The following is a 56694-nucleotide window of genomic DNA, read 5'->3' as shown; positions in this document are numbered from 1 at the left end:
CGCGCTCCAACCGCCGCTGGTCGCGCGCGCATCGGCAGTCTTCGCGCAGGGGTTGCGGCTCGCGGATTCAGGCCTGCCCACGCCGAGCGGCTCGCCTGCTTGTCCCCGAACGAAGCCTGAGCGCTTCTTCTTCCCCTTCCAGTTCCGTCGCTTCTCTTTCGCGGGATCGTCCCTGAACCGCCGCGAACTTGCTTGCGCGGTGTCGTGCCCGCGGCGACACGTCCGAGCGGCAGGCTCAGCGACGCGGACAGGGTGTCGTGGCGCAGAGCAGCCAGTCGTCCTCGAGCGTATTGACCGGCAGCCGGAACGTCACCTCGAGCGGCTCGCCAGCGACGACGATGTCGCGCATCTGGTCCCGCCCCTGGTAGCCGACCGCGAGCCGATAGGCACCCGGCCTGAGTCGCATATAGAACAGCGGCCCGCTAGCCGTAGTGTGCAGCACCGGGCGGCCCTCCTGGCTGGCCACGACCACCGTGGCACCGCCCAGCGGCTTCCCGCGCCCGGCATCCACCATCGTCAGCCGTACATTGAAACGCGCGGCGATGGCCAGCATGCTTTGCATGCCCGCCTCATCGTCTCCACCCGATACGTAGGAAACGCCGTGCTGCTCCATGATCTGCACGCCAGCGGGCGCGGCGCGAGTGGCGCAACCCGCCGCCGCAACGGCAATCGCCAGCGACGACAGGCCGAGGCCTAGGCTTCTTGAAACCTGCATTTGCGTCACTCCGGAAGAATTATTGGGGTTTTCGCAGGCCGGAACCGAACGGTCAGGGCGTATCGCCGCGCGACTGCTGCCGAACGAGCAGCACGGGGCGAACCGTCTTGCTGACCACGTGCTCCGAGACCGAGCCCAGCACCATGCGCCGCACGCCGCGATGGCCGTGTGTGCCCATGACGATCAGGTCCGCGCTCCAGTGGTCCGCTTCCGCGATGATCGCCTCGGCAATCTTCGCAGGGGTGCCGGGCGTCTCGGCCAACCTGCTGCTCCAGCGCACGCCGGCGGCACTGAAGCGCTCGCCGGCACGAGCCAGCACCTGCTTGCCATAGGCAATGATGTCGGCCATCAGCCAGTGCCGGTCACCCGGGCTGACCTCGAAGAACAGGTCGCTGTCGTCGACGACGAACATGGCGCTGACCTCGGCGTCGGTGGTCAGCGCCATCGACACGGCCTGCTCCAGGGCATTCAAGGATGAACGGCTGCCATCGAGGGCTAGGAGAATGCGGCGGTACATGGCGACCTCGGCTTTGGCTGTGGTTCATCCCAAATTAGCGGTCGCAAGGACATGCGGGTTGATGCCAGTCAACCAAGCCAGCCACACCGCTGTGATTCGGCTCATGGCAGGGCTGCTGCACCAGGGGTGGCCGACAGCAACGTGTCGGCCGATACTGGCGGCCGCGCTCAGGTCAGCACCTGCTCGGCGGGTACATGGGCGTAGCCATGGGCGCTTGCGACGGCCGCATAAGTCACACTCCCGCGACAGATATTCAGCCCGGCCCGCAGGTAGGGGTCGTCTGAGAGCGCGCGGGACCATCCCTTGTCGGCAAGGGCCATCGCATGACCGATCGTGGCGTTGTTCAGGGCAAAGGTGGAGGTCCTCGCCACCGCTGCCGGCATGTTGGTCACGCAGTAGTGCAGCACGCCGTCCACCACATAGGTCGGATCCGTATGGCTGGTCGGGCGCGATGTCTCGGCGCAGCCTCCCTGGTCTATCGCCACATCCACCAGCACCGAACCCGCTTTCATGCGCGCGACCATCGCACGCGTGACCAGCCTGGGCGCCTCGGCGCCAGGCACCAGCACCGCGCCGATGACCGCATCGGCCGAGAGCAACGCGCGCTCGATACTGTCAGCGCTGGAGTAGACCGTCACGACTCGATTGCCGTACACGGAGCCCAGATGCCGCAGTCGTTCGATATTCTTGTCCAATACCGTCACGCGCGCCCCCATGCCTACCGCGATCTGGACAGCATTGGCGCCCACCACGCCGGCGCCGATCACCACGACATGTGCCGGCGCGACGCCCGGGACGCCGCCGAGCAGCAGTCCCATGCCGCCGTTCGGCTTCTCGAGGTAGGCTGCCGCCACCTGGACCGACATGCGGCCGGCGACCTCGCTCATGGGGGCCAGCAGCGGCAGACCACCGTCAGGCCCCGTAACCGTCTCATAGGCGATGCAGACCGCGCCGGATTGCAGCAGCGCGGCAGTCAGCTCACGGTCCGCGGCCAGGTGCAGGTATGCATAGAGGATCTGCCCGGGCCTGAGCAGCGCCAGTTCGCGTGGTTGTGGCTCCTTGACCTTGACAATCATCTGGGCCCGGTCGTACACGGCCTTCGCATCGGCAGCCAGCTTCGCGCCAGCCGCTTCGTATTGCGCGTCGGAAAGGCCAAGCGCGGCCCCGGCCCCGGCCTGGACCATGACCTGGTGACCGCGGCTGACAAGTTCGCGCACGCAGGCAGGCGCCAGGCCAACCCGGTACTCGTTGTCCTTGACTTCTTTAGGCACGCCGATCCACATGGCCTTTGCTCACGCGCGTGGTAATTCCGGCAGATTCCGCACCAGGTGCTTGAATCCTCAGTCCACGGCCGGATGCACCGAGGCCTGTCCGTGGCCACACGTACGGCGACACCTGCATGGCAGCCTCGATGTCGGCAGATATCGAAATAATTATAGGGCCCAAGGGTTACATAGCTGCCCAGCCATTTCACATCCAAATATCGCCATTTTCGCCCCCTCGGCGGACGCCGCAAGATGTGATTGATGTTTGCCATCACCACTTGCCGGAAGCACCACCACCGCCAAAGCCGCCGCCACCGCCGCCGAATCCCCCGGGGCCCGACCGGCCGCCATATCTTCCCGAGCGGCCGCCGATAGCCAGCAAGCCCATGTGCGGGCCACCCATCAGCGTGAACAAGAGCGCGATTGCCCCTGCAACGATGCCGGCAAAGATGGCGCCAGAAAGCATCCACGCGACCACTCCAACGGCCCCACCCGTCGCGACTGCACCCGGGAAGCGCCCCAGCATGGAACGCAGTAACCCACCCAGAACCAGAGTGAGCACAAGCAGGATTGGCATCAGTTGCCGGACGGGGTCACCCGTATCCCCTGCTCTTTCCTCCGGAGGTGGCAGTGGCTCCCCTTCGATGACCCCAAGCATGCGGTCGATGCCCGCAGACACACCGCCATAGAAGTCGCCCCGCTTGAATCGGGGCACGATATCATCACTGATGATGCGCTTGCTCGCGGCGTCAGTCAGGACGCCTTCGAGCCCGTAACCCACCTCAATACGAAGCGTGCGGTCGTCCTTGGCGATGATGAGCAGCGCGCCGTCATCAACGCGGTTACGTCCCAGCTTCCATTGCTCGACCACGCGAAGCGAATACTGTTCGATGGTTTCCGGTCGGGTAGTGGGAACCATGAGAACTGCAACCTGAGCTCCCTTCCTGGCTTCGAAGGCCTGCAGCGTCTGGTCCAGGGACGCCTGCTGTGCGCGCGTTAGCGTACCAGTCAGGTCAGTCACTCGCGCCGTCAATGACGGAACGGCAACCTCGGCGATGGCTCCGGGAAACACGAAGGCAGTCAGCACCAGAAGCAGGCCTCGCGCGGCCGTGCGCAGGTTCAACTGGCACCACCGAGGGCGCTGGCCGCAGCGGCACAGACTAATGGCTGGCATGACGAGCACCGCCCACATCTTGCGCACGGCACACCTCCGCAACGAAAGGTCTCTTGACTTCCCTCAGCGGACCCAGGTGTCAGCAGCTGACAAGATCCGTATGTCCGAAGCCCTTGGAATAGTCGAGCACGGAAATGACTGTCGGGGTCACCCTGAATATTCGGACGTCCTCCGCGGTTGGCATCGGCACTGGCAAGGCAATCTGCTCCGGATACTTCAATGGGAACATCCGGAGGATTCTCTCCGCTACGGCCACATCGACCACCGGTTGCGCGTGCGCCGCCATGGACAGGCCGGTAATCGCCATGAGATCTGGCGTGTCGTGATCAATTGTCAGCGAGACACGGTCATCCAATGCCAGATTGGCCGCCTTTTGGCTGCCCGGACCACAGAGGAAGTAGAGCGTGAGACCCTCATTCACATAACCCACAGTGGTAGCCTGAGGCCAGCCATCCGGCCTCAAGGTGGCAAGCGTCATGATCCTGTGTTGGTTCAACAAGGTCAGGATCTTCTGTCTGGTCTCTTCGTCCATATTTGGTCACCTGTTACGCCAGTACAAACAACACCAACGGGGCCGGCACGGCCGGGGGAGCGATCTCCAGCCGGCACGTTCCTGGACAAATGCCCCGCATCTTCTTCATTCCACGACAGCAATGGCTGGTTCAGGCCCATGTCTTGCCTCTCCCCCCAGCTACCTCGGCTTCGGCTATGGGCTATTTCCAAAGTAGCGGTCGCAAGCGCATGCGTGTTGATGGCTGTCAACGAAGCCCAGAGTCCCCTTGGCCGGCCGACCGCCCGCCCGCTGACCCGCATCAACCGGCCTACCCCCCGCCTAAGCCGGAAGCAATGTCTGCGCTCCCGCACCCGGGAACCGCTTCCGGCACCTGGTGATGGGCAGCGTGGCCGAGGGGGAGGTGTGCAGATCGACGGTGCCGGTGCTGCTGGTGCGGGCGGCCGCTGCCGGCCGCCCACTGGAGCTATTCGATGCGGAAGGGGTCATGCGCCAGGGCGTAGCTGAACGCATATTCCAGTTCGCCGGACGCCTGGGCATGCAGCGTACAGAGCGGTGCGCCGGCTACGACCTCGTCGCCGGCGCGCACATGCAGTTCCAGCCCGGCCACCTGCCGGCGCGGCGCCCCGGCCAGCTTCGCCGTGCGCGCGACGTGCCGGTTGTCGACGGACGTCACGATGCCGCTGCGGGCTGCGACCACGTCGCGCCGGAACACCGCCTGCCCCGGGGTGCGCAGCCCCCCTTGCGCTTCACAGATCGCCTGGAACCGGGCCCAGGCGGCACCACTGTCGAGCAGGCTGCCGGCCAGCAGCCGTCCCTGCCCGGGCGGTATCGCACCGCAGAACTCCAGCAGCTCGCCCGCCAGCAGCAGCGAGCGTTCGCGCAGGTCGGCGGGCGCCGTCGGCTGGCACTGCAGCACGGCCAGCACGTCGAGCGCCTCGAGCGCAGGGCCGACGCCCCGGCCCACCGGCTGCGAGCCGTCGGTGCGCAGAATCCGGAGCTTCAGCCCGAACGCGTCCGCGACCTTGGTCATGGCGAGATCCAGGCGCGCCAGATCGCTGTCTTCGCGGATCTTGGCCGTCGGCCCCACCGGCACGTCGATCAGCACGTGGGTGGAGCCGGCGGCAATCTTCTTCGACAGGATTGAGGCCACCAGCTGCGCATCGCTGTCGATATCCAGCGCGCGTTCCACGCGGATCAACACGTCGTCCGCGGGACTCAGGCTCAGCGCGCCGCCCCACACCAATGCAGCCCCGACCTGTTCTACCACGCGCCGCAGTTCCGTCGAATCCAGCGTCACGCGGGTCAGGGCTTCCATCGTATCGGCGGTGCCGGCGGGTGAGGTGATCGCGCGCGATGAGGTCTTGGGCAGCAGCAGCCCGGCCGCTGCCGCGATAGCCACGACGACCGGCGTGGTGCGATTGCCCGGCAGCCCACCGACGCAATGCTTGTCGGCAACCACCTCGCGGTCCCAGTTCAAGCGCTGGCCGGACCGGACCATGGCCCGGGTCAGGTCGACAGTCTCGCGCAGGCTCATGCGACCGTCCGCGCAGGCGGTGAGGAATGCCGCAATATGCACGTCGGCGTACCGCCCTGCACTGATGTCGCCGATGATGCCGTCGAGCTGGACGCTGTCCAGGTGGCAGCCATAGATCTTGGCACGCAGTGCGCGCACCGACTCCAGCGCGGGCGCATGGGTGACATGCACGACATCGCCGGCGCGTGCCGAAAGCGTCCGTGCCGCGCTCAACGACAGGCTCGCTTCGCCCGTGTTCAATAGCGGCGCGCCCAGCAGCGTCAGCGTGGCGATCAACGACCTGTCGCCGATCTGCACGCGCACGCGCGCCTGCGCGGAAAAGCCCTCGGCGCGGCAGATGGGGCAATCCGGATGCATATAGATGACATGCTCCTGCCACGTATCGATCTCGAGCGGCCGGAACACCAGCGCCCCCACTTCGCGGGGCGCGGCGGCGGCCACGACATCGCCGGGACGGCCGGGAATTCCGGGATCAGAACTGGCATCGTTCACGTCATGCCTTGCCGCGTATGACGCCGCTAGCGAGCGTCCAGGGCGTCCAGATTGAGCAGCTCGATGGACTTGCCCTGCACTGTCAGCAGCCCTTCCTGCTGGAACTTGGACAAGGTCCGGCTCACGGTTTCCAGGGTCATGCCAAGGAAGCTGCCGATGTCTTCACGAGTCATGCGCAGCACAAAGGACGTGGCCGAATAGCCGCGTTCGCGGTAGCGTGCCGAGACGTTCAACAGGAATGCCGCCACGCGCTGCTCGGCGGACATGTTGTTGCCTAACAGCATCATCTGGCGCGATTCCCTCACGATCTCGGCACTGAACATCTTGTGCAAGTGGCGTTGCAGCGGCTTGATCTCGCGGCATAGCGCCTCGAGCTGGTGAAACGGGATCACGCAGACCACGCTGTCTTCCAGGGCAATCGCATCGCAGTTATGGGTTTCCTGGCAAACGCCGTCCATGCCGATTGAGTCCCCGGCCATGTAGAAGCCGGAGATGGTCTCCTTGCCCCGCTCCGGCGCCACCACGGTCTTGAACGAGCCGACGCGGACCGCATAGAGGCTGCGGAACGGGTCGCCCGCCCGGTACAGCCGCTCGCCCTGCTTGACCGAACGCCAGCTCCGCACGACGGAGTCCAGACGGGCCATTTCGCCGGCCTCCAGGCTGGCGGCCATGCAGATGTTCCGCATCATGCAAGTTGTGCACCGCGCCCGCGCGGGATCCGGCGCCGGCTCCGCAAACGTCTCATCCTCATGCCTGGAGAGCGCGACGGACATGTTGGGGGCGTCACAAACAGCATCAGCTTCAGTATGCAAGTCAAACATGGTTGTCTCCAGCCTGCCGGCCTTTCCCTTATCCCGACCCTCGCCTTCACCCGTGTCGTCTGGCGGACCGCATATTCGTGCGCGCCGCGATGTGTTTGACTGAAGTATTGGCCTGCCCGCGCTCCGCGCCTAGAAGGCTGCGCTGAGTTGCGTGTCAGAAATGCAGCGTCACTTGTCAGGGTTCCCTGACGCCGGTCATGCCGAACGCCCTGGCTGTCCAAGCTGGCGCATGTGACGTCATGCCGTTATCCCGTGCAAGCAGTCGGGGCAATGTGCCGGCGTTTGATGCAAAGCAAACCGCAACCGCCCCGGCTTGCCAAAGTAAGAAAACACGGCGCGCACGGCGCCGTCATCCAGGAGACCATGATGAGCAACATCAAGCGCTACGACCCGTTCTCGATCGAACCGCTCGGCGACATGCTGCAGAGCATGCTACGCAATTGGCGGATCGGGCCAGACACCGAGCTGCCATTCAAGGTCGATGTGGCCGAGTCCGACAGCAGCTTCACCATTACCGCCGACCTGCCAGGCGTGAAGAAGGAAGACATCAACGTCAGCGTAGACCGTGGGACTGTGATGATCTCCGCCAAGCTCGAGAAAGCTTCCGAGGTAAAAGAAGGCGACCGCGTGATCCGCCAGGAGCGCTACAGCGGCTCGATGCAGCGTGCCTTTACGCTGGACGGCAACATCGACACGGAAAAGATCGATGCCAGCTTCCAGGACGGCGTGCTGCGCCTGGTGCTGCCCAAGAAGGAAAGCTCAAGCCAGCAACGCATTACCGTCCGTTAGGCAACGTTGCGCAAAAAAGGAGACCGGGATGCTAGTCCAGGATATTTGCTCAGCGAAAGCCGTGCATGTCCCGCTGTCCTGCACCCTGCAGGAAGCTGCCGTCCAGATGCGGGACCGCCACGTCGGTGCGCTGATCGTGACAGAGAACTCACCGGCAGGGACGCGCGCGGTCGGCATGGTCACGGACCGGGACATCGTCATCGGTGCGACAGCCACCGGTGCGGATCCATGCCGGACCGACGTGGTCGAGGTGATGACGCGTGGCCTGGTGGCGATCCAACGGGATGCCGTTGTCGCAGAGGCAATGCAGTTGATGCTGACGCACGGCGTACGACGCCTGGCGGTGCTCGATGGCGAGGCAGTGACCGGAGTGGTTGCGCTCGATGATCTGTTCGCCGCTCTCGCAACCGACTGGGGCATGCTGTTTTCGCTGGTGCGCAAGGCGCAGGAACGAGAGCGTTCTGGCAGCGCACAGGCTCTATCGCAAACGTAGCGCCCAGAGACGCACCGGGGCCAACCCGTGGCGCCGCTTGCGGCGCCCTGCCTTTGAAGAGGCCAAGCATGAAAACAGATCATCAGATCCAGAAGGACGTCACCGAGGAACTCGACTGGGATCCGGCGATTGACGCGGCGTCCATCGGCGTCGAGGTCCATGAGGGCATTGTCACGCTGGACGGACACCTGTCCAGCTATGCGGAGAAGCTCGCCGCCGAGCGCGCCGCGGAACGCATTTCAGGCGTACGAGCGGTCGTCGTCAAGCTCGACGTGCATCCGCCCGGCGCCTTCCTCGACGAGGCCATTGCCGAGGCGGCTCGCGGTGCGTTGCAATGGCACGTGCATGTGCCCTCGGACGTCATCAAGGTTCGCGTCGAGCGCGGCTGGGTCACGCTGTCTGGCAACGTCGACTGGGGCTATCAGAAAAAGCTGGCCGAACGCACGGTCAGCCAGTTGCGCGGCGTGATCGGCGTCGTCAACAACATCCGGATGAATGAGAAGACCGCGCCCCCCGATGTGGAGAAGCGCATCGAAGAGGCGCTGCTCCGCCATGCCGTGCGCGAGGCCCACCATATCAGCGTCAAGGTCAAGAACGGCACCGCCACGCTGAGCGGCCACGTGGATTCGCTGGCCGACCGCCGCGCCGCCATCGGTGCCGTATGGTCGGCGCCGGGCATCTCGGCGGTCATTGATCAGCTGGAAACGCGGCCGTGACGCCGATGCCGCGTGCCCGCGCTGGCACGCACGGAGCAGGCGGCACGCGCCGCGATCGCGCCCGAGGGCGCCAGGCAAACAGGAGACAACCAACATGAAAGGCGATATCCAGCTCAAGCAGCATGTGGTCGAGGAACTGGCCTGGGACCCGGCCGTCGATGCCACCGAGGTCGGTGTCCAGGTCAAGGACGGCGTGGTGACGCTGACCGGCCATCTCAGCAGCCATGCCGGCAAGTACGCTGCCGAGAAGGCCGTCAGGCGCGTGCCCGGCGTGAAAGGCCTGGCCGTCGAAATCGACGTGCGCCTGCCCGATGACGCGCAGCGCACGGACGCGGACATCGCACGCGCAGCGAGCAACATCCTGGCGTGGACCTCGGTGCTGCCCGCGGATCGCATCCAGGTGATGGTCGAGGACGGCTGCGTCACGCTGACCGGCACGGTCGACTGGAACTACCAGCGCCTGGCCGCCGAGCACGCGGTGGGCGGCCTGTACGGCGTGGTCAGTGTAGCCAACGCCATCGTGGTCCAGCCTGCGATCGCGGCCCACGACGTGAAGGAACGGATCGCCAGGGCCATCGAGCGCCAGGCGGCGGACGACGCGACCCATGTCGCGGTCGACGTCAAGGACGGCGTGGTGACGCTGCGCGGTAGCCTGCGCAGCTGGGCCGAGCGCGAGGCCGCTTCCGAAGCCGCCTGGGCGGCGCCTGGGGTGAGCGAAGTATCGAACATCATCCAGGTGAATCTCTGACTTCCCGACCGGGCCCTGTCGGGAGGGTTGCCGCCGGTTGCCATGAGGGCCAGCCATGACTGTCCGTAATCTCGATGCCCTGTTCCGTCCGCGCTCGGTCGCGCTCATCGGCGCGACGCTGCGGCCGCATAGCGTGGGGGCAACGGTGCTGGCGAACCTGTCCGCGGGCGACTTCACCGGCCAGCTGTACCTGGTCAACCCGAAGTATGCGACGCTGGCGGGCCAGCCCTGTTACGCGCGCGTCGGCGCGTTGCCGGCACCGCCGGACCTGGCGGTGCTATGCACGCCCGCGCCCACCATCCCGGGGCTCATCGCCGAGCTTGGCGCCGCCGGCACGCGCGCGGCTATCGTGCTGACCGCCGGCTTCGAGGGTCCCGAGGACAGTGCCGCAGGCGCCCTGCGGCAGGCCATGCTGGACGCGGCGCGGCCCCATCTGCTCAGGATTCTCGGGCCAAACTGCGTCGGGCTGCTCGCTTCGGGAATCAGCCTCAATGCCAGTTTCGCGCCCGGCGCGGCCCGGCAAGGCAAGCTGGCATTCGCCACCCAATCCGGCGCGCTGGCCACCGCCGTGCTGGACTGGTCGCGCTCGCGGCAGATCGGCTTTTCCCATTTCATCTCGCTGGGCAACAGTGCCGATGTGGACGCAGCCGACGTGCTCGACTACCTCGCCGGCGACGCCGGGACGCATGCGATCCTGCTCTACGTGGAAGCGATCCGCCATGGCGCAAAGTTTATGTCTGCGGCACGCGCCGCCGCCCGCAACAAGCCGGTGCTGATCGTCAAGGGCGGACGCTCGGCGCAGGCTGCACGCGCCGCCGCGTCCCACACAGGCGCCATGGCGGGTGCCGACGACGTCTACGACGCCGCCATCCGGCGTGCCGGCATGCTGCGCGTGGACAGCACCGAGGGCCTGTTCGACGCCGTCGAGATGCTTGCCCGCATGCAAGGGCTGCGCGGCGAGCGCCTCGCCATCCTGACCAATGGCGGCGGCGCCGGCGTGATGGCGACGGATGCGCTGGCGGATGCCGGCGGGACCCTGGCCCGACTGTCAGACCAGACCCTGGCCCGGCTGGACTTGGTGCTGCCCGCCACTTGGCCGCGCGCGAATCCAATCGACATCATCGGCGACGCGCCCGTCGAGCGCTACCTGCAGGCCTACGCCATCCTGTGCGAGGCGCCCGAGGTTGACGCTGTGTTGATGATCCATGCGCCCACGGCCATCGTGCCAGCCGCCGAGATCGCAGCCGCGCTCGTCAGCGCGCCGTCGGGCGGCAAGCCGCTGCTGACCGCATGGCTCGGGGCGGATGCCGTGCTGCAGGCACGCCGCTTGTGCCGGCATGCCGGCGTGCCGACCTTCGATACCCCGGAGCGGGCAGTGCGCGGCTTCCTGCAGGCCTGCGAATACCACAGGAACCAGCAATTGCTGATGCGCACGCCGCCCGCAGACGACACGTACACGCAGGCCGACAAGGAACAGGTGCGCACGATCATCGGCAATGCCCTGCGCGCCGGCAGGGCGTTGCTGACCGAACCGGAGGCCAAGGCCGCGCTGGCCGCCTACGGCGTCCCCGTGGTCGCGACCCGGACCGCGGCAAGCGTCGATGAGGCTGTCGACCAGGCCACACGGATCGGATATCCGGTAGCGCTCAAGATCCTGTCCCCGGACATCACGCACAAGTCTGCCGCGGGCGGCGTTGCACTGGACCTCGCCGATGCCGCCGCGGTGCGCAGCGCCGGCAGCGCCATGCTCGAGCGGATCTGGCAGCAAGCCCCGGAGGCACGGCTGGAGGGCTTCACCGTCCAGCCGATGGCCGGGCACGGCGATGGCTTCGAGCTGATCGTCGGCGCCGCCACCGATCCCGTGTTCGGCCCCGTCTTGCTGTTCGGCCATGGCGGCGTCAACACCGAACACATCGGCGACCATGCGGTTGCGCTGCCGCCGCTCGACGCGCTGCTCGCGCAAGACCTGGTGTCGCGCACCCGCATCGGGCGCCTGCTGGAAGGCTGGCACGGACACCCGGGCGTCGACGGGGACGGCTTGCTCCAGGTACTGGTACAGGTATCACGCCTGGTCTGCGACATTCCCGAGATCGCCGAACTCGATATCAATCCCCTGCTGGCGAGCGCGACAGGCGTCATCGCGCTCGATGCCCGCATCGCCATCAAGGCGCCGGCGCCGGGCACGCGGCTGGCCATCCAACCCTATCCGGAAGCGCTGGAGGAACGCGTCGAGCAGGACGGCCGCACCATTGTGCTGCGGCCCGTGCGCCCGACCGACGAGGCAGCCTACCAGGCGTACTTCCGCCAGCTGACGCCGGAAGATATCCATGCACGCTACTTCTGCACGTTCCGCGAGCCGGAACACAGCCAGTTGGCAAGGCTCACGCAGATCGACTACGCGCGCGAGATGGCGTTCATCGCGACGACTACCGATGCATGTGGCCAGGCTTCCATCCTGGGAGAGGTCCGGGCGGTTGCGGATCCGGACAATGTCCAGGCAGAGTTCGGTATCGCCGTGCGCTCGGACTGCAAGGGACAAGGACTGGGAAAGCTGCTGCTCGACAAGCTGATCCGCTACGCGCGCGAAAAGGGTATCGGCGCGCTGGTGGGCTGCACCATGCAGCACAACCGGGCCATGCTGACGCTGGCGCGCACCTGCGGCTTCAGGACCAGCATCGCGGCCGGCGCCGACGGTGTCAGTCTGCACCTTGCGCTGCGCGAGGAGAATACCAGCGTTCGCACGCAGGGTTGAGGCATCGCAATCGGCACGCGCGCGCAAGGCGTTGGCAATTTCGATCGCCTTCAGGCGCACTGCCGGCGGCGGCCGCTTTCCTGAGACAAGCCGGTAGCCGACAACCTCGGTTGCAGACGCCACCCAGCCGGCTTGCTTGTCGAAACTGTCGTACTCGCTCCTGCCAAGCCGGCAAGGCGTGCGCGCGCATGTCAGGGATCACTGACAGTGCCTTCTGCCCCCCTGACGCGACTCTCAGCCGCCCCTGATTTGCCACCGCAAGGGGAGCCGCGATACTAGGACCATGCCAGACCGCAATCCTGCCCGCCTGCTTACCGTGTACTTGCTCGAGCATGCCAATGCGATCCGAACCAGGCAGCTCGGCCTGCTTGGGCGAATGCCTGGCATCCGTGTCGCGGGTGCGGGCGCCAGCGCAGCCACGGAACTTGCCCCGCTCCTGCGTCATCGCCCCGACGTCGTCCTGATCAGCCTGGGCACGGGCTATGCTCATGCGCTCCAGGAGGTCAGGACGCTGAGGTCGACGCTACCGGATTCGATCGTGATCGTGCTGGCCGACAACCTCGGCCCGCCGCTGCGCCGCGCCTGCCTGAAGGCAGGCGGGAGCTACTGCTTTGACAAGACGCTGGAACTCGATGCGCTGCGCCAGACCCTGGCCGGGCTGGCTGCGACTTCGGGGCGATAGGGCACAAAGCCAGCGGCCGACCGACGCTGCACTGTGGCACTACAGGTCCGCATCGTCGTCGAACAGATGATTGCGCATGGCATAGCGCAACAGCATGGCTTCATTGGGCATCTGCATTTTTTCCATCAGCCGCATCTTGTAGGTGCTCACGGTCTTGGCGCTGACGCACAGTGCCGTGGCGATCGCCGTGATGGGCTCGCCCAGCACCAGCCGCCGGTAGACTTCCAGTTCGCGGTCCGAGAGCCTCAGGTGCGGCAGGTCGTCGCTCTGGTCCTTCAGCCCGCTTGCCAGCTTCGTGGCCATCGACTGGCTCACATAGGTGCCGCCCCGGGCTACCTGGCCGATGGCGGACACCAGTTCCGTAGCCGCGCTTTCCTTGGTCAGATAGCCCGCCGCTCCAGCCTGGAACGCACGAACGATGTATTGCTCCTCGGCGTGCATGGTCAAGACCAGGATGCGCAGGGCCGGGTGCTCGCCGCGCAGCAAGCGGATCAGTTCCAGCCCGCTCCTGCCGGGCATGGAAAGGTCAAGCAGGAGCACCTGCGGGGTGCATTCCCGTACCATCCTGGGCACTTGTGTACCATCTGCCGCCTCGCCGACGACCTCGAACACACCGGCCCGTTCCAGGATATGCCGCAGGCCATCCCGTACCACAGCATGGTCATCCGCAATCATCACCCTTGTCATGCCCGTTCCCCTGCTCTCGCGGAAATCGCACGACCAGGCGAAAGCCATCGTCGGGCGAACTCTGGACAAGGCTGCTCGCCTGCGGAGCGGATGAAGACGCCTTCAGGGGCATGCTCTCGTCACTATTACCTTGCCAATGGACTATAGAGTTTGTGCGCGGAAAGGCAACGGCATGGGAAGCGAGATGCGGCTCAGAACCGGAAATTCGCAGGTACCGGCGACGTCGGAGCCACAACCCGTGTGCCGACACCGGCTGAGCCACGCACGTTGGAAACTAGCTCAGGATGCGGCTCGGGTATGTCGGCAAACCAACATTCGGCCGGCACGCAATGTGCCGGCCGAACGAGCCTGCGGCCAGGCCATGCGCTGCCACTGCCCCACCGGCAGCGGTCACCCGTCAGTGCGACATGAAGACTGGCAACGATGACTGACGCACCAGGGCGCGGGTGGTGCCACCCAGCACCAGCTCCTTCAGCCTGGAACGGCCATAGCCGCCGGCGACCAGCAGGTCGGCCTGTACCTTGCAGGCAAGTTGCGGCAGAACGTGGTCGGGGTCGCCCTCCCCGACAACCAGATCGGCATTGATGCCATGGCTGGCCAGCCACGCTGTCAGCCGGTTCCCGCTGTCACGGCAGGTCTCTTCGTCAATGGCAGCCGCGCTGACCACCAGGGCGGTAACAGCACTGGCATGCGCGAGCCACGGCAATGCGTCCGCTACTGCCCGCGCGGCCTCTCGACCGCCGTTCCATGCGATGGCGACATGACCACCAAAGCGCGGGCCGGCCGCGCCCGGCACCAGCAGGATGGGCCGTCCGGCATTGAGCATCGCATACTCCGCAACCCCGGCCAGCAGCGCCGGCACATCGGCATCCGCCGACGGCGGTGCGGGAAGGATGAGATCGGCGAAACGCCCCTCGTCGGCAAGCGCCCAACCGGATTCAGCGTCGATAATGATGTGCCGGGTGGGGATGTCCGGCGACACTTGCCTGGTCAGCGTGTCGAGGGTCTCCTTGTGACCGGCAACCAGCTTGTGCAGCTGGCTGGCGGCAAGGGCCGCGTATTGTCCGGCTTCTTCGCCCGCCCCGCGAAACGGCTCCAGGTTTGTTCCAGTCGCAGTCAGCCCGACCACGCTGCCGCCGAATTTCGCGGCAACCCGTGCGGCTGTTTCAATGCGTGCCGACCGGGCAGAATCTTCGCTGAGGTCGACGAGGATGGTTCTGAAGTCCATGACGTGATTCCGGTTTGGCAGACGTAACGAAAGGCGCACATATCAGGCGCCGGCCTGGATCAGTCGAGCGGATAGGAGCGCCGATATTCCGGCATGGTGACCGCCCAGCGCAGGTCGCGCTCGATGTGCTGGCGCAGCGCATCGCTTGCCTGTGGCTCGCCGTGCACGACAAACGTACGCCGCGGCGCCTGGTGAAAGCCGCCGAGCCAGGTCATGAGTTCCGCGGCATCGGCATGTGCGGACAGGTTCTCCACCTGCTCCACCGACGCATGCACGGCGATGTCCTTGCCATGGACGCGGATGTCGCGCCGGCCTGCGGCCAGCGCTGCGCCGCGCGTACCCGCCGCCTGGAAGCCGGAAAGCAGAACGGTGTTGCGAGGGTCCGGGCCGTAGGCGGCAATATGGTGGACCACACGACCACCGGTAGCCATGCCGCTGCCAGCCAGGATGATCTTGGGACTTCGGTCATGGTTCAGCCAGATCGACTGCTCCATGCTCTGCACCGGGGTGGCGAGATTGCAGGCTGCGGCGCACTCTTCGCGGCTGATGCGCAGCTCTTCCGGATGCAGCGAGAAAATCATGGTCGCGTCGATGGCCATCGGGCTGTTGAGGTACACCGGCACGTCGGGGATTCGCTTGAGTTCGCGCAGGCGGTGCAGGCAGTACAGCAGGCTCTGCGTGCGCCCTACCGCAAAAGCGGGGATGATCAAGCTGCCGCCGCGGCCAATCGTCCGGCTGACGATCTCGCCGAGCACATCGAGCGGGTCGTCGTCCGGATGCCGCCGGTCGCCGTAGGTTGACTCCACCAGCAGGTAATCCGCCTGACGCACCATCTCCGGCGCGCGCATGACGATGTCCTGCTGCCGCCCGAGGTCGCCTGAGAAGACGATGCGCTTGCCGTCGACGAACAACGTGACGATAGCCGCGCCGATGATATGTCCGGCCCGGGCAAACTCGGCCTCTACGCCGGGCACTACCTGGAAGCGCTTGCCGAACTGCATCGGCTGGAGCCGCCGCATTGCTCGTGCAGCGTCGGCTGCTGTGTAAAGAGGCAATGCGGGCCGATGACGCGAGAAGCCCTTGCGGTTCGCATAATCGGCGTCTTCTTCCGCCAGGTGGGCGCTGTCTGGCAACAGGATTCCGCACAGCTGCGCGGTGCCCATGGTGCAGTGCACGCTGCCGCGGAAGCCGTTGCGCACCAGCAGGGGCAAATACCCGCTGTGGTCGATGTGGGCATGGGTCAGCACCACGGCGTCGAGCTTGGCCGGATCGAGCGGCAGTGGGTCCCAGTTGCGCAGGCGCAGGGTCTTGTATCCCTGGAACAAGCCACAGTCGACCATGACCTGGTGACGGCCGGTATCGAGCAGGTACTTGGAGCCGGTGACCGTATCGGTCGCGCCGAGGAATTGCAGTTGCATGCTGGTGTCCTTTGACGCTTGCGCAAAGCCGTTGGCCCCGCCACGGGTGCCGCTGGCCGATACAGCCAGTCTAGGAGGGGGAACCGGGTGGTGGTTGATCCGGATCAATCATGCGGAAACGCGAGTACCTACGCTTGAACAGTGTCCGGACCCGCCCGCCGCACGTGGCGTACGCCCAGGGTGTGCACGCGTGGCTCCGCGCCGGGCATACCTTGGGAAACCTCATGCAAAATCGCTCCAGCGCGTTGCAAACGGATCGCCCCCGATCTCACGAAGAACATTCCGGCACCCGGGATCGCGTCGATCCGGGACATGTCCCACCCGGCCTGACCACCGCGCAGGCTAATGCGCGGCTGGCCGAGGTGGGCCGCAATGTGCTGCCTCAGGCGGCCCCTAGGTCGGTGGCCGCGGTGTTTCTGCGCCAGTTCCTCAGTCCGCTTATTTACATTCTCCTGGCCGCGGCAGCGGTGTCGCTCGCGTTGGGTGACCTGAAGGATGCACTGTTCATCGGGGCAGTACTGCTGATTAACGGCGTCATCGGCACCGCACAGGAGCATACGGCCGACAAGGCGGCCGTGGCGCTGCGCAAGATGGAGCAGCCCCGTGCCACGGTGATCCGGGACGGCATCCAGCAGGAGATCGATGCAAGTACGCTGGTACCGGGCGACCTGGTGGTGCTGGAAGCCGGCAACCGAGTGCCGGCCGACCTGGAACTGACCTCCGCCATTGACCTGCAGTGCGATGAATCCCTGCTGACTGGCGAATCGCTGCCGGTGCGCAAGCTCTCAGCATGTGATGCCAGCAACGCCCCAGCGAGCGCCCGCCAGTGCCTGACCTTCGCCGGCACGGTGGTGCTCCGCGGCAGGGGCCACGGCATCGTCGTGGCAACTGGCGCTGCCACGCAAATTGGCCGGATTGCGCGGGAACTGGGCCGCGAATCCATCTCGCAGCCACCTTTGATTCTCAGGCTCCAGCGTTTTTCCCGACTGATCGCGGTGGCGGTAGGCGTGGCTGTGGCGTTGCTGGTGTTGGTGGGTATGCTGCGCGGCATGGCATTGCGCGAACTGTTCATGATGTCGGTCGGACTGGCGGTGAGCGCGATCCCCGAAGGACTGCCCGTCGCCATTTCGGTGGCGCTGGCGATCAGCATGCGGCGGATGGCGAAGGCCCATGTGATCGTGCGCAAAATGCCCGCCGTGGAGTCGCTTGGATCCTGCACCATGATCGCCACCGACAAGACCGGCACCCTGACCATGAACGAGCTTGTCGTCACCGATATCCGGCTTCCCGACGGCACGGCGTTTTGCTGCGACGTCGGACACGATCTGGACAACTGCACGATCCGCGCCGCCGGCACCACCGACCATGACGCGAGAACGCGGGTAGCGGCCCTGCTAAGGGCCGCGGCGCTGCCAAACGAGGCCCAACTATCCAGGGAGCGTGATGGCTGGACTGGCACCGGGGACAGCGTGGACGTGGCGCTGCTGGCCGCAGCGCACAAGGGGGGCACCGTAGCCAATGAGATCCGACAGCGGTACCCCTTGGTGGCCCGTATCCCGTATGAGCCAGACCTGCGGTACGCGGCCTCGTTCCACCGGCACGAAGAGACGATCCGCGTGTTCGTCAAGGGAGCGCCCGAGACTCTGATTGCCATGTGCGACCAGGCGGACGTTCGCGGCCATGCCGTGCCGATCCGGCGCGAAGGACTGCTTCGGGAAAAGGCAGCGCTGGCCGCGCAAGGACTACGCGTGCTGGCGTTCGCAGAAGGCACGATTGATGCAGAGCCGGACGGGTTCTACGGACACGGGCACCTGGTCAACCTGACCTTTCTGGGAATGGCAGGCATGAAGGATCCGGTTCGCCCGGAGGTCCCGGACGCTATCCGACGCTGCTACAGCGCCGGCATCGACGTGGCGATGGTGACTGGCGACGATCCGTTGACAGCCAGCGCAATTGGCGCGCAGGCGGGGCTGCGCTTTACCACGGACCAGGTCGTGACGGGCGAGCAGGTGCGCCAGGCCGAGAGCAAGGGGCCGCACGGACTCGACCAACTGACCCGCCGTGCGCGCATCTACGCCCGCGTCAGTCCGGATCAGAAGCTGTCCATTGTCCTGTCGCTGGCAAGAACCGGCCATTTCGTGGCGGTCACCGGCGACGGCGTCAACGACGCTCCTGCGCTCAAGCACGCACACGTCGGTGTGGCCATGGGCCGAAAGGGAACTGAAGTAGCGAAGGAAAGCGCAGACATAGTCCTCACCGATGACAACTTTGCGTCCATCGTCAACGGCATAAATGAAGGCAGGGTGGCGTACGCGAACATTCGCAAAGTCATCTTCATGGTGGTTTCCACGGGCGCGGCCGAAATGGTTCTGTTTCTGCTGGCGATTCCCCTGGGCCTGCCAATGCCATTGCTGCCGGTGCAGCTGCTGTGGCTCAACCTCGTGACCAATGGCATCCAGGATGTGGCTCTGGCTACCGAGCATGCGGAAGGCGACGAACTGTCATATCCGGCGCGCAAGCCCCGGGAGCCGATCTTTGACCGCGTAATGATCCGCCGCATCTGCTATTCGACTCTTGTCATGGGCGTAGGGGGATTTGCAACTTTCTACTGGCTGCTCGACCGCGGCTATCCCCTAAACGAGGCACGCAACCAATTGCTGCTGCTGTTTGTGCTGTTTGAGAACTTGCAGACGTTTAGTAGCCGCTCAGAGCGCCACTCCGTATTCCGACAGGGGGTCTTCGCCAATCCGATGCTGGTGGTCAGCGTACTGGCTGCCCAGTTACTCCATATCGCTGCCATGTACATACCCGGGCTAAGCGACACGCTCGGTCTCACACCTGTGTCGGCTACGACGTGGGCTGGACTGTTGTCGCTCGCGCTCACATTGACGATTGCAGTGGAGCTGGACAAATGGTGGAGCCGGCGGTGCAAGCTGTAGCGGGAGACCGGTGCTCGCCAACTCAGAATTCCATCACCCCGTTGGCCACGGAGCACAGGCGCCGCTCTTCCCACAGAAGCCAATAGGGCATGGAGGGGACACCGCTTCTATATACGCCAGTGCGCGACATGAAGCTGTCGGCGGTCATCGAGAACTGGGATACCGCATGCTCAGGCAATACGGCCTGGTGTGCGCACACGCACTCGTCCGTGCGCATTGCCCGTTCCGGTAATGCCGCCACGATCGCCGGTTACATGGGCTCAGGACAAACCTCTGACGGCGCGATCCGCGAGTTCGCCACCGAGTACTGCTCCCAGGGGAAGGCGGCTGAATGTATTTGGTATCTCGTTTGCGATGCATCAATGGGACAGTGCGCATGCGAGCTACGCTTCAAAATAGACGGGCGATATTTTGCGCGCCGCAAAGGAGGATTGTCATGACCGCGAAGCTGCAGCGTGGACACGAGGAAAACCTCCAGGCTCCCGTTAGCCACCATCGATCACTTGCAATGCGCGCCAGCAAGGTTGAGCGTGCAGCTGCCGCCGCGCTGCTCCTTGGTACCGCACCGCTTCTCCATGCGCAGATCCTCGCAACGCATCCAACGCCGCCGGAAATCCACCAATCCGCTGGCGTCCGGTATGTCTCGGGCGGGATGGGGCGCGAAGCCTTGCGGCAAATGCAGGCTATCGCCGGCCAATTCAATGTGCGGCTCAGCTTCCAGGACCCTTCAGAAGGCAACCCCGTTTCTGGCGTCACACTGATCCTGGTCAACGAACAGGGCAACCGCCTGCTACAGCTGGTCTCGGACGGTCCCCTGGTCTACCTCAAACTGCCTCACGGCCGCTATTACCTGACGCTGATTTATCAAGACGTCGATCACGAGCAATGGATTACGGCTGAAGCCGAGCCGATGGACCTCACATTTCTTTTCAACCTGATCAACCTGGAACGAGACTGGCTGCACGCACGGACACGAACGCCCCAGTACCCGACTCCCACATAAGAAAGGCCTCATTGCGAAGGCCACCGGCTGCAAGGCGGCGCACGTGTCGTGACAGCCAAACGCATACGAAGCCGGCACGCATCGTTGCGGGCCAATGGCCTGTCAATCTTTTCTTTGATGTAGCCAAAACTCCGGGATTTTCCAGATCCTATAGCCTGTGGCTTGCCAAATGTGGAGACTGCAATGTTGGGGCAACAAATGAGCACAGCTTCGCCACCCCGTTCCACTCCGAACGGATTGATCACCCTGCTGTTTCACCTGAGTCACGCAGCATCTCAAGGACAGCTCGATCCTGTTCTCGTGCGTGAGCTCGGCAAGCGCATCTACACCGAGATTGATGCTTGCAAGGCGGACGACGCCAAGAGCCAGGTCGAGTTGAATCTGCTGTCAGAGGCAATGGCGCGATTTGAGGAGACTTTGCTGGCGGCGCGGAGCCACATGCTGATCGCGGCCATCCGGCGTGCAGGGAGCACTGAACGTCCGCACCGTGAAGCGGATCAAGCTCCCGGCACTCATGAAGGTGGCGCACCGCTACCGGAAAATCGTCCGTTCGATCCTTCGCCCGTCAGCGGCCGCTGCACGGATTATCTCGGGCGGCTCGCCACGCTCGGCCAAGGTGGTCCGCCCTTGGGATGACGGCACCGGCAAGGAAATGGAGCGGGACTCCTAATTGGGGACTGGCTCTTGGCTGCAACCGCTCTTCGTTTTGGAGATGGTCATGACCACTATGTCACTCGCGCCCACGGTCGTTTCACGAACATACTCTGTCGGTCGTGCGCTTCTCGGCTCTCTTTTTTTATTTTCCGGACTCCTGAAGATTGGCAGCTTCGCGGCCTATTCTGCGTGGATTGCCAGCGCTGAACTGCCGAGCCCGGATTTGCTGCTGGTGCTAACCATCGCAGTTGAAATTGGTGGTGGACTGACTTTGATCTCGGGCTGGAGCGCACGCTTGGGCGCGCTGCTTCTTGCACTGTTCCTGGTACCCACCACCATCATCTTCCATGGCTTCTGGCGCGCCGATCCCGCAGACTTCATGAATCAGCTTAACCACATTCTGAAGAATGTCTCAATCCTGGGCGGCATGCTGGTGGTATTCGCCATTGAATCGTCACGTATGCAAGCAAGAGTCCCATAAGATGGCTGCCCGGTACGCACCTGGCGCCCGCCACCTTGCGAGATGAGAATCGCCATGAGCAACGAAGCAGAGAAGAACCGCCTCGACGAAGCGCAGGCGGGCCACGTGTGGTTGCGGTTGACGACCCGGACGCCGGGCGCGGGCATCCACGCCCAGTGGCATTGTCCTGGAAGCGGATTCTGACATTAAAGCGCGGCGCCAGTTTTTTTCATGCGCGCCACGTCTTCCGTGCCGACGCCACCGGAAACATAAAGGATCCCGGCCGATTCGCGGATCTGCGCGGTGCCTGGAGCGGCAATTCCTGCGCATGGCACAGGGCCATGGCGGTCGCCGCCAAGGTCAGTGCCATTGCCTGGTGGAATAGGGTTGAATGCATGTGGCGTTCCTCGTCAGCAAGCCAAAGGGATGGGACGTTCAAGTCTTCAGACGTGATGCTTGCACTCACAACTTCTGTGGACGGAAGGACCAAGTTCGATTGGCTGGCGAGCATCGTTGGGGCGGGGTCGCCATAAGGGCGCTCCGTGTGCAACGACGCCGAAGTCATTTCGATGGCATCTATCAGTGGCAGAATAAGCGGACCGCCGATCGCCCGAACTACATCGACTATGTGTCCTGCGTCTGATGCCCCCGGTTCGTCCACCCCGCCGGATACCGGCAGGGCCAATGACGTGGCGCTGACACGAAGCCAACGGCTCGGGCGAGATGTGATCGCCGGCTGCTCTATTGCCGGTCTGCTTCTGCCGGAAGCCGTTGCATACGCCGGCATCGCCAATCTGCCTGCGCAAGCTGGCTTGGTCGGCCTGCTAGTCGGGCTGGTGATATACGGCATTGTGGGCACGAGCCGCTTCGCGGTGGTGTCGGCCACCTCATCTTCCGCTGCGGTGCTGGCCGCGGCCACGCTGTCGACGAGCGGTGCCGATGCCGCGCTGCGCCTGGCGCTCGCCGCCGGGTTCGTGACGCTGGCCGGTGTCTTCCTGGTGCTGGCGGGCATAGCGCGTTTGGGCGGCATTACCGACTTCATTGCCAAGCCGGTGCTGCGCGGCTTCACATTCGGACTAGCGGTCATTATCATTCTCAGGCAAATTTCGAGCATCGCCGGGATCCACCCGACGCACAGCGACCTGCCACGTTTCACTTACCAGTTCCTGCACGAATCGGCGGGTTGGAACGTCAATGCGCTCGCCGCGTGCCTGGCGGCGCTGGCTTTGTTGTTCGCGCTGGCGCGCTTGCGGCGGGTGCCGGGACCGCTGGTGGTGATCGTGCTGGGCATCACAGCAGCCTATGCCACCGATCTGTCGTACTACGGCATTGCCGAAGTGGGCACGATTGATCTGGCAAATGTCACCATCGGCCTGCCCGACCTGCAGCGCGTACAGTGGTTGCGCGTTGGCGAGCTCGCCTTCGCGCTGGTGCTGATCCTGTATGCGGAATCGTACGGCTCGATCCGCAGCTTTGCGCTCAAGTACGGTGATGTGACCTCACCCAACCGCGACCTGGTCGCACTAGGTCTGGCCAATATTGGCTCCGGTTTGCTACATGGCATGGCAGTCGGGGCGGGCTATTCCGCCACGTCTGCAAATGAAGCAGCCGGAGCACAGTCTCGCCTGGCGGGTTGGTGCGCCGCAGCAGTCATCGCGCTGATTGTTGCCGCGCTGCTGCCGCAGCTTGCACGCACGCCCGAGCCCGTGCTCGCGGCCATCGTGATACATGCCGTGAGCCATACGTTGCGTCTCGATGCATTCAGGCCCTACTGGACATGGCGCCGCGACCGGCTGCTGGTGGTTGCCGCATGTGTCGCCGTGGTCCTGCTTGGCGTGCTCGACGGACTGCTGGTGGCAATCGGGATCAGCCTGATGCTGACACTGCGTAGCTTCTCCGAACCAAGAGTCAGCGAACTGGGGCGCCTTGGCTCTAGCCACGACTACGTTGACATCGCGGCTCACCCTGAAGCCCGGACTCTGTCGGGCGTGCTGATCGTTCGACCGGAAGCGCCGATGTTCTTCGCCAATGCGGAACGCATGCTGGCCAGGGCGCGACACCTGCACGAGGCAGCCGGGCCGGGGCTCCATACGCTTGTTTTCAGCATGGAGGAGACGCCGGACATCGATGGCTCGACGATCGAGGCGCTGCATACTTTTGCGTCCGAGGTGGCCGCCAAAGGCCAGCGCCTGCTGCTGGTGCGGCTTAAGCCACCCGTGCTGGCTGTCCTGACACGCGCGGCCAGCGAAACGCTGCCGCGCGAGTCACTGCATGAACTGAGCGTGGATGAGTGCGTCCGGTCACTGGGCCAGACATGGGAACCTGCTTAGGGTGGCCTGAAGCTGTCATCGGTGGCAAACGCCCAGGACCCCCTCGAAGTCAACGGCAAGCCGCTCGCAGAGGTGTTTTGCGTGACATGCGTCCCCGACAGGGTAGCGCCGCGGGACGCCCTATGCCGTGATGACCCGCGACGTGCTGGACTACGCCTGGAAGATATCCAGATACCGCTTTGAGAGGTAGTCAGAGATCTTTGCACGCGCCTTGGGGGCTTGACCGATCACGCTCAATATCCTCGCGCTTGACCCCGGCCGCAGCGGCATCTGAACGGGAGGGCTTCAATCCGGCCCTGGGGTTCTACCGCCAACCTGTTCCGCTGGCCGGCGATAGTCACCGAAGAACCCGATTTCACTCCCACTCGATCGTCGCCGGCGGTTTCCCCGACACGTCATACACAACCCGGTTCAGGCCACGTACTTCGTTAATGATCCGGTTAGAGCAACGGCCCAGCAGCGCATACGGCAGGTGCGCCCAGTGCGCGGTCATGAAATCGGTGGTCTGCACCGCGCGCAGCGCCACGACGTAGTCGTAGGTACGGCCGTCGCCCATCACGCCCACGGACTTGACCGGCAGGAACACGGCGAAGGCCTGGCTGGTCAGGTCGTACCAGCTCTTGCCGACCTGGTCCGGCTCGCACAGGCCCGCGGCGGCGTCCTGTTCGGTGGCGAGGGTCTTGCGCAGTTCTTCGATGAAGATGGCATCGGCGCGGCGCAGCAGGTCGGCGTAGTCGCGCTTGACTTCGCCAAGGATGCGCACGCCCAGGCCCGGGCCCGGGAACGGGTGGCGGTAGACCATTTCCGGCGGCAGGCCCAGGGCCACGCCGAGCTCGCGCACTTCGTCCTTGAACAGGTCGCGCAGCGGCTCGAGCAGCTTCAGGCCCAGCGTTTCCGGCAGGCCGCCGACGTTGTGGTGGCTCTTGATAGTGGTGGCCTTCTTGGTCTTGGTGCCACCCGACTCCACCACGTCCGGATAGATCGTGCCCTGCGCCAGCCACTTTGCATTGGACAGCTTCCTGGCCTCGGCCTGGAACACTTCCACGAACTCGCGGCCGATGATCTTGCGCTTCTGCTCGGGATCGGTCACGCCGGCCAGGTGGCCGAGGAACTGATCGGAGGCGTCGATATGCACGACCTTGGCGTGCAGGCGGCCGACAAACATTTCCATCACCAGCTTGCCTTCGTCCTGGCGCAGCAGGCCGTGGTCGACGAACACGCAGGTGAGCTGATCGCCAATGGCGCGGTGGATCAGCGCCGCGGCCACCGACGAGTCGACGCCGCCGGACAGGCCCAGGATGACCTCTTCATCGCCGACCTGCTCGCGAATCTTGGCGACGGCTTCCTCGATATGGTCGCGCATGACCCAGTCAGGCTTGCAGCCGGCGATGCCGAGCACGAAGCGCTCCAGCATCTGGCGGCCCTTGGCGGTATGCGTGACCTCGGGGTGGAACTGCACCGCGTAGTAGCCGCGCGCCTCGTCGGCCATGCCGGCGATCGGGCAGCTGGGGGTGGAGGCCATCAGCTTGAAGCCCGGCGGCAGCCCGGCAACCTTGTCGCCGTGGCTCATCCAGACCTTGAGCATGCCATGGCCTTCCGGCGTGCGGAAATCCTCGATGTCCTTGAGCAGGTTGGTGTGGCCATGGGCGCGCACCTCGGCGTAGCCGAATTCGCGGTGGTCGCTCCACTCGACCTTGCCGCCCAGCTGCACGGCCATGGTCTGCATGCCGTAGCAGATGCCCAGCACCGGCACGCCCAGGTCCCACACGGCCTGCGGCGCGCGCAGCTGGTGGTCTTCATAGGTGCTGGCGTGGCTGCCGGACAGGATGATGGCCTTGGGGGCGAACTCACGGACGAAGTCGTCGGAGACGTCGTTCGGGTGGATCTCGCAATAGACGTGCGCCTCGCGGACGCGGCGGGCGATCAGCTGCGTGACCTGCGAGCCGAAATCAAGAATGAGGATTTTGTCGTGCATGATGGGCCGATGGCGTGTCTTCCGGGATGGGCTCGGTCACGACTTCCGTGCCGGGGCCATAGCCCGGCGGCGGCGTGATGACCGGCTCGCGCCGGTATTCTGGGGTATTCGTTGGGCGCGCCGCGGGGGCGACGCCGGGTTCCTTGCGGACTTCCTTCTTGTGTTCCTGTTCCTGCAGCGCACGCTCGGCCTTCAGCTGCCTTTCGCGGTTGCGCACGCGCCTGGAAGCGGGAATCTGCACCAGCGCAAAAAACGCCAGCACCACTGCCATCACCGGCAGCCAGATCTTGCCCGCGCCGACCAGCGGCAGTTCCATGAACACCATCCAGGCAATGATCAGCACTGCGCTGGCCAGGTTCACATAGCCGGCCGTGCGCGCCACTGGCACCGTCAGCTGGCCGTTGAACGTTGCCTGCCACAACAGCGCGGCCAGGCCGACCAGTGCCACGCCCAGCAGCTGCCCGAACAGGGCCGGTTGCGGCTGCGGCAACTGCAGCGCCGCATACAGCGTGGTGAACGGGGACATCAACAGCAGGATGCCCAGCATCAAATCCACCAGGGCATCAAAAAACAGCACGGCTCGCAGCAATACCTTCATTGGCGCTCCTCGTCATGGGCCCGGCCGATGGTGCGGCCGGCGGGTGCGGCCCACGTTCAGGCAACACCGGCTTGGCGAGCGGCCGGCCGGATGGCATTCCGGTCAGGCGAAGGCGCCGCCCGCGGCAATGCGCCCTCGCCCCGACGATCTTGCGGCCGCGCACCGCCGCGAGGCGGAGGGCGCAGCCGCTGCGCGTCAGTCGATATGGTAGTTCGGCGCTTCCTTGGTGATCTGCACGTCGTGCACGTGCGATTCACGCATGCCGGCTGCCGTGATCTGGACGAACTGGGCGCTCTCGTGCCAGTCGGCAATCGACTTGCTGCCGCAATAGCCCATCGAGGCACGCACGCCGCCGGTCAGCTGGTGGATGATCGCCATCACCGAGCCCTTGTACGGCACGCGGCCTTCGATGCCTTCCGGCACCAGCTTGTCGACGTTGGCGGTGTTGTCTTCCTGGAAGTAGCGGTCTGCCGCGCCATCCTTCATCGCACCCACCGAACCCATGCCGCGGTAGCTCTTGAACGAACGGCCCTGGAACAGGAAGGTTTCGCCCGGCGCTTCCTCGGTACCCGAGAACATGCCGCCCATCATCACGGTGTGGGCGCCGGCCGCCAGGGCCTTGGCCACATCGCCGGAGTAGCGCACGCCGCCGTCAGCGATCAGCGGCACGCCGGTGCCCTTGAGGGCCTCGGCCACGTTGGAAACCGCCGTGATCTGGGGCACGCCCACGCCGGCAACGATACGCGTGGTGCAGATCGAGCCCGGGCCGATGCCGACCTTGACGCCGTCGGCGCCATGCTCGACCAGCGCACGCGCGGCATCGCCGGTGGCGATATTGCCGCCAACCACCTGCACCTGCGGGAAGTTCTGCTTGACCCAGCGCACGCGGTCCAGCACGCCCTGGCTATGGCCGTGCGCCGTATCCACCACAATCACATCGACGCCGGCCTTGACCAGCAGTTCGACGCGCTCGTCGTTGTCCGGGCCCACGCCGACCGCGGCGCCTACGCGCAGCTGGCCGCGCTCGTCCTTGCTGGCGAGCGGATTGTCCACTGCCTTCTGGATATCCTTCACCGTGATCAGGCCGCGCAGCTCGAAAGCCTGGTTGACCACCAGCACGCGCTCAAGGCGGTGGCGGTTCATCAGGCGCTTGGCTTCTTCCAGTGTCGCGCCTTCGGCCACGGTCACCAGCTTTTCGCGGGGCGTCATCTTGGCGCGCACCGGGGCGTCGAGCTCTTCCTCGAAGCGCAGGTCGCGGTTGGTGATGATGCCGACCACGGCCTTGCCTTCCAGCACCGGGAAGCCGGAAATGCCATGTTGCTGCGACAGCGCGATCACATCGCGGACCTTCATGTCCGGCGAAATGGTGATCGGATCACGCAGCACGCCCGACTCATAGCGCTTCACGCGCGCGACTTCGCGGGCCTGGTCGGCGGGCTTCAGGTTCTTGTGGACGATGCCGATACCGCCGGCCTGCGCCATGGAAATCGCCAGGCGGGCTTCCGTCACTGTGTCCATCGCCGCGGATACCAGCGGGATGTTCAGTTCAATGGAGCGGGTCAGGCTGGTGCGGAGGGAGACATCCCGGGGAAGGACGGCCGAATAGGCCGGGACGAGCAGCACGTCATCGAATGTGAGTGCTTTCTGGACAAGACGCATAGCAAATCCTCTAGGCGCAAAACCGAATTATACAGGAATGCGCGCTTTGCTGATGCACTGCAATGGGCTTTCCTGGAAGCGGTCTGCTATGCTCGTCGTCCTTTTATTCGGGCGAACGCGAAGCATGGGAATCGGCGTATTGTGCGGGCTGCTGGCAGGCGCCTTCTGGGGCATGGTCTTTATCGCCCCCAAGCTGCTGCCCGTGTTCTCGCCGTGGGAGCTGGCCATCGGCCGCTACCTGGCCTACGGCCTGGTCGCCTTCGTGGCCGCGCTGCCGCTGATGAAGCGCATCGCGCGCAAGCTGACCCGGGCGGACTGCGTGGCGCTGCTGCGCCAGGCCTTCACCGGCAACCTGCTCTACTACGTGCTGCTGGCCTTCGGCGTGCAGCTCGCCGGGGTGGGCCCCACCTCCCTGATCATCGGCATCCTGCCGATCTCGGTCACCATCATGGGCCGGCGCGACCACGGCGCCGTGCCGCTGTCGCGGCTGATGTGGCCGCTGCTGGTGGTGGCCGCCGGCATCGCCTGCATCAATATCGACCTGTTCGGCGGCGGCCAGAGCGCCCACGCGGCGGCAGCCGGCGCGGCAATCCGGCCGGTCTGGCAGAAACTGGCCGGGGTCTGCTGCGCGGCCGGCGCGCTGGTCTGCTGGACGCTCTACGCGGTCGATAACGCACGCTACCTGCAGCGCAACCCGCACTACAGCGGCAATGAATGGTCGGCGCTGTACGGGTTGTCGACCGGCGCGGTGTCGGCGGTGCTGGCCGTGATCGGCTGGGTGCTGGCTGGCGACACGCTGACCGCGGGCGACAGCGGCCGTGACTGGCAGTGGTTCTGGATGGTCAATGCCGCAGTGGCGCTGGGTGCGTCGCTGATTGGCAACAACCTGTGGAACATCGCCAGCCGGCGCCTGCCGCTGACGCTGTCGGGCCAGATGATCGTGTTCGAGACGCTGTTCGCGCTGGCCTACGGCTTTGTCTTCGACCACCGCTGGCCGCGGCCGCTGGAAATCGCCGCCATTGTGTTGCTGATGGTCGGCGTGGCCTGGTCGGTGCGCTTGCACGCCACCGACAAGTCTGCGTAGACTAGCGAACGATGGCGCGGGGGTCACACGCGCCACGAACAACAGCTTTACCAGGGTCAAACCGGCGCTACGCACCTGATACCGGGCGGGCGCCAAGCCATCGCCGCGGCTGTCCTGCCGCGGCATCGCCATGCGCGCAGCCGGCGGCCCAGCACGATTCCAGCCGCACCAGTTACTTCCGAGTCACTTTAAGACGCCTCGCCATGAAACGATCGTCCGCGCTGTGCCTGCTTGCCGCCGCCACTCTCGCCGTTCCCGTCCAGGCCCTTGCCTATTGGCAATGGCGCGACGCCAACGGCCGCATGGTCTACAGCGACGTGCCGCCGTCAGCGGCGGCAGCCAGGGTGCTGCGTGCCCCGGGCCGCTTTGCCGGCGAGCTCCAGCCGGTGGAGGCCGCCAATGCCGGGGCGCCCGCCCCTGCTGCCCCGGCTCCGGCCAAGGCCTCGGCCAAGCCCGCCGCGGCCCCGGCGCCGACCCCCGAAGAAGCCTTCCAGAAGCGCCGCGAGGCCAGCCTGAAAGCCGCCACCGAAGAGGCCCGCAAGGAAAGCGAGGCGGCCGAGCGCGAGGCCCGCTGCGCGCAGCTGCGCAACTACGCCAACGGCCTGCAGCAAGGCATGCGCGCCGCGGTGGCGGGTCCGGACGGTTCGCTGCAACACCTGAACAGCGACCAACGCCAGGCCGAGGTGCTCAAGACCAACGCCAGCCTCGAGAAGAACTGCAGCTGAAACCAAAGAAAAACGGGGCGCATCGGCCCCGTTTGCATGCCTGGCAGGCTCGGCTCAGCCGCTGCCGCGCAACCACTTCTGGCCTTCGCGCGTGCCGCCCGCGCGCTGCTTCTGCACCCGCTTGCGGCGCGCCTGCTTGGGATCGGCGGTCAAGGGCCGGTAAACCTCCACGCGGTCGCCTTCGCGCACCACCGTCTCCGGCGTCTTGAGCTTGCCGAAGATGCCCACCCGCATGGTCGACGGGTCCACCTCCGGACAGGCCTGCTGCAGCCCGGAGCCGACTATGGCCGCGGCAATCGTGGTGCCGGCTGGCACGTCGATCTCCTTCAGGAAGACGCTATCGGGCCGCGCATAGCAGACCGCGATATGCACCGTCCCCGCGCCGGCGTCAGTTGGCGACATAGACCACCTCGGCCCGCTTGACGAAGGCGTCGACAAAGGTATTGGCAATCATGCTGAAGACCGGGCCGATGATTTTTTCCAGCAGCAGGCTGGAAAACTCATAGTGCAGGTGGAATTCGATCTTGCAGGCGTCTTCGCGCAGGGGCGTAAAGCGCCATGCGCCGTTGAAGGTCTTGAACGGCCCGTCGGCAAAGGTCATGTCGATACGGGTGGGGCGTTCCTGCGTATTGCGGGTGTGGAAGAACTGCTGGATCCCCTTGAAGTGGATATGGATCTTGGCGTCGAGCATGGTATCGGTCTGCTCGAACACCTCCACGCCACCGCACCATGGAAGGAACTTGGGATAGTCCTCCACGCGCGTGACCAGGTCGTACATCTGCGCGGCCGAGTAGCCGAGCAGTACGGATTTATGGACGTCTGCCATGTATGGGAAAATCTGGCTTGCGGCCATGCCGCACGCTGTGCGCGGCAGGCATGCGCCTGTGCCGGGGCTGGTTTGCTAGAATTCGGATTTTAGCCGACACGCGCGCCCCGCGGCATCCTGCCATGTGGCGCCGCAGCGAAACGGCTGAATTCCACCCTACCGCACCCCACCCGCACGCATGACCATTGCAGATAACAAAAAGGCCTTCTTCGATTACTTCATCGAGGAGCGCTATGAGGCCGGGATCGTGCTGGAAGGCTGGGAGGTCAAGGCAATCCGCGCCGGGCGGGTGCAGATCAAGGAGGGCTACGTGGTGGTGCGCGATGCCGAGATGTTCCTGATCGGCGCCCATATCAGTCCGCTGCAAAGCGCCTCCACCCACGTCAATCCCGACCCGGTGCGCACCCGCAAGCTGCTGCTCAAGGCCGACGAGATCAAGAAGCTGATCGGCAAGGTCGAGCAGCGCGGCTACACGCTGGTCCCGCTGAACCTGCACTACACGCGCGGCCGCGTCAAATGCGAGATCGGCCTGGCCAAGGGCAAGAAGCAGTTCGACAAGCGCGAGACCGAGAAACAGCGCGACTGGCAGCGCGAGAAGGCCCGCATCATGAAGGGCGACGCCAAGGACTGAGCCCCGGCGCCGCGCTGCCGCGGCGTGTCCGTCAGCCCCTTCAGGCAGCCTTCTGCTGCCCCTTCACGATCTGCAGGGCGGCCGCGATCATGCTGCTCATGTCGCCCATATTGCCCGGCACGATCAGCGTATTGCCCTGCTTGGCCAGGTTGCCGAACGCGGCCACGTATTCCTCGGCCACCTTCAGGTTGACCGCATCCATGCCACCTTCGGTGCGGATCGCATTGCCGATCTTCTGGATCGCCTGCGCGTTGGCCTCGGCCACCGCCAGGATCGCGCTCGCCTCGCCCTGGGCCGTGTTGATGGCGGCCTGCCGCTCGCCCTCTGACTTCTGGATCGCCGCCTCGCGCGCGCCCGTGGCCAGGTTGATCTGCTCCTGGCGCTTGCCCTCCGACGCCGCGATCAGCGCGCGCTTTTCACGTTCGGCGGTAATCTGCGCCTGCATCGCGTGCAGGATCTCCTTGGGCGGGGTCAGGTCCTTGATCTCGTAGCGCAGCACCTTGACGCCCCAGTTGGATGCGGCCTCGTCCAGCGCGTTGACCACGCTGTGGTTGATGAACTCGCGCTCCTCGAAGGTCTTGTCGAGCTCCAGCTTGCCGATCACCGAGCGCAGCGTGGTCTGCGACAGCTGCGTGATCGCCACCACGAAGTTGCTCGATCCATACGATGCCTTCATCGGGTCCGTGACCTGGAAGTACAGCACGCCATCGACCTGCAGCTGGGTGTTGTCCTTGGTGATGCAGACCTGGCTGGGCACGTCCAGCGGGATTTCCTTGAGCACGTGCTTGTAGGCGACGCGGTCGACGAACGGCACCACGATCGACAGCCCCGGCGTCAGCGTCGCGTGATAGCGGCCCAGGCGCTCGAGCACCCAGGCATGCTGCTGCGGCACGATCTTGATGCCCTTGGCAATCAGCACGATAACGGCAATGAGGATGATCAGCGGCAACAAACCAAGCTGAAATGCGAGCATGTAACGACCCTCCAGACAGAAGACAGCAGTACGGAGCCGCCAGGCGGCGGCAGACGGATCGCAGCGCGACAATTGCCGCGCTGCGCAATAAGACAGGGTTTCAGCGGGGAGACACGACCAGGGTGCTGCCGCGCACCGCGACGATGCGGTGGCGTCCTGGTGCGGCGGCACAGTTGGGCGCCAGCTCCACGGTCCAGTCGGCGCCGCGGTACGGCACGCGGGCGCGCCCGTTGGCGTCCCAGCCGGGCACGTCCAGCTCCTGGCCAATATCGATATTGACGTTGGGATCGGCGGCGGCGTTGCCGCGCCGCAGCTTGCCAAAGCGGGTGCGGCGCAGGCCGGCGATCAGCACCGCAGCGACCAGCGCCGCCACCAGCGTCTGCGCGGCCGGCGACAATCCCAGCAAGGCCCCCACGCCGCCGGCGGCCAGCCCCACCGCCACCATCAGCAGGTAGAAGGTGCCGGTGTTCATCTCGATGATCACCAGCGCGACCGCTGCCACGAACCAGATGTAGTACGCCATCCAAGCTCCCGTTCGTCCAGATACATCCCGAAAAGTAAAAACCCCGCAGCGCCTTTCAGCGTCTGCGGGGCAGTAGCAACACCTGACGCAGGGCCGGTGCCTGCCGGCTGCCAGAAGGCGCCGGCAATGTCGTTATTGTGACGTCAAATGCTTCAGGAAGCCAGCTTTTGCCAGGTCTCGACCACCGAGTCCGGGTTCAGCGAGATCGACTTGATGCCTTCCTTGGCCAGCCATTCGGCAAAGTCCGGATGGTCCGAAGGGCCCTGGCCGCAGATGCCGACGTACTTGTCCAGGCGGAGGCAGGCCTCGATGGCGCGCGACAGCATGAACCGCACTGCCGGATCGCGTTCGTCGAAGTCCTTGGCCAGCAGCTCCATGCCGGAGTCGCGGTCCAGGCCCAGCGTGAGCTGGGTCAGGTCGTTCGAGCCGATCGAGAAGCCGTCGAAGTACTGCAGGAACTCTTCGGCCAGGATCGCATTCGACGGCACTTCGCACATCATGATGACGCGCAGGCCGTTCTCACCCCGCTTCAGGCCGTGCTTGGCCAGCAGCTCGATGACCTTCTCGGCCTGGCCCAGCGTACGCACGAACGGCACCATGATCTCGACGTTGGTCAGGCCCATTTCGTCGCGCACGCGCTTCATGGCCTTGCATTCCATCTCGAACGCTTCGGCAAAGTCGTCGGCGATGTAGCGCGAGGCGCCGCGGAAGCCCAGCATCGGGTTTTCCTCGTCCGGCTCGTAGCGCGAACCGCCGATCAGCTTCTTGTACTCGTTGGACTTGAAGTCCGACAGGCGCACGATCACGGGCTTCGGGTAGAAGGCCGCGCCGATGGTGGCGATGCCCTCGGCCAGCTTGTCGACGTAGAACGCGCGCGGGCTGGCATGGCCGCGGGCCACGCTTTCCACGGCCTTCTTCAGGTCGGCATCGACTTGCGGGTAGTCGAGGATGGCCTTCGGGTGGACGCCGATGTTGTTGTTGATGATGAATTCCAGGCGGGCCAGGCCGACGCCGCAGTTCGGGATCTGCGCGAAGTCGAATGCCAGCTGCGGGTTGCCCACGTTCATCATCAGCTTGACATCGATTTCCGGCATGTCGCCACGCTGGACTTCGGTCACTTCGGTTTCCAGCAGGCCGTCGTAGATGCGGCCTTCGTCGCCTTCGGCGCACGATACCGTCACCAGCGTGCCGTCCTTGAGGATGTCGGTGGCATCGCCGCAGCCGACCACGGCCGGCACGCCCAGTTCACGCGCGATGATGGCCGCGTGGCAGGTACGGCCGCCACGGTTGGTGACGATGGCCGAGGCGCGCTTCATCACCGGCTCCCAGTTCGGGTCGGTCATGTCAGCCACCAGCACGTCGCCGGGCTGCACGCGTTCCATCTCGGACGGGTCGTTGATCACGCGCACCGGGCCGGTGCCGATCTTCTGGCCGATGGCGCGGCCGCTGGTCAGCACGGGAGCGGTGCCCTTGAGCTTGAAGCGCAGCTCGGCCTTGCCGGCGGACTGGCTCTTCACCGTTTCCGGGCGGGCCTGCAGGATGTAGATCTTGCCATCCTTGCCGTCCTTGCCCCACTCGATGTCCATCGGGCGGCCATAGTGCTTCTCGATGATCATCGCGTAGCGGGACAGCTCGGTCACGTCCTCGTCGCTGATCGAGTAGCGGTTGCGCAGTTCGCCCGGCACGTCGACGGTCTTCACGCGGCCGGCTTCGCCCGGCTTGGTGAATTCCATCTTGATCAGCTTGGAGCCGATCGAGCGGCGGATGATCGGGTACTTGCCGGCCTGCAGCGTCGGCTTGAAGACGTAGAACTCGTCCGGGTTGACCGCGCCCTGCACCACCGTTTCGCCCAGGCCGTAGCTGGAGGTGATGAAGACCACGTCGGGGAAGCCGGATTCGGTGTCGATGGTGAACATCACGCCCGAAGCGGCCAGGTCCGAACGGACCATGCGCTGGATACCGGCGGACAGTGCCACCACGTCATGGGCAAAGCCCTTGTGCACGCGGTAGGAAATGGCGCGGTCGTTGTACAGCGACGCAAACACGTGCTTGATCTTGTCGAGCACGTCGTCGATGCCGCTGACGTTCAGGTAGGACTCCTGCTGGCCGGCGAACGAGGCGTCGGGCAGGTCTTCGGCGGTGGCCGACGAACGCACGGCGAACGAGGCCTCGGCGCCTTCGCGCTCGGCCACGCGGGCGTAGGATTCACGGATTTCCTGTTCCAGGCGCGGCTGGAACGGCGCGGAGGCGACCCACTCGCGGATCTCGGCACCGGCCTCGGCCAGCGCCTTGACGTCGTCGACGTTCAGGGTCTTCAGGCGCTGGGAAATGCGCTCGGTCAGGTTGTTGTGGGCAAGGAAGTCGCGGAAGGCGAGCGCGGTGGTGGCAAAGCCGCCGGGAACCCGGACGCCGGCCTCCGCCAGCTGGGAGATCATCTCGCCCAGCGACGAATTCTTACCGCCGACGATTTCCACGTCAGCCATGCGCAACTGCTCGAACGGCAACACGTAGGCGCCGTTATCTGCCTGGTTAGTCATGAGAGCCTCAAAACAAAGTAGAAAACTTGTCGCGCATGTCCGGTATGTTCTTGGAGTTCTGTTCCCGGACTGATCGCTTGGCTAAGCAACCCCGAACTGGCGCTGCGGACCTGGCGCTACGGCTCTCATCGCGTAGCGCAGATTGTCGACAATTCCGGGCCCGGATTGTTCCATGGACAGGCACCCTGCGGAATTGCTTAGCGAAAAGATCGCCGCTATTCTACCGTGCTGCGCCGCACTTTTCTGCGGAAGATTGAATCTATTTATTTATTGCGCCATCCCCATGTCCCTGCCAGAAGCGCCCGGAACGGCGACGCCCGGGTCCCAGCCTGGAACGCAGCCTGAATCCCCCTCCGCTCCCGCGCCCCAGGCCAGCGAGCGCCCTGCGGTCCGCACCGTGTTCATCGTCTCGGATGGCACCGGCATCACGGCGGAGACGTTCAGCCACTCCATCCTGGCCCAGTTCGAGATGCGCTTCCGCAAGGTGCGCATGCCCTTCGTCGATACCCCGGAAAAGGCACATATCGCCGTCGGCAAGATCAATGAGGCATTCCACAACGAAGGCGTGCCGCCCATCGTCTTCACCACCCTGGTCAACCAGGAAGCGAACAAGGCACTGCGCCGCGCCAAGGCGATGATCCTGGACATGTTCCAGACCTTCATCGAGCCGCTTGAGAAAGAACTGGGGCTGAAGTCGACTCACGCCATCGGCCGCTTCCACCAGAACGCTGACACAGAGGCTTACAAAAACCGGATCGAGGCGATCAACTTCTCGCTGGCGCATGATGACGGCCAGTCACACAAGAACCTGGAAGAAGCCGATGTGATCCTGGTGGGCGTATCGCGCAGCGGCAAGACCCCGACCAGCCTCTACCTGGCCATGCAATACGGGCTGAAGGCGGCCAATTACCCGCTGATCCCCGACGATTTCGAGCGCGGCCGGCTGCCGTCGGCGTTGTATGCGTTCAAGCCGAAGATCTTCGGCCTGTCGATCGATCCGCAGCGCCTGACCGAGATCCGCAACGAGCGCCGCCCCGGCAGCAAGTATGCGGCGCTGGAAAACTGCCGCTACGAGGTCAACGAGGCCGAGGCGATGATGCGGCGCGAAGGGATCAAATGGCTCTCTTCCACGCACAAATCGATTGAAGAGATCGCGACCACGATCCTGCAGGAGATCAAGGTCGATCGCGACAACTACTAAGAAAAAAGCGGCCGTTCAGGCCGCTTTTTTTCTTGCGCTGCCGGCGCAGCCTCAGGCGGCGCGCCGCTGGCGCACTGCCTCGAACAGGCAGATGGCGGTCGCCGCCGCGACATTCAGTGATTCCAGCCCGCCCGGTTGCGGGATGCCCACCTTGCGCGTGACATGCGCCATCCAGCCGTCGCTGACCCCTGCCCCCTCGTTGCCAACCACCCAGGCCACCGGCCCGCGCAGATCGGTATCGAATACCGCGGCATCGGCGTGCGACGAAGTCGCCAGCAGCGGCACCGCGAGGCGCGGCGCCAGCGACTCAAGCGTGCAGTGCTCGACGATATTCAGGTGAAAGTTGGCACCCATGCCGGCACGCAGCGTCTTGACCGACCAGGCAAAGGCACAGCCGGTGGCAAGGAAGGCATGCTGGATGCCGGCGGCGGCGGCGCTGCGCAGGATTGAGCCAACATTGCCGGCATCCTGCACCCCGTCCAGGATGATGCAGTCTTGTTCGATTCGCGCCGGCAGGTGGCCGACCGGCGTCTCGATCACCAGCATCAGGTCGATGCCATTGACCACGCCACTGATCTGCGTGAACAGTGCATCGGCCAGCACCACCACGCGCTCGGCCTCGATCAGCGCCAGCACCGGCGCCACCTCGGCATGGTCGTAGTGCCGTTCCGACACCACGCAGGTGACGGGCTGGCCGCGCGCGGCCACATAGGCCTGCGCCAGGTGGACGCCGTCGAGCAGCGACTGCCCTGCCTTGCGGCGCTGGTGCGTGGAAGTGGCCAGGGCCTTCAGATGCTTGAACAGCGCGTTGTCGCGCGAGGTGACGTGCTTCACGATGCGGAGATGGTCTGGGTGCCCTTCACTGCGCGGCCGTGACGGATACCGTCGCGACAGGCTCGATGACTTCCGCGGTGGCGGGCATGGCGGTGGACATGGGCAGCCGGGCCAGCGCCTCGCGCACCGGCGCAAACGAACGGCGGTGGTGCGGCGTGGCGCCGAACTCAGCCAGCGCAGCCAGATGCTGCGGCGTGCCATAGCCGACGTGCGAATCGAAGCCGTACTGCGGATAGCGCTCATGCAGCACTCTCAGCTCGCGGTCGCGCGCCACCTTGGCCAGGATCGACGCGGCCGAGATCGCCTTGACCAGCGCATCGCCCTGGACAATGGCTTCCACCGGGAACGGCACCTGCGGGCAACGATTGCCATCGACCTGCACCAGATCCGGCACGATGCCGCTGGCGGCCAGCCCCTGCACGGCACGCTGCATTGCCAGCATGCTCGCGTGCAGGATGTTGAGCGTATCGATCTCCTCGACCGTGGCAAAGGCGATATGCCAGCCCAGCGCGCGTTCGCAGATCTTTTCGTAGAGCTGCTCGCGCTTGGCGGCAGTCAGGATCTTGGAGTCGGCCAACCCGCGAATCGGACGCTTCGGGTCCAGTATCACCGCGGCGGCATAGACCGGCCCGGCCAGCGGGCCGCGGCCCGCTTCGTCAACGCCGCACAGGCGCTGCACGGCGGCAGCGGCCGGGGCGAGATCGAGGCCCATCTGGGGAGAAGCGGCATTGCGGCGCGCCATCAGACGGTCCCCCGGCTGTGCATCAGATCCACCACTACATCGGCGGCCAGTTGCGCGGTATTGCACTTCAGCGTCTCGTGCATGCGGGTGAAATGCTCGTAGAGGAAGGCGGTGTTGCCCTCGTCGTTGAGCTGCAGCAGCGTTTCGCGGGCCAGCGCCTCGGGCGTGGCATCGTCCTGCAGCAGTTCCGGCACGACGAAGCGCCCTGAAAGGATATTAGGCAATCCCACGTACGGGAGGTAACCCTGCCGCTTCATGATCTGCGCGGTCAGCCAGGGCACCTTGTACGAGATCACCATGGGCTTCTTGTACAGCGCCGCTTCCAGCGTGGCGGTGCCGCTGGCCAGCAGCACCACGTCGGCCGCCTCCATCGCCTGGTGCGACTTGCCGTCGACGATGGTCAGGCGCAGTTCTGGATACTGCGCGTGCAGTTCCTCGACGATGCCGCGCAGCTGCGCGCTCGCCACCGGCAGCACGAACGCCAGGTTCGGGTCCATGCGCTGCATGCGAGCCATGGCGGCAAAGAAGGTGGCGCCGAGGTTGCGCACTTCGGACTGGCGGCTGCCCGGCAGCACGGCGACGATGCGGTGCCCGGCCGGCAGGCCGAGTTCGGCGCGCGCGCCGGCGACGTCGGGCACCATCGGGATCACGTCAGCCAGCGGATGGCCCACGTAGGTGGCCGGGATTCCGGCCTTGGCGTAGATCTCCGGCTCGAACGGGAACAGGCACAGGATGTGGTCCACCGCGCGCGCGATGGTGCGGATGCGCCCGCCGCGCCAGGCCCAGATCGACGGGCTGACAAAATGCACCACCGGGATGCCGGCACGGCGCAGCGGCACTTCCAGGCCGAAATTGAAGTCCGGGGCGTCAACCCCGATAAAGCATTGCGGCGGATTGGCCAGCAGCCAGTCGCGCACCGCGCGCCGCGTGGCCAGGATCTCGCGCAGCGAGCCCAGGACCTCGACATAGCCGTTGACCGACAGTGTTTCCATCGGCCAGCGCGAGGTGAAGCCCTGCGCCATCATGCGCTTGCCGCCGATGCCGGCGTACTCGACCGTATCGCCCAGGCGGGACTGCAGCCCGCCCATCATCAACGATGCCAGCAGGTCGCCCGAGGCCTCGCCGGCCACCATGGCGATGGTGCCGCGCTTGCCCGCGGCGCTACCGTTGCCTGTGGACAAGCCACCCCGAATTGCGGCGTCGACCATTGCGGTCCGGTCTCAGCGTACGATGCCGCGCTGGGTGGCGGCAAGGAAGTCGACGAACGCGCGCAGCGGCGCCGCAGTGCCGGCATCGGATTGGCCCAGCAAGGCGGTGATCTCATTGCGCGCCTCATCGAAGCTGAGGTCGGACTTGTAAAGCAGCTTGTAGGCCTGGCGCAGCGCGGCGATCTGGCCCGCGTCGAAGCCGCGGCGGCGCAGCCCCTCGACGTTGACGCCGTGCGGCGTAGCCTTGTTGCCGCTCTTGTCGCTCGCGGCGATCACGAACGGCGGCACGTCCTGCACCAGCGCCGAGGCGCCGCCCAGCATCGCATGGGCGCCGATGCGCACGAACTGGTGCACGCCGCTCATGCCGCCCAGGATCGCCCAGTCGCCCACTTCAACGTGGCCGGCGATCTGCGCATTGCTGGAAAACACGGTGTGGTTGCCGACCGTGCAGTCATGCGCGATATGCACGTAGGCCATGATCCAGTTGTCGTTGCCGAGGCTGGTCAGGCCGCGGTCCTGCACCGTGCCGGTGTGGATCGTGGTGAATTCGCGGATGGTGTTGCGGTCGCCGATCTCGAGCCGGGTCGGCTCGTTGCGGTACTTCATGTCCTGCGGCACGCCGCCGACCGATGCATAAGGACCGATCGTGTTGCCCTCGCCGATCGTGGTGTAACCCTCGACCGTCGTATGCGAGCCGACCCGGGTGCCGCTACCGATCCGCACGTTGGGGCCGACGATGGAGAACGGGCCGACGGTCACGTCGGATGCCAGCTCTGCTTTCGGGTCGACCAGCGCGGTGGGGTGGATTTGCGTCATACGTCCTGTCCTGTGGTGTGTCTGGTGAAGGATGGGCCAATGCGCGCGGCAAAGGTTCCCGTCCGGGCCGCTTGCCCCCGCTGCACGGGGGCACGGCAGTCAGCCGGCGGCGCTGCCGCCGGCCGCGCGCGGCCTCACTCGGCCTGCTTCACGGTGCACATCAGCTCCGCCTCGCAGGCCACCTTGTCGTCCACCGTGGCGAACGCCTTGAACTTCCAGATGCCGCGGATATAGCGTTCGACTGTCACGTTCATGTGCAGCTGGTCGCCCGGGTACACCACCTGCTTGAAGCGGGCCCCGTCGATGCCGACAAAGTAGTACAGCGCGCCTTCCTTGCGCTCCATGTCGGCGCCGAAGGTCAGCAGGCCGGCCGACTGCGCCAGCGCTTCCAGGATCATCACGCCCGGCATCACCGGCTGTTCCGGGAAATGGCCCTGGAAGTACGGTTCGTTGATGGTGACATTCTTCAGCGTCTTGATCCGCTTCTGCGCCTCGAACTCCAGCACACGGTCCACCAGCAGGAACGGGTACCGGTGCGGCAGCAGTTTGAGGATCTTGCGGATATCGATTTCGGCCGCGCTCATGATGATTTCTCTTTAGTCTTGTGAGGGTTGGGACCCGGCGGCCTGGCCGCGCAGGCGGCGTTCCAGCGCCACCACCCGTTCGCGCAGCCTGGTCAGGCCGCGCACGATGGCTGCATTGCGCTCCCACTCGCCGTGCGGCAGGAACGGGAAGACGCTGGTGAAATGCCCCCCGGGCTTGGTAATGGATTTGGTAATTGAGGTGCCGCCCGACACCGTGGTGCGGTCGGCAATATTCAGGTGGCCGGAAAAATTGGCCGCTCCGCCGATCACGCAGAAGCGCCCGATGCGCGTGCTGCCTGATACCGCGGCGCAGCCTGCGATCACCGTATGGGCGCCGACACGCACGTTATGCGCGATCTGGACCTGGTTGTCGATCTTGCAGCCGTCCTCGATCACGGTGTCGGCCATGGCGCCGCGGTCGATTGCCGTATTGGCGCCGACCTCCACGTCATTGCCCAGCACCGCGCGTCCCGTTTGCGGGATCTTTACGTATTCCACGCCGGTTGCGCCGATGTCCGGCGCAAAGCCAAAGCCGTCCGCGCCGATCACCACGCCGCTGTGCAGGATGGCGCGGGCGCCGACCACGCAATCGTGGTAGACCGAAACGTTGGCATAGAGCAGCGAATCGTCGCCGATCTCTGCCTGCGCGCCGACATAGCCGTTGGCCAGGATGCGCACCCGCTCGCCCAGGCGCGCACCGCGCTCGATGACCACGTTGGGGCCGATGTAGCACGAAGCCGGCACCACCGCGTCAGGCGCCACGGTCGCGCGCGGATCGATGCCGGTGCGGGTATCGGTGTTGGCGGCGCGGTCAAAACGCTGCGCCACGCGCGCAAAGCATACGTAGGGATTGCGCGCCACCAGCCAGTTGCGGCCGTCGGCCCTGCCCTCGGCGCGAACGCGCTCGAGGTCGGCTGCCGAGACAATCACGGCGCCGGCCTGCGAATCCAGCGCCTGCTGCAGGTAGAGCGGATTGGACAGGAACGAGAGCTCGCCCGGTCCGGCCTGGTCCAGGGGAGCCAGGCCGACGATCGCCAGGTCGGGGTCACCCACAACCTGCGCGCCGTTCTCGGTGGCGAGCTGACCCAGTGTGGGTGTCTGCATGGCGGTACTTCCTAAAAAAACGAAAGACGAAGGAACGTGAGGACCGGTGCGGCTTAGCGGGCGCCGGCGTTCAGCGCCTTCATCACGTCGTCGGTGATGTCGATGCGCGGGTTCACGTATACCGCTTCCTGCACGATCAGGTCGTACTTGCGCTGCTCGGCCAGCTGGCGGATCACGCGGTTGGCGCGCTCCAGCACCTGTGCCAGTTCTTCATTGCGGCGCTGGTTCAGGTCCTCGCGGAACTCGCGCTGCTTGCGCTGGAACTCGCGGTCAAGGTCGGCCACTTCGCGCTGGCGGCGCTGGCGGTCGGAGTCGGCCAGCACGGCCGTGTCCTTGTCGAGCTTGTCGGCCATGCCCTTGATCTTCTGGGCCATGTCCTGCAGCTCGCGGTCGCGCTTGGAGAACTCCTGCTCCAGCTTGACCTGGGCAGCCTTGGCCGGCTGCGAGTCGCGCAGGATGCGTTCGGAGTTCACGGCGGCAATGCGCGCCTCCTGGGCCGTGGCCGGCACCGCGGCGCAGATGGCAGCGGTGGCGAGCGCGGCGGCGCCCAGGGATTTGACCAGTTTGGATGTTGTAATCATTTGAAACAGATCCTTTATCAGAATCAGAATGCCGTGCCGATCTGGAACTGGAAGCGCTGGACCTTGTCATTGGTGTCGCGATTGAGCGGGAAGCCCATGCTGATCTTCAGCGGGCCAATCGGCGACAACCACGACATGCCAAAGCCAGTCGAGTACTTCAGCTCGCTGAAGCTCAGCGGCTGACCTTCCTGGTAGACATTACCGAAGTCAAAGAACGTGAACAGGCGCAGCGTGCGGTCCACGCCCGAGCCCGGCAGCGGGAAGATGAACTCGACGTTGCCGATCATCTTCGAGGCACCGCCCACCGGGTTGCCATTCTGGTCCTTCGGGCCCAGCGTGCTGGTCTGGTAGCCACGCACCGAGCCGATACCACCGGCGTAGAAGTACTTGAACACCGGGAACGGCGTGTTGCCATAGCCGTGGCCGTACGCGACTTCGCCGTTCAGTGCCAGCGTGAAGGACTTCGAGATCGGATAGAAGTACTGCTGCTGCACGCTGGCGCGGTAGTACTGCGTATCGCCGCCCGGCAGCCCGACTTCCAGGTTGGCCTGGGTGTACGGGCCCTTGGTCGGCACCAGCGCGCTGTCGCGGCGGTCACGTGCCCAGCCGATGGTGAACGGGAAGTTGTTGATGCCGTCGCCGGAACTCTTGCCGATCTTGTTCAGCCAGTCGGTGTACTGGCTCGGCGTGTTGACCGAGGTATACACCTGGGTCCGTTCATAGCCGATGCCGAAGAACACCGTATCGACTTCCGAGAACGGCACGCCGAACTTGAAGCCACCACCGGCGGACACGATCTTGTAGTCCTGGTCGCCGGTGTAGTACAGCGGGCGCGAAGTACGGTAGTAAATGTCGGTCGAGCGGCTGATGCCGTCCACCGTGAAATACGGGTCGTACTGCGTCAGCGCGATGGTACGGAACGACTTGGCCGTATTCACGTCCAGGCCCAGGCTGGTGCCGGAGCCAAACACGTTGTCCTGGCGCAGGCCGGCCTGCAGCACCAGCTTGTCGGTGGACGAGAAGCCCACGCCCAGGCTGATCTGGCCGGTCGGCTTTTCAGTCACGTTGACGTTCACATCGACCTGGTCGGGCGCGCCCGGCACGTCCTCGGTGGTGATGTTGGTGTCGGTGAAGTAGCCGGTACGGTTGATACGGGCTTGCGACTGCGTGAGCTTCTCGCTGTCGAACCACGAGCTTTCCATCTGGCGCATCTCGCGGCGCACCACTTCGTCGCGGGTCTTGCTGTTGCCCACCACGTTGACGCGGCGCACGTAGACGCGGCGGCCCGGGTCGACCATCAGGGTCAGCGCGACTTCACGCTTTTCCTTGTCGATCTGCGGCTGCGGGTTGATGGTGGTGAACGCGTAGCCGTAGGTGCCCAGCAGGTCGGTGATGGCCTTGGTGCTCTGCGTCAGCTTCTCGGACGAGAAAATATCGCCCTTCTTCAGCTGCAGCAGTTTTTCCATTTCCTCCTGCTTGCCGAGCAGCTCGCCCGCCAGGCGCACGTCGGACACCTTGTACTGGTCGCCTTCCTTGATGTTCAGCGTCAGGAAGATGTCCTTCTTGTCCGGCGTGATCGACACCTGGGTCGACTCGATCGCGAACTCCAGGTAGCCGCGGTTCAGGTAGAACGAGCGCAGCGCTTCCAGGTCGGCGGTCAGCTTCTGCTTGGAATACAGGTCGTTCTTGGTGTACCAGGACAGCCAGTTCGGCGTGGACAGCTGCATCTCGTCGCGCAGCGTGCCTTCCTTGAAAGCCTTGTTGCCGACGATATTGATCTGGCGGATCTTGGCGACCGGGCCTTCATCCACGTTGAACACGACCGAGACGCGGTTGCGGTCCACCGGCGTGATCGTGGTCTGCACGTCGGCGGCATAGTAGCCGCGCGCGACGTACTGGCGCTTGAGCTCCTGCTCGGCCTTGTCGATCAGTGCCTTGTCGTAGTAACGGGCTTCGGCCACGCCAACGGCACGCAGCGAACGGCGCAGCGTGTCCTTGTCGAATTCCTTGATGCCGACGAATTCGAGCTGCGAGATCGCCGGCCGCTCTTCGACCTGGACCACCAGCACGCCTTCCTCGGCGCGGATCTGCACGTCCTTGAAGAAGCCGGTATTGTAGAGGGCACGGATGGCGTCGGCGCCCTTGTCATCGGTGAAGGTCTCACCGACGCGCACTGGCAGGTAGCCAAACACGGTACCCGGCTCGACGCGTTGCAGGCCCTCAACGCGGATGTCCCTGACGACGAACGGATCGGCAGCCCAGCCCGCCGGGCTCCAGGCTGCAATAACGGCACTCGCCAGCAAGCCCAGCGAAATGCGCTTATGTCTGATCAATGTTGATCCCCTCTTTGATTCCATCCAGGATTGCGCTCCGATGCCTTCGGACTGCGCCTGGCAAATGGCGTCCCTGGCGACGGTGCCCGACGACACCACCGCCCCCTTGCCGACACACGTTTCTAGCCGTTCGCCAGAAACATTCGGCTGACGTCATTGAACAAAGCGAGCGAAGTCAGGAGCAAGATGCAGGCGATGCCAACCTTCTGCAGCATTGCCTGCCAGTGGTCTGGGACGGGCCGGCCAGTCAAAAATTCCACGCAATAATACAGCAAATGCCCCCCATCCAGAACCGGAATGGGTAACAAATTGAGTACGCCAAGGCTTACGCTGACCAGTGCCAGGAAGCTGACAAAGGCCTGCAGGCCAAGGTTTGCGGCACGCCCCGCGTAGTCCGCCACGGTCAGCGGACCGCTCAGGTTCTGCAGCGAAGCCTGCCCCACCAGCATCTTGCCCAGCAGCTTGAGCGAGAGCGCGCTGGTGTCCCAGACCTGGCCGGCCGCGCGCGCCAGCGCCTGGTCCGGCCGGTAGCGCACGGTTTCCATCTGCACCGCCTGGCTGAGCGCCGCGCCGAGCTTGCCCGCCGGCGCCGCAGTGGCGCCACTCGCGTCCTTGGCGCCATCGCGCGCCACGGCGGTGTCTAGCGTCACCGGCACGTCCAGGCGCTTGCCGTCGCGCTCGATGCCCAGTGTCACGGTCTGGCCGGGCTGGCTGCGCACCGCCTTGATCAGCGCGCTGGCCTGCGTGAGCGGGCTGCCCTGCCAGGCAACGATGCGGTCGTCCTTTTTCAGTCCGGCGCGCTCGGCGGCCGAGTCCGGCAGCACCTCGGTAATCGTCACCGGCCCGCCCTTCAGGTTCAGGCCCAGCGTGGCCAGCGGATCCTGCTCGGGATTGCCGCCGGTATTGGGCAGGCGCGGCAGCGTTACGTCGCGCTCGGCCCCGTCGGCGCCGCGCACGCGCAGCACGGCGCGCGCATCGCCAAAGCCCTCGGCGAATACGGCCATGCGCAGGTCATTCCAGGATCGCACTACTTCGGTATGGTCATTGGCGGTCAGCGACAGCACCCGGTCGCCTTCGCGCACGCCGGCCTGCGCCGCCATGGTGCCGGCCGCGGGCGCCGCCACCACCGGCACGGGCTCGCGCATGCCGCCGGCAAAGAGCGCGAAATACAGCACGATTGCCAGTGCAAAATTGGCCAGCGGGCCGGCCGCCACGATCACGAAGCGCTTGCCGACCGGCTGGCGGTTGAAAGCCCGCGGCAGGTCGGCCGGGTCGATCGGCGTGTCGCGCTCGGGGTCGACCTCGCGCTCGTCCAGCATCTTGACATAACCGCCCAGCGGGATCGCCGCCACCGTCCATTCGGTCTGGTCGCGGCTTTTCGAGATCCAGCGCAGCAAGGGCCGCCCGAAGCCGATCGAGAAACGCAGCACCTTCACGCCGCAGGCGCGCGCGGCGAGGTAGTGCCCCATTTCGTGCACATAGATCAGCACGCACAGGGCAACGATGAAAGCGAGTACGGTTTGCATGGAGTCGGGACGTCGGTAACGATGGCAGGACTGGCGCGCCGGGCCCCGGGGGATCCGGGGCCGCCGCAGCCGCTATTGTCGCAGATGCGGCAAGCCGCCCCGCCGGATCAGCGCTTTGCAGCCAGGGCGGCCACGCCCTCGCGTGCCGCCTCGCGCGCCAGCGCGTCGGCTGACAGCACCGCTTCGAGCGTATCGGCAGGCCCCTGGGGTGTCGCCTCAAGCACCTGCCGGACGATACCGGCAATGTCCGTGAAGCGCACTTTACCGCCCAGGAATGCCTCGACCGCCACCTCGTTGGCTGCATTGAGGGCCGCCGGCGCCACACCGCCGGCGCGCAGTGCATCGAAGGCCAGGCCCAGGCACGGGAAGCGCACCAGGTCCGGCTTCTCGAAATGCAAGCCCCCAGCCACGGTCAGGTCCAGCGGCGTGACCCCCGCATCGATCCGCTCCGGATACGCCAGGCCATAGGCGATCGGCGTGCGCATGTCCGGGTTGCCCAGTTGCGCCAGCACCGAGCCGTCGGTGTAGGCCACCATCGAATGCACGATGCTCTGCGGATGGATCAGTACCTCGATGCGCTCGGCGGGGGCACCGAACAGCCAGTGCGCCTCGATGACTTCGAGGCCCTTGTTCATCATGGTGGCGGAATCGACCGAGATCTTGCGGCCCATGACCCAGTTGGGATGGGCGCAGGCCTGGTCGGGGGAGATATCGTGCAGCGTGGCCGGGTCGCGCGTGCGGAACGGCCCGCCCGACGCGGTCAGCAGCACCCTGGCAACGCCCCGGCCGTAGCGCGGATCGTCGGCCGGCAGGCACTGGAAGATGGCGTTGTGCTCGCTGTCGATCGGCAGCAAGGTGGCGCCGTGCTCGCGCACCGCATCCATGAAGATGCGCCCGGACATCACCAGCGCTTCCTTGTTGGCCAGCAGCACGCGCTTGCCGGCACGTGCTGCCGCCAGCGTCGGGCGCAGGCCGGCGGCGCCGACGATGGCGGCCATCACCGAATCGGTCTGCGCATCGGCGGCCACGGATTCCAGCGCGGCTTCGCCGTGGCTGACCTCGGTCTTCACGCCGGCATCGCGCAGCAGGGTTTCCAGTTCGAGCGCTGCCTCGGCGGTCCCCACCACGGCGCGGGCCGGGCGGAATTCAACGCACTGGTCAGCCAGCTTGCGCACCTGCCGGTGGGCGGTCAGCGCATGCACCACATAGCGGTCGGCATGGCGCCTGACGACGTCGAGCGTGCTTTCGCCAATGGAGCCGGTGGCGCCCAGGATGGTAATGCGATGCATAGCAGACGGCTTCAGAGAAAAATCAGCATCAGGGCCGCCAGCGGGAACACTGGCAGCAAGGCGTCGATGCGGTCCAGCACGCCGCCATGGCCGGGCAGCAGCCGGCTGCTGTCCTTCTTGCCGACCTGGCGCTTGAGCAGCGATTCGAACAGGTCGCCGACCACGCTCGCGGCGACCAGCAGCGTGGTCAGCACCGCCACGTAGGCCAGCCCGCCGCGGTCGCCCATCGCGGAGAACCAGGTCGGTGCAAAGGCATGGCTGGCGGCGAGCGCCAGGCCGATCACCAGCGCCAGCAGCCAGCCGCCGATGGCGCCTTCCCAGGACTTGCCCGGGCTGATGCCAGGCGCAAGCTTGCGCCGGCCGATGGCCTTGCCGGTGAAATACGCGCCGATATCGGCCGCCCACACCAGCACGGCCGCGGTCAGCAGCACGCCGATGCCGGCGCCGCGCAGGATCATGGTGGCATGGGCGAAGGCGGGCAGCATCACCAGCCCCAGCACCGCGCCCAGGGCGGTGAACGACGGCGTCGCGGACCGCACGCCGCGCGCCAGCAGCACCACTGCGATGCCCCAGCACACTACCGCGGCTTCGAGCAGCCAGGTGGTGGCGTGGCGCAGCGGCAGGTCATGCCAGGCAATGGCCGCGATCAGGCATGCCAGCGCATAGACATAGGGCCACGGCCCGCGCAGCCCGATCAGGCGGCCGAATTCCCAGCCGGCCAGCAGCACGATCACGGCCACCAGCCCGGCCAGAGCCGCGGGCGGTGCCAGGAACAGGATTGGCAGGATCAGCAGCAACAGGCACAGGGCGGTGATGACGCGGGTGAGGAGCATGCGCTGCAGTCCCGTGAGAGGTTGGAGTAGCCAGGCTCAGGCCGTACCCGATAGTCCCGGGGCAACCAGCTGTGCGCTGGTGCGGCCGAAACGGCGTTCGCGCTGGCGGTACGAGGCGAAGGCCTTGTCCAGTTCCGCTGCGTCGAAATCCGGCCAGAAAACGTCCGTGAAATACAACTCGGAATACGCCAGCTGCCACAGCAGGAAGTTGCTGATGCGCTGTTCGCCGCCGGTGCGGATGAACAGATCCGGCTCCGGCGCATAGGCCATCGCCAGGTGCGGCGCCAGCACCGATTCGTCGATCGAGGCCGGGTCGAGCATGGGCGAGCGCGCCAGCATCTTGCGCATGGCCTGCAGCAGGTCCCAGCGGCCGCCGTAGTTGGCGGCGATGGTCACGGTCAGGCCGGTGTTGCCGGCCGTGCGCGCCTCGGCATCGCGGATCAGCTGCTGGATGCGGGGGCTGAAGCGGGCCAGGTCGCCCACCACCCGCAGCCGGATGTTGTTGGCGTGCATCTTCACCACTTCGCGCCGCAGGGCCATCATGAACAGCCGCATCAGGAACGAGACCTCGTCCGCCGGGCGCCGCCAGTTCTCGGAACTGAAGGCGAACAGCGTCAGGAACTGCACGCCGCGGGCGGCGCTGGCTTCCACCACCGCGCGCACCGCGTCCAGCCCCCGGGTGTGCCCGGCAACGCGCGGCAGGTGCCGCTGGGTCGCCCAGCGGCCGTTGCCGTCCATGATGATGGCAACGTGACGGGGGACGTAGGAGGTATCGGGTACGTCGAGCGTTGAACTGATGTGCTGCATGATGGCAGACGGTCGTTGACTGCCCCGGCCATGCCGGGACGGGGTCAGACCGTCATGATCTCCTTCTCTTTCTCGGCGACCATCTTGTCGATCTCGGCCACGTACTTGTCGGTCAGCTTCTGCACTTCGTCCTGGCCGCGGCGCTCGTCGTCCTCGGAGATGGTCTTGTCCTTGACCAGCTTCTTGAACTGCTCGTTGGCATCGCGGCGCAGGTTGCGCACGGCAACCTTGGCGCCCTCGGCCTCGCCCTTGACGACCTTGGTCAGCTCCTTGCGGCGCTCTTCGGTCAGTGCGGGCATCGGCACGCGGATCACTTCACCCATGGTGGCCGGGTTCAGGCCCAGGTCGCAGTCGCGGATGGCCTTCTCGACCGCGCCCACCATCTTCTTTTCCCAGGGCTGCACCGTGATGGTACGCGCATCGGCCAGGCCGACTGCCGCGACCTGGCTGATGGGAACCATCGAGCCGTAGTAGTCCACCTGAACGTGGTCAAGCAGGCCGGTGTGGGCACGGCCAGTGCGGATCTTCGCCAGATCGGCCTTGAAGGCTTCGATCGACTTCTGCATTTTCTGCTCGACGCTCTTCTTTGTGTCGGCGACGCTCATTTTTACCTCCGGAAATCAGCCAACCATGATCCCCCTGGCGGGGATCGAAAATGAATCATTCTACCCTTTGCCCGGCCGGATGCCAGCAGCCCGGCGTCTGGCGCCCTGCCTCAGACGTGCACCAGCGTACCTTCGTCCTCGCCCAGGATGATGCGCTTGAGCGCGCCCGGCTTGACGATCGAGAACACCCTGATCGGCAGCTTCTGGTCGCGGCACAGGGCGAAGGCGGTGGCGTCCATCACTTGCAGATTGCGCGAGATGGCCTCGTCGAAGCTGATGGTGGTGTAGCGCGTCGCGCTCGGGTCCTTCTTGGGATCGGCGGTGTACACGCCGTCCACCTTGGTCGCCTTGAGCACGACCTCGGCACCGATTTCCGAGCCGCGCAGCGCGGCGGCGGTGTCGGTGGTGAAGAACGGGTTGCCGGTGCCGGCGGCGAAGATCACCACCTTGCCCTCTTCCAGCTGGCGGATCGCGCGCGGGCGGATATAGGGCTCGACCACCTGGTCCATGCGCAGCGCGGACTGCACGCGGCCCTCGATATTGGCGTGGCGCATCGCGTCCTGCAGCGCCAGTGCGTTCATCATGGTGGCCAGCATGCCCATGTAGTCCGCGGTGGCGCGGTCCATGCCGGCGGCGCCGCCCGCGACGCCGCGGAAGATGTTGCCGCCGCCGATGACCACCGCGACCTGCACACCGAGCTTCACGATCTCGGCAATGTCGTTCACCATCGCCTCGATGGTGGAGCGGTTGATGCCGAAGGCATCGTCGCCCATCAGGGCTTCACCGGACAGTTTCAGAAGGACGCGCTTGTAGGCTGGCATGTTCACCCTCGGACAGGAGCAAATCGCTCGGTTGAGACGATCTTGAGACGTATGTTTTGGCACAGGCGGCACGGATCCTCGTGGCGCCGGCGGAAGAAAGCCGGTTTTCGGGGTGCCCCGGACTGCCGGACCACCACGGAAACTGGCTGCTGCGGTGCAACGCGGCCTGCGCCGCGCCGCACTACTTATGCAGAGGGGCACCTTACGGCGCCCCTGCGGCATTATAGGCGCCCGGACCAGCCCGAACGGGCAGTCCGCGGCGCCCCGGACATCAGCCCTTCTGGGCAGCGGCCACCTGGGCGGCCACTTCAGCGGCAAAGTCGTCCTGCTTCTTCTCGATGCCTTCGCCCACCACGAACAGGGTGAAGCCCTTCACGGTCGTGTTGGCGGCCTTCAGCATCTGCTCAACCGTCTGCTTGTCGTTCTTCACGAACGGCTGGTTGAACAGCGAGACTTCCTTCAGGTACTTCTGCACCGAACCCTCGACCATCTTGGCGACGATCTCGGCCGGCTTGCCCGACTCGGCAGCCTTCTGCTCGGCAATGCTGCGCTCCTTGGCGATCAGGTCGGCGGGGACCTGCTCGGCCGACAGCGACACCGGCTTCATGGCGGCCACGTGCATGGCCACGTCCTTGGCGGCGGCTTCGTCGCCATCGAACTCGACCATCACGCCGATGCGGGTGCCGTGCAGGTACGAAACCAGCTTGCCGCCGTTGGCGTAGCGGGCAAAGCGGCGGATCGTCAGGTTCTCGCCGATCTTGCCGATCAGGGCCGTGCGGGTGGCTTCAACGCTCACGCCGTCGATTTCCAGCGCCGACAGGGCGGCCACGTCGGCCGGGTTCTGCTTGGCGATCAGTTCGGCGACCTTGGCCGAGAACGCGAGGAAGTCGTCATTCTTGGAGACGAAATCGGTCTCGCAGTTCAGTTCGACCAGCACGCCGGTGGTGCCGTCGATGAACGATGCGACCACGCCTTCGGCAGTCACGCGCGAGGCGGCCTTGCTGGCCTTGTTGCCCAGCTTGACGCGCAGCAGCTCTTCGGCCTTGTCCAGGTCGCCGTCGGCCTCGGTCAGGGCCTTCTTGCACTCCATCATCGGCGCGTCGGTCTTCGCGCGCAGTTCTGCAACCATGCTTGCGGTAATTGCCGCCATTTGTCACTCCTTGAATGGTTCACGCCGGCTGCCGGCAGTCGCCTGCGGCACCCGGTCGGTGGGTCTACAGCACACCCGCGGCAGATACTGCCTGCGGCGGATGACAACAATTCAAATTCAAAAAAAGGGGGCGCCAGATGTGCCCCCTTTTAATTGCCCTTCTTGCCCGGCTGCCGGCGTACCCCGGCTTTCGCCTTGCGCGCAGCCCGTGATGACTGGCGGCAAGCGTTGCTTGTCTGTCGTGCGGTGACGATGCGCGCTAGCGGGTTCCTTTCCGGCAATCAGGCGGCGGGCAATCAGCCTTCCTGCACTTCGACGAATTCGTCGTCGCCGCCGCGAGCGGCTTCAACCACTTCCTGCACCGCGTTGGCACGGCCTTCCAGGATCGCGTCGGCCACGCCGCGCACGTACAGGGCCACGGCCTTGCTCGAGTCGTCGTTGCCCGGGATCACGTAGTCGATGCCTTCCGGCGAGTGGTTGGTATCAACCACGCCGATCACCGGCACGCCCAGCTTGTTGGCTTCGGTCACGGCAATCTTGTGGTAGCCGACGTCGACCACGAAGATCGCGTCCGGAACGCCGCCCATGTCCTTGATGCCGCCGATCGACTTTTCCAGCTTGAGCATCTCGCGCTCGAACATCAGCGCTTCCTTCTTGCTCATGGTTTCCAGCGCGCCGGCTTCCTTGGCGGCTTCCATGTCCTTCAGGCGCTTGATCGAGGTCTTGACCGTCTTGAAGTTGGTCAGCATGCCGCCGAGCCAGCGGGCGTCGACGTAGGGCATGCCGGCACGGCCAGCTTCTTCAGCCAGGATTTCGCGCGACTGGCGCTTGGTGCCCACGAAAAGGATGGTGCCGCGATTGGCTGCCAGCTGACGCACGTACTTCATTGCGTCCTGGAACATCGGCAACGTCTTTTCGAGGTTGATGATGTGGATCTTGTTGCGATGACCGAAGATGAAGGGGGCCATCTTCGGGTTCCAGAAGCGGGTCTGGTGGCCGAAGTGGCAACCGGCTTCCAGCATTTCGCGCATGGTAACGGACATGTAAAACTCCAGAGGGTTAGGTCTGAAGCCCGCCCCGACATTCCTGAAAAGGAACACCCCGGATAGGCGGGCCAGCGATTTCAAACGACAGCAGGAACAATCCTGCAAAATACCGGCCTGGCACACGCAATGCTGCGCCGCAACCAAGTCAGCCCGCTATTGTAGCAACAAAAGTGCGGCCCACTCAAGCCGCCCGGCTTCCTGGCGCCCTGCGGACTCCGCCCAGCACCGGCGCGCACAGGCTGCGATCTGGCCCCGATGGTGCGATAATCCTACATTGACCTTTCGATTTCGGCGCGGCCAGTGGCCTCGCCATCACTTTTTTGGCGACGCAGCATGAGCATTCACCTGAACACCGCCGAAGACATCGCCCAGATGCGCGTGGCTTGCCGCCTTGGGTCCGAGGTCCTCGACTACATCACGCCCTTCGTTCAGCCAGGCATCACCACCGGCGAGATCGACCGCCTGTGCCACGCCTACATGCGTGAAGTGCAAGGCACTGTGTCGGCGTGCCTGAACTATGCCCCCCCCGGCTATCCGCCCTTCCCCGGCGCGATCTGCACCTCGGTCAACGACGTGATCTGCCATGGCATTCCGGGCGACCGCGTGCTGAAGAACGGTGACGCGATCAACCTGGACATCACGGTCATCACCAAGGAAGGGTACTACGGCGACAACAGCCGCATGTTCATCGTCGGCGAGGGCTCGATCCTGGCCAAGCGCCTGTCGCAGGTGACCTATGAATGCATGTGGAAGGGTATCGCGCAGGTTCGCCACGGCGCCCGTCTGGGCGACATCGGCCACGCCATCCAGATACACGCCGAAGCCGCCGGCTACAGCGTGGTGCGCGAGTACTGCGGCCACGGCATCGGCAAGAACTTCCACGAAGACCCGCAGATCCTGCACTACGGCCGCCCGGGCACCGGCGCCGAGATCAAGGCCGGCATGATCTTCACCATTGAGCCGATGATCAACGCCGGCAAGCGCGATATCCGCACCATGCCCGACCAGTGGACGGTCAAGACCCGCGACCGCAGCCTGTCGGCGCAGTGGGAGCACACCGTGCTGGTCACGGAGACCGGCTACGAGGTCCTCACGGTATCGGCCGGGAGCCCGGCGCCGCCGGCCTTTATCACCGATTCCGTCGCGGCCTGAGGTCGCACTGAAGCCAGGGGCGCCTGACCGGGCGCCTTTCTTTTTCCAGCCGTGCCCACCAATCCGCTCGCCGAGCCCGCCACCACCATGGACACCACGCCGGAACTGCTGCTTGCCGCGCGCGTGCGCGACCAGCTCAAAGCCGACAAGCAGGCACTGTTTGCCGACTTCAACATCAGCGCCAATGTCGGCACGCTGATCACGCGGCTGCGCCGCGCCGTCGACGCCGGGCTGGTGGAAGCCTGGCGCGGCCTGGGGATGCCCGCGGGCGCGGCGCTGGTGGCGGTGGGCGGCTATGGCCGCGGCGAGCTGCTGCCTTACTCCGACGTCGACGTGCTGCTGTTGCTGCCCGCCGAGCCAGACCAGGACACCACCGGGCGCCTGGAGCGCTTTATCGGCCTGTGCTGGGACCTCGGGCTGGAGATCGGCTCTTCGGTGCGCACCGTGGACGATTGCATCCGCGAGTCGCGCCAGGACGTCACCATCCAGACCTCGCTGCTGGAAGCGCGGCTGCTGACCGGCAGCCGCAAGCTGTTCGAGTCGATGCGTACGCGCTACCTCGCCGACCTGGACCCGGCCGCGTTCTTCCAGGCCAAGCTGCTGGAAATGCGCCAGCGCCACGCCAAGTACCAGGACACGCCCTACTCGCTCGAGCCCAACTGCAAGGAAAGCCCCGGCGGCCTGCGCGATCTGCAGGTGATCCTGTGGATGACCAAGGCGGCGGGCCTGGGCGACAGCTGGAAAGAACTTTTCGAGCGCGGCCTGCTGACGCAGCGCGAAGCGCAGGAGCTCGCGCGCAACGAGCGCCTGCTCAAGACCATCCGCGCGCGCCTGCACCTGGTGGCCGGCCGGCGCCAGGACGTGCTGGTATTCGACCTGCAGACCGCGCTGGCGGAGTCCTTCGGCTATCGCCAGACCACCAGCAAGCGCGCCAGCGAACAACTGATGCGCCGCTACTACTGGGCGGCCAAGGCAGTCACGCAGCTCAACAGCGTGCTGCTGCTGAACATCGAGGCGATGCTGTTCCCGAGCGAGTCTCAGGTGACGCGCGTGCTCAACGAGCGCTTTGTCGAGCGCCAGGGCATGCTGGAAATCACCAGCGACGACATCTATGAACGCGACCCGCACGCGATCCTGGAAACCTTCCTGCTGTACCAGCGCACGCCCGGCGTGAAAGGCCTGTCGCCGCGCACGCTGCGCGGGCTGTACAACGCGCGCACCGTGATGAATGCGGGCTGGCGCAACGATCCGGAAAACCGCCGCCTGTTCCTGGCCATCATGCAGGAGCCGCAGGGCATCACCCACGCGCTGCGCCTGATGAACCAGACCAGCGTGCTGGGCCGCTACCTGATCAACTTCCGGCGCATCGTCGGCCAGATGCAGCACGACCTGTTCCACGTCTACACCGTGGACCAGCACATCCTGATGGTGGTGCGCAACATGCGCCGCTTCGCCATCGTCGAGCACACCCACGAGTTCCCGTTCTGCAGCCAGCTGATGGCCAGCTTCGACAAGCCGTGGGTGCTGTGGGTGGCAGCGCTGTTCCACGACATCGCCAAGGGCCGCGGCGGCGACCACTCGAAGCTTGGCACCGTGGATGCGCGCCGCTTCTGCAAGCAGCACGGCATTGCGCGCGAAGACGCCGACCTGGTCTGCTGGCTGGTCGAGCACCACCTGACCATGAGCCACGTGGCGCAGAAGCAGGACCTGACCGATCCCGATGTGATCCACGCCTTTGCCCGCGTGGTCGGCAGCGAACGCTACCTGACCGCGCTCTACCTGCTGACCGTGGCCGACATCCGCGGCACCAGTCCCAAGGTATGGAACGCGTGGAAGGGCAAGCTGCTGGAAGACCTGTACCACATCACGCTGCGCGTGCTCGGCGGCGCGCGCGTGGATTCGCATTCGCTGTGGTCGCAGCGCAAGGAAGACACCATCTCCGAGCTGCGCCTGAAGGCCTTCGACCCGGCGCTGGGCAAGTCCCTGTGGGCGCAGCTCGACGTGGCTTTCTTCCTGCGCCACGATTCGCACGATATCGCCTGGCTCACGCGCCACCTGTACAACAAGGTGGACAGCCCCACGCCGGTGGTCAAGGCACGCGTCTCCCCCGCCGGCGAAGGCCTGCAGGTGGCGGTCTACGTCAAGGACCAGCCCGACCTGTTCGCGCGCATCTGCGGCTACTTCGAGCGCAAGGCATTCTCGATCCAGGACGCCAAGATCCACACCACGCGCCACGGCTACGCGCTGGACACGTTCCAGGTCACCGACCCCGGCATGGCCGGCGACGGCGGCAGCTACCGCGACATCATCGCGCTGGTCGAGCACGAACTGTGCGAGCGGCTGCGCCTGCAAGGCGCACTGCCCGAACCCACGCAGGGGCGGCTGTCGCGCCAGTCGCGCAGCTTCCCGATCAAGCCGCGCGTGGACCTGCGCCCCGACGAGCGCGGCCAGTATTACCTGCTGTCGCTGTCCGCCAACGACCGCACCGGCCTGCTGTACGCCATCGCCCGCGTACTGGCACGGCATCGCGTATCCGTCCACACGGCACGCATCAACACCCTGGGCGAACGCGTCGAAGACGTGTTCCTGGTCGAGGGGGG

53 protein-coding genes are annotated in these 56694 nt (G+C 65.4%); 19 read left to right on the top strand and 34 right to left on the bottom strand.

Features of this window, described 5'->3' with window-relative positions:
• Window positions 1-235: 235 nt before the first annotated feature.
• From AC3WRR_RS16065 to AC3WRR_RS16035, 7 genes are all read right to left on the bottom strand, one after another.
• Window positions 236-715, bottom strand: a complete 480-nt coding sequence (locus tag AC3WRR_RS16065; protein WP_010809953.1) for a carboxypeptidase-like regulatory domain-containing protein — start codon at window positions 713-715, stop codon at window positions 236-238.
• 52 nt (window positions 716-767) lie between these two features.
• The gene (locus AC3WRR_RS16060) at window positions 768-1232 is read right to left on the bottom strand and encodes a universal stress protein (RefSeq protein WP_011615450.1); all 465 of its coding nucleotides are present in this window, start codon (window positions 1230-1232) and stop codon (window positions 768-770) included.
• Between the two features lie 167 nt (window positions 1233-1399).
• A complete protein-coding gene (gene ald, locus AC3WRR_RS16055; RefSeq protein ID WP_010809951.1) occupies window positions 1400-2515 on the bottom strand; it encodes an alanine dehydrogenase in 1116 nt (371 codons plus the stop codon).
• Window positions 2516-2768: 253 nt separating this feature from the next.
• On the bottom strand, window positions 2769-3620 hold the full coding sequence (locus AC3WRR_RS16050; RefSeq protein ID WP_037024973.1) for a TPM domain-containing protein: 852 nt from the start codon (window positions 3618-3620) through the stop codon (window positions 2769-2771).
• Window positions 3621-3750: 130 nt separating this feature from the next.
• Entirely contained in the window at window positions 3751-4203 is a 453-nt protein-coding gene (locus AC3WRR_RS16045) for a pyridoxamine 5'-phosphate oxidase family protein (protein WP_010809949.1), read from the bottom strand.
• A 445-nt stretch (window positions 4204-4648) separates the two neighbouring features.
• On the bottom strand, window positions 4649-6160 hold the full coding sequence (locus AC3WRR_RS16040) for a thymidine phosphorylase family protein (protein ID WP_492297418.1): 1512 nt from the start codon (window positions 6158-6160) through the stop codon (window positions 4649-4651).
• Between the two features lie 77 nt (window positions 6161-6237).
• Window positions 6238-6984 carry a helix-turn-helix domain-containing protein gene (locus tag AC3WRR_RS16035; protein ID WP_492297447.1) on the bottom strand — a complete coding sequence of 249 codons (747 nt, stop codon included), beginning with the start codon at window positions 6982-6984 and terminating at the stop codon, window positions 6238-6240.
• A gap of 414 nt (window positions 6985-7398) precedes the next feature.
• Here AC3WRR_RS16035 and AC3WRR_RS16030 point away from each other — a divergent pair, with 414 nt between their 5' ends.
• The 6 genes from AC3WRR_RS16030 to AC3WRR_RS16005 all read left to right on the top strand — a co-directional run bounded on the left by AC3WRR_RS16030 (window position 7399) and on the right by AC3WRR_RS16005 (window position 13212).
• Complete coding sequence (locus AC3WRR_RS16030) at window positions 7399-7821, top strand: Hsp20/alpha crystallin family protein (RefSeq protein WP_010809946.1); 423 nt, start codon at window positions 7399-7401, stop codon at window positions 7819-7821.
• A 28-nt stretch (window positions 7822-7849) separates the two neighbouring features.
• Window positions 7850-8314, top strand: coding sequence for a CBS domain-containing protein (locus AC3WRR_RS16025; protein ID WP_010809945.1), 465 nt, complete (start codon window positions 7850-7852; stop codon window positions 8312-8314).
• 68 nt (window positions 8315-8382) lie between these two features.
• Complete coding sequence (locus AC3WRR_RS16020) at window positions 8383-9030, top strand: BON domain-containing protein (protein WP_010809944.1); 648 nt, start codon at window positions 8383-8385, stop codon at window positions 9028-9030.
• Between the two features lie 94 nt (window positions 9031-9124).
• Window positions 9125-9778 carry a BON domain-containing protein gene (locus AC3WRR_RS16015; protein ID WP_011615455.1) on the top strand — a complete coding sequence of 218 codons (654 nt, stop codon included), beginning with the start codon at window positions 9125-9127 and terminating at the stop codon, window positions 9776-9778.
• 55 nt (window positions 9779-9833) lie between these two features.
• Window positions 9834-12530, top strand: coding sequence for a bifunctional acetate--CoA ligase family protein/GNAT family N-acetyltransferase (locus AC3WRR_RS16010; protein ID WP_492297417.1), 2697 nt, complete (start codon window positions 9834-9836; stop codon window positions 12528-12530).
• A gap of 283 nt (window positions 12531-12813) precedes the next feature.
• The gene (locus tag AC3WRR_RS16005) at window positions 12814-13212 is read left to right on the top strand and encodes a response regulator (protein WP_011615457.1); all 399 of its coding nucleotides are present in this window, start codon (window positions 12814-12816) and stop codon (window positions 13210-13212) included.
• A 39-nt stretch (window positions 13213-13251) separates the two neighbouring features.
• Here the strand turns inward: AC3WRR_RS16005 and AC3WRR_RS16000 are convergent, their stop codons facing one another.
• The 3 genes from AC3WRR_RS16000 to AC3WRR_RS15990 all read right to left on the bottom strand — a co-directional run bounded on the left by AC3WRR_RS16000 (window position 13252) and on the right by AC3WRR_RS15990 (window position 16545).
• Entirely contained in the window at window positions 13252-13899 is a 648-nt protein-coding gene (locus AC3WRR_RS16000; protein ID WP_010809940.1) for a response regulator transcription factor, read from the bottom strand.
• Between the two features lie 397 nt (window positions 13900-14296).
• Window positions 14297-15127: a universal stress protein gene (locus tag AC3WRR_RS15995; protein ID WP_011615458.1), complete on the bottom strand. Its 831-nt coding sequence runs from the start codon at window positions 15125-15127 to the stop codon at window positions 14297-14299.
• Between the two features lie 59 nt (window positions 15128-15186).
• Window positions 15187-16545, bottom strand: a complete 1359-nt coding sequence (locus tag AC3WRR_RS15990; protein ID WP_010809938.1) for an MBL fold metallo-hydrolase RNA specificity domain-containing protein — start codon at window positions 16543-16545, stop codon at window positions 15187-15189.
• A 224-nt stretch (window positions 16546-16769) separates the two neighbouring features.
• On the opposite strand from AC3WRR_RS15990, the gene AC3WRR_RS15985 reads away from it, so the two are divergent.
• The 7 genes from AC3WRR_RS15985 (at window position 16770) to AC3WRR_RS15955 (ending at window position 23931) form a co-directional block, all read left to right on the top strand.
• Window positions 16770-19484 (top strand): cation-translocating P-type ATPase, encoded by a 2715-nt coding sequence (locus AC3WRR_RS15985; RefSeq protein ID WP_492297415.1) that lies wholly within the window; start codon window positions 16770-16772, stop codon window positions 19482-19484.
• Between the two features lie 128 nt (window positions 19485-19612).
• Window positions 19613-19924, top strand: coding sequence for a hypothetical protein (locus tag AC3WRR_RS15980; protein ID WP_492297413.1), 312 nt, complete (start codon window positions 19613-19615; stop codon window positions 19922-19924).
• A complete protein-coding gene (locus AC3WRR_RS15975) occupies window positions 19921-20487 on the top strand; it encodes a hypothetical protein (RefSeq protein ID WP_454750408.1) in 567 nt (188 codons plus the stop codon). The genes AC3WRR_RS15980 and AC3WRR_RS15975 overlap by 4 nt, the downstream gene beginning before the upstream one ends.
• Before the next feature lie 183 nt (window positions 20488-20670).
• The gene (locus AC3WRR_RS15970; RefSeq protein ID WP_011615461.1) at window positions 20671-21123 is read left to right on the top strand and encodes a hypothetical protein; all 453 of its coding nucleotides are present in this window, start codon (window positions 20671-20673) and stop codon (window positions 21121-21123) included.
• 82 nt (window positions 21124-21205) lie between these two features.
• On the top strand, window positions 21206-21622 hold the full coding sequence (locus tag AC3WRR_RS15965) for a DoxX family protein (RefSeq protein ID WP_231881343.1): 417 nt from the start codon (window positions 21206-21208) through the stop codon (window positions 21620-21622).
• A gap of 54 nt (window positions 21623-21676) precedes the next feature.
• Window positions 21677-21805 carry a hypothetical protein gene (locus tag AC3WRR_RS15960; protein ID WP_439667955.1) on the top strand — a complete coding sequence of 43 codons (129 nt, stop codon included), beginning with the start codon at window positions 21677-21679 and terminating at the stop codon, window positions 21803-21805.
• 422 nt (window positions 21806-22227) lie between these two features.
• On the top strand, window positions 22228-23931 hold the full coding sequence (locus tag AC3WRR_RS15955; RefSeq protein WP_081050283.1) for a SulP family inorganic anion transporter: 1704 nt from the start codon (window positions 22228-22230) through the stop codon (window positions 23929-23931).
• Window positions 23932-24286: 355 nt separating this feature from the next.
• On the opposite strand, the gene guaA is transcribed toward AC3WRR_RS15955, so the two are convergent.
• The 3 genes from guaA to guaB all read right to left on the bottom strand — a co-directional run bounded on the left by guaA (window position 24287) and on the right by guaB (window position 28163).
• Window positions 24287-25906, bottom strand: a complete 1620-nt coding sequence (guaA, locus tag AC3WRR_RS15950; RefSeq protein ID WP_010809574.1) for a glutamine-hydrolyzing GMP synthase — start codon at window positions 25904-25906, stop codon at window positions 24287-24289.
• Window positions 25881-26504, bottom strand: a complete 624-nt coding sequence (locus tag AC3WRR_RS15945; RefSeq protein ID WP_010809575.1) for a membrane protein — start codon at window positions 26502-26504, stop codon at window positions 25881-25883. The genes guaA and AC3WRR_RS15945 overlap by 26 nt, the downstream gene beginning before the upstream one ends.
• 195 nt (window positions 26505-26699) lie before the next feature.
• Window positions 26700-28163 (bottom strand): IMP dehydrogenase, encoded by a 1464-nt coding sequence (gene guaB / locus AC3WRR_RS15940; protein ID WP_010809576.1) that lies wholly within the window; start codon window positions 28161-28163, stop codon window positions 26700-26702.
• Window positions 28164-28287: 124 nt separating this feature from the next.
• Here guaB and AC3WRR_RS15935 point away from each other — a divergent pair, with 124 nt between their 5' ends.
• Complete coding sequence (locus AC3WRR_RS15935; RefSeq protein WP_041687398.1) at window positions 28288-29247, top strand: DMT family transporter; 960 nt, start codon at window positions 28288-28290, stop codon at window positions 29245-29247.
• A 203-nt stretch (window positions 29248-29450) separates the two neighbouring features.
• Complete coding sequence (locus AC3WRR_RS15930) at window positions 29451-29972, top strand: DUF4124 domain-containing protein (RefSeq protein WP_010809578.1); 522 nt, start codon at window positions 29451-29453, stop codon at window positions 29970-29972.
• A 54-nt stretch (window positions 29973-30026) separates the two neighbouring features.
• Here the strand turns inward: AC3WRR_RS15930 and AC3WRR_RS15925 are convergent, their stop codons facing one another.
• Together AC3WRR_RS15925 and AC3WRR_RS15920 are read right to left on the bottom strand one after the other, a co-directional pair.
• A complete protein-coding gene (locus tag AC3WRR_RS15925) occupies window positions 30027-30374 on the bottom strand; it encodes an RnfH family protein (protein WP_010809579.1) in 348 nt (115 codons plus the stop codon).
• The gene (locus tag AC3WRR_RS15920) at window positions 30361-30798 is read right to left on the bottom strand and encodes a type II toxin-antitoxin system RatA family toxin (RefSeq protein WP_010809580.1); all 438 of its coding nucleotides are present in this window, start codon (window positions 30796-30798) and stop codon (window positions 30361-30363) included. The genes AC3WRR_RS15925 and AC3WRR_RS15920 overlap by 14 nt, the downstream gene beginning before the upstream one ends.
• 178 nt (window positions 30799-30976) lie before the next feature.
• On the opposite strand from AC3WRR_RS15920, the gene smpB reads away from it, so the two are divergent.
• Complete coding sequence (smpB, locus tag AC3WRR_RS15915; protein WP_010809581.1) at window positions 30977-31429, top strand: SsrA-binding protein SmpB; 453 nt, start codon at window positions 30977-30979, stop codon at window positions 31427-31429.
• Between the two features lie 40 nt (window positions 31430-31469).
• On the opposite strand, the gene AC3WRR_RS15910 is transcribed toward smpB, so the two are convergent.
• From AC3WRR_RS15910 to ppsA, 3 genes are all read right to left on the bottom strand, one after another.
• A complete protein-coding gene (locus AC3WRR_RS15910; protein WP_010809582.1) occupies window positions 31470-32402 on the bottom strand; it encodes an SPFH domain-containing protein in 933 nt (310 codons plus the stop codon).
• 100 nt (window positions 32403-32502) lie between these two features.
• A complete protein-coding gene (locus tag AC3WRR_RS15905; protein WP_010809583.1) occupies window positions 32503-32925 on the bottom strand; it encodes an NfeD family protein in 423 nt (140 codons plus the stop codon).
• Between the two features lie 152 nt (window positions 32926-33077).
• A complete protein-coding gene (gene ppsA / locus AC3WRR_RS15900; RefSeq protein WP_010809584.1) occupies window positions 33078-35462 on the bottom strand; it encodes a phosphoenolpyruvate synthase in 2385 nt (794 codons plus the stop codon).
• Window positions 35463-35859: 397 nt separating this feature from the next.
• Here ppsA and ppsR point away from each other — a divergent pair, with 397 nt between their 5' ends.
• On the top strand, window positions 35860-36663 hold the full coding sequence (gene ppsR / locus AC3WRR_RS15895) for a posphoenolpyruvate synthetase regulatory kinase/phosphorylase PpsR (RefSeq protein WP_010809585.1): 804 nt from the start codon (window positions 35860-35862) through the stop codon (window positions 36661-36663).
• A 51-nt stretch (window positions 36664-36714) separates the two neighbouring features.
• Here the strand turns inward: ppsR and AC3WRR_RS15890 are convergent, their stop codons facing one another.
• The 16 genes from AC3WRR_RS15890 to rpsB all read right to left on the bottom strand — a co-directional run bounded on the left by AC3WRR_RS15890 (window position 36715) and on the right by rpsB (window position 52939).
• Window positions 36715-37497 (bottom strand): TrmH family RNA methyltransferase, encoded by a 783-nt coding sequence (locus AC3WRR_RS15890; protein WP_010809586.1) that lies wholly within the window; start codon window positions 37495-37497, stop codon window positions 36715-36717.
• Window positions 37498-37522: 25 nt separating this feature from the next.
• The gene (rnhB, locus tag AC3WRR_RS15885) at window positions 37523-38239 is read right to left on the bottom strand and encodes a ribonuclease HII (protein ID WP_492297410.1); all 717 of its coding nucleotides are present in this window, start codon (window positions 38237-38239) and stop codon (window positions 37523-37525) included.
• Window positions 38239-39372 (bottom strand): lipid-A-disaccharide synthase, encoded by a 1134-nt coding sequence (gene lpxB / locus AC3WRR_RS15880; RefSeq protein WP_371258342.1) that lies wholly within the window; start codon window positions 39370-39372, stop codon window positions 38239-38241. Before lpxB ends, rnhB begins: the two co-directional genes overlap by 1 nt.
• An 87-nt stretch (window positions 39373-39459) precedes the next feature.
• Complete coding sequence (lpxA, locus tag AC3WRR_RS15875) at window positions 39460-40263, bottom strand: acyl-ACP--UDP-N-acetylglucosamine O-acyltransferase (protein ID WP_010809589.1); 804 nt, start codon at window positions 40261-40263, stop codon at window positions 39460-39462.
• 134 nt (window positions 40264-40397) lie between these two features.
• Entirely contained in the window at window positions 40398-40847 is a 450-nt protein-coding gene (gene fabZ / locus AC3WRR_RS15870; RefSeq protein WP_010809590.1) for a 3-hydroxyacyl-ACP dehydratase FabZ, read from the bottom strand.
• A gap of 12 nt (window positions 40848-40859) precedes the next feature.
• Window positions 40860-41951, bottom strand: coding sequence for a UDP-3-O-(3-hydroxymyristoyl)glucosamine N-acyltransferase (gene lpxD / locus AC3WRR_RS15865; protein WP_010809591.1), 1092 nt, complete (start codon window positions 41949-41951; stop codon window positions 40860-40862).
• 53 nt (window positions 41952-42004) lie between these two features.
• Entirely contained in the window at window positions 42005-42532 is a 528-nt protein-coding gene (locus AC3WRR_RS15860) for an OmpH/Skp family outer membrane protein (RefSeq protein WP_011615469.1), read from the bottom strand.
• A 23-nt stretch (window positions 42533-42555) separates the two neighbouring features.
• Entirely contained in the window at window positions 42556-44889 is a 2334-nt protein-coding gene (bamA, locus tag AC3WRR_RS15855; protein ID WP_231881344.1) for an outer membrane protein assembly factor BamA, read from the bottom strand.
• 98 nt (window positions 44890-44987) lie between these two features.
• Window positions 44988-46391, bottom strand: a complete 1404-nt coding sequence (rseP, locus tag AC3WRR_RS15850; RefSeq protein WP_492297409.1) for an RIP metalloprotease RseP — start codon at window positions 46389-46391, stop codon at window positions 44988-44990.
• Between the two features lie 107 nt (window positions 46392-46498).
• Entirely contained in the window at window positions 46499-47680 is a 1182-nt protein-coding gene (gene ispC / locus AC3WRR_RS15845) for a 1-deoxy-D-xylulose-5-phosphate reductoisomerase (RefSeq protein WP_439667965.1), read from the bottom strand.
• A gap of 11 nt (window positions 47681-47691) precedes the next feature.
• Window positions 47692-48513 carry a phosphatidate cytidylyltransferase gene (locus AC3WRR_RS15840; protein ID WP_010809596.1) on the bottom strand — a complete coding sequence of 274 codons (822 nt, stop codon included), beginning with the start codon at window positions 48511-48513 and terminating at the stop codon, window positions 47692-47694.
• A gap of 36 nt (window positions 48514-48549) precedes the next feature.
• Window positions 48550-49320: a polyprenyl diphosphate synthase gene (uppS, locus tag AC3WRR_RS15835; RefSeq protein WP_011615471.1), complete on the bottom strand. Its 771-nt coding sequence runs from the start codon at window positions 49318-49320 to the stop codon at window positions 48550-48552.
• A gap of 44 nt (window positions 49321-49364) precedes the next feature.
• Entirely contained in the window at window positions 49365-49925 is a 561-nt protein-coding gene (gene frr, locus AC3WRR_RS15830) for a ribosome recycling factor (RefSeq protein ID WP_010809598.1), read from the bottom strand.
• A 110-nt stretch (window positions 49926-50035) separates the two neighbouring features.
• On the bottom strand, window positions 50036-50746 hold the full coding sequence (pyrH, locus tag AC3WRR_RS15825) for a UMP kinase (protein WP_010809599.1): 711 nt from the start codon (window positions 50744-50746) through the stop codon (window positions 50036-50038).
• A 271-nt stretch (window positions 50747-51017) separates the two neighbouring features.
• Window positions 51018-51896, bottom strand: a complete 879-nt coding sequence (gene tsf, locus AC3WRR_RS15820) for a translation elongation factor Ts (RefSeq protein ID WP_010809600.1) — start codon at window positions 51894-51896, stop codon at window positions 51018-51020.
• A 296-nt stretch (window positions 51897-52192) separates the two neighbouring features.
• Window positions 52193-52939: a 30S ribosomal protein S2 gene (rpsB, locus tag AC3WRR_RS15815; RefSeq protein ID WP_010809601.1), complete on the bottom strand. Its 747-nt coding sequence runs from the start codon at window positions 52937-52939 to the stop codon at window positions 52193-52195.
• Between the two features lie 336 nt (window positions 52940-53275).
• Between rpsB and map the strand changes: the two genes are divergently transcribed.
• Both map and AC3WRR_RS15805 read left to right on the top strand, forming a co-directional pair.
• Window positions 53276-54094 (top strand): type I methionyl aminopeptidase, encoded by an 819-nt coding sequence (gene map / locus AC3WRR_RS15810; RefSeq protein ID WP_010809602.1) that lies wholly within the window; start codon window positions 53276-53278, stop codon window positions 54092-54094.
• Between the two features lie 87 nt (window positions 54095-54181).
• Window positions 54182-56694, top strand: a 2513-nt coding sequence (locus AC3WRR_RS15805; RefSeq protein WP_492297445.1) for a [protein-PII] uridylyltransferase, incomplete at its 3' end; no start/stop codon positions are given.

This window comes from Cupriavidus sp. FW305-3-2-15-C-LB2 (assembly GCF_058787575.1).
The sequence above is the reverse complement of the archived record's forward strand: the minus strand, read 5'-3'. Positions and strand labels throughout refer to the sequence as shown.

What these genes read in the sequence shown, in the direction of transcription:
- AC3WRR_RS16065 (WP_010809953.1), bottom strand. Translation starts at nt 715, where the DNA reads ATGCAGGTTTCAAGAAGCCTAGGCCTCGGCCTGTCGTCGCTGGCGATT.
- AC3WRR_RS16060 (WP_011615450.1), bottom strand. Translation starts at nt 1,232, where the DNA reads ATGTACCGCCGCATTCTCCTAGCCCTCGATGGCAGCCGTTCATCCTTG.
- ald (WP_010809951.1), bottom strand. Translation starts at nt 2,515, where the DNA reads ATGTGGATCGGCGTGCCTAAAGAAGTCAAGGACAACGAGTACCGGGTT.
- AC3WRR_RS16045 (WP_010809949.1), bottom strand. Translation starts at nt 4,203, where the DNA reads ATGGACGAAGAGACCAGACAGAAGATCCTGACCTTGTTGAACCAACAC.
- AC3WRR_RS16035 (WP_492297447.1), bottom strand. Translation starts at nt 6,984, where the DNA reads ATGTCCGTCGCGCTCTCCAGGCATGAGGATGAGACGTTTGCGGAGCCG.
- AC3WRR_RS16030 (WP_010809946.1), top strand. Translation starts at nt 7,399, where the DNA reads ATGAGCAACATCAAGCGCTACGACCCGTTCTCGATCGAACCGCTCGGC.
- AC3WRR_RS16025 (WP_010809945.1), top strand. Translation starts at nt 7,850, where the DNA reads ATGCTAGTCCAGGATATTTGCTCAGCGAAAGCCGTGCATGTCCCGCTG.
- AC3WRR_RS16020 (WP_010809944.1), top strand. Translation starts at nt 8,383, where the DNA reads ATGAAAACAGATCATCAGATCCAGAAGGACGTCACCGAGGAACTCGAC.
- AC3WRR_RS16015 (WP_011615455.1), top strand. Translation starts at nt 9,125, where the DNA reads ATGAAAGGCGATATCCAGCTCAAGCAGCATGTGGTCGAGGAACTGGCC.
- AC3WRR_RS16010 (WP_492297417.1), top strand. Translation starts at nt 9,834, where the DNA reads ATGACTGTCCGTAATCTCGATGCCCTGTTCCGTCCGCGCTCGGTCGCG.
- AC3WRR_RS16005 (WP_011615457.1), top strand. Translation starts at nt 12,814, where the DNA reads ATGCCAGACCGCAATCCTGCCCGCCTGCTTACCGTGTACTTGCTCGAG.
- AC3WRR_RS16000 (WP_010809940.1), bottom strand. Translation starts at nt 13,899, where the DNA reads ATGACAAGGGTGATGATTGCGGATGACCATGCTGTGGTACGGGATGGC.
- AC3WRR_RS15995 (WP_011615458.1), bottom strand. Translation starts at nt 15,127, where the DNA reads ATGGACTTCAGAACCATCCTCGTCGACCTCAGCGAAGATTCTGCCCGG.
- AC3WRR_RS15990 (WP_010809938.1), bottom strand. Translation starts at nt 16,545, where the DNA reads ATGCAACTGCAATTCCTCGGCGCGACCGATACGGTCACCGGCTCCAAG.
- AC3WRR_RS15985 (WP_492297415.1), top strand. Translation starts at nt 16,770, where the DNA reads ATGCAAAATCGCTCCAGCGCGTTGCAAACGGATCGCCCCCGATCTCAC.
- AC3WRR_RS15980 (WP_492297413.1), top strand. Translation starts at nt 19,613, where the DNA reads ATGAAGCTGTCGGCGGTCATCGAGAACTGGGATACCGCATGCTCAGGC.
- AC3WRR_RS15975 (WP_454750408.1), top strand. Translation starts at nt 19,921, where the DNA reads ATGACCGCGAAGCTGCAGCGTGGACACGAGGAAAACCTCCAGGCTCCC.
- AC3WRR_RS15970 (WP_011615461.1), top strand. Translation starts at nt 20,671, where the DNA reads ATGTTGGGGCAACAAATGAGCACAGCTTCGCCACCCCGTTCCACTCCG.
- AC3WRR_RS15965 (WP_231881343.1), top strand. Translation starts at nt 21,206, where the DNA reads ATGACCACTATGTCACTCGCGCCCACGGTCGTTTCACGAACATACTCT.
- AC3WRR_RS15960 (WP_439667955.1), top strand. Translation starts at nt 21,677, where the DNA reads ATGAGCAACGAAGCAGAGAAGAACCGCCTCGACGAAGCGCAGGCGGGC.
- AC3WRR_RS15955 (WP_081050283.1), top strand. Translation starts at nt 22,228, where the DNA reads ATGTGTCCTGCGTCTGATGCCCCCGGTTCGTCCACCCCGCCGGATACC.
- guaA (WP_010809574.1), bottom strand. Translation starts at nt 25,906, where the DNA reads ATGCACGACAAAATCCTCATTCTTGATTTCGGCTCGCAGGTCACGCAG.
- AC3WRR_RS15945 (WP_010809575.1), bottom strand. Translation starts at nt 26,504, where the DNA reads ATGAAGGTATTGCTGCGAGCCGTGCTGTTTTTTGATGCCCTGGTGGAT.
- guaB (WP_010809576.1), bottom strand. Translation starts at nt 28,163, where the DNA reads ATGCGTCTTGTCCAGAAAGCACTCACATTCGATGACGTGCTGCTCGTC.
- AC3WRR_RS15935 (WP_041687398.1), top strand. Translation starts at nt 28,288, where the DNA reads ATGGGAATCGGCGTATTGTGCGGGCTGCTGGCAGGCGCCTTCTGGGGC.
- AC3WRR_RS15930 (WP_010809578.1), top strand. Translation starts at nt 29,451, where the DNA reads ATGAAACGATCGTCCGCGCTGTGCCTGCTTGCCGCCGCCACTCTCGCC.
- AC3WRR_RS15925 (WP_010809579.1), bottom strand. Translation starts at nt 30,374, where the DNA reads ATGTCGCCAACTGACGCCGGCGCGGGGACGGTGCATATCGCGGTCTGC.
- AC3WRR_RS15920 (WP_010809580.1), bottom strand. Translation starts at nt 30,798, where the DNA reads ATGGCAGACGTCCATAAATCCGTACTGCTCGGCTACTCGGCCGCGCAG.
- smpB (WP_010809581.1), top strand. Translation starts at nt 30,977, where the DNA reads ATGACCATTGCAGATAACAAAAAGGCCTTCTTCGATTACTTCATCGAG.
- AC3WRR_RS15910 (WP_010809582.1), bottom strand. Translation starts at nt 32,402, where the DNA reads ATGCTCGCATTTCAGCTTGGTTTGTTGCCGCTGATCATCCTCATTGCC.
- AC3WRR_RS15905 (WP_010809583.1), bottom strand. Translation starts at nt 32,925, where the DNA reads ATGGCGTACTACATCTGGTTCGTGGCAGCGGTCGCGCTGGTGATCATC.
- ppsA (WP_010809584.1), bottom strand. Translation starts at nt 35,462, where the DNA reads ATGACTAACCAGGCAGATAACGGCGCCTACGTGTTGCCGTTCGAGCAG.
- rnhB (WP_492297410.1), bottom strand. Translation starts at nt 38,239, where the DNA reads ATGGCGCGCCGCAATGCCGCTTCTCCCCAGATGGGCCTCGATCTCGCC.
- lpxB (WP_371258342.1), bottom strand. Translation starts at nt 39,372, where the DNA reads ATGGTGGCCGGCGAGGCCTCGGGCGACCTGCTGGCATCGTTGATGATG.
- lpxA (WP_010809589.1), bottom strand. Translation starts at nt 40,263, where the DNA reads ATGACGCAAATCCACCCCACCGCGCTGGTCGACCCGAAAGCAGAGCTG.
- fabZ (WP_010809590.1), bottom strand. Translation starts at nt 40,847, where the DNA reads ATGAGCGCGGCCGAAATCGATATCCGCAAGATCCTCAAACTGCTGCCG.
- lpxD (WP_010809591.1), bottom strand. Translation starts at nt 41,951, where the DNA reads ATGCAGACACCCACACTGGGTCAGCTCGCCACCGAGAACGGCGCGCAG.
- AC3WRR_RS15860 (WP_011615469.1), bottom strand. Translation starts at nt 42,532, where the DNA reads ATGATTACAACATCCAAACTGGTCAAATCCCTGGGCGCCGCCGCGCTC.
- bamA (WP_231881344.1), bottom strand. Translation starts at nt 44,889, where the DNA reads ATGGAATCAAAGAGGGGATCAACATTGATCAGACATAAGCGCATTTCG.
- rseP (WP_492297409.1), bottom strand. Translation starts at nt 46,391, where the DNA reads ATGCAAACCGTACTCGCTTTCATCGTTGCCCTGTGCGTGCTGATCTAT.
- ispC (WP_439667965.1), bottom strand. Translation starts at nt 47,680, where the DNA reads ATGCATCGCATTACCATCCTGGGCGCCACCGGCTCCATTGGCGAAAGC.
- AC3WRR_RS15840 (WP_010809596.1), bottom strand. Translation starts at nt 48,513, where the DNA reads ATGCTCCTCACCCGCGTCATCACCGCCCTGTGCCTGTTGCTGCTGATC.
- uppS (WP_011615471.1), bottom strand. Translation starts at nt 49,320, where the DNA reads ATGCAGCACATCAGTTCAACGCTCGACGTACCCGATACCTCCTACGTC.
- frr (WP_010809598.1), bottom strand. Translation starts at nt 49,925, where the DNA reads ATGAGCGTCGCCGACACAAAGAAGAGCGTCGAGCAGAAAATGCAGAAG.
- pyrH (WP_010809599.1), bottom strand. Translation starts at nt 50,746, where the DNA reads ATGCCAGCCTACAAGCGCGTCCTTCTGAAACTGTCCGGTGAAGCCCTG.
- tsf (WP_010809600.1), bottom strand. Translation starts at nt 51,896, where the DNA reads ATGGCGGCAATTACCGCAAGCATGGTTGCAGAACTGCGCGCGAAGACC.
- rpsB (WP_010809601.1), bottom strand. Translation starts at nt 52,939, where the DNA reads ATGTCCGTTACCATGCGCGAAATGCTGGAAGCCGGTTGCCACTTCGGC.
- map (WP_010809602.1), top strand. Translation starts at nt 53,276, where the DNA reads ATGAGCATTCACCTGAACACCGCCGAAGACATCGCCCAGATGCGCGTG.